Source organism: Bacillus sp. MUM 13, assembly GCF_001866725.1.
GTDB lineage: Bacteria > Bacillota > Bacilli > Bacillales > DSM-1321 > Peribacillus.
In genome coordinates this window covers 1-57,671 of sequence record NZ_MLYQ01000001.1, presented here as the reverse complement: position 1 = coordinate 57,671, position 57,671 = coordinate 1, and the positions used below count along the sequence as shown (strand labels likewise).

Here is a 57,671-nt window from a genome sequence, read left to right as displayed (position 1 = left end):
AAGAGGATGCTTAGCAATCACTCTTTCAAGATCTTTTCCTTTTACAGTCTTGATGATTTGAGGATTTTCCCACGGAATTGTCTGTGAAACATTTTCCAGCAACGCCTCTGCAACAAGGAATTTTTCCTCTCCCACCTGAACCACAACGTAATTCAAGTCAGGGTGTACCGAGATCCCAAGATTGGCAGGGATGGTCCAAGGAGTAGTAGTCCAAATAACAATTTTTGTTCCTTCTTCAACTGCACCTTTGCCGTCGGAAACCTCAAAAGCTACATATATGGAAGCAGATTTCTTATCCTGATATTCAATTTCAGCTTCTGCAAGTGCAGATTCACTTGAAGGAGACCAATAAACTGGCTTGCGACCTTTATAGATATATCCCTTATTCGCCATTTCACCAAAGACCTTGATTTGCTGTGCCTCATATTCAGGCTTCAAAGTAACATAAGGATTATCCCAGTCGCCCCGCACTCCAAGACGCTTGAATTGCTCACGCTGATTGTCGATTTGCTGATATGCATACTCTTCGCATAATCTGCGGAACTCAGCCACTGTCATTTCTTTGCGTTTAACACCTTTTTTAGTCAACGCTGTTTCAATTGGCAGACCGTGCGTATCCCATCCAGGAACATATGGGGCATTATAGCCGCTCATGGACTTAAAGCGGACGATAAAATCCTTAAGCACCTTGTTCAGTGCATGGCCCATGTGGATATCGCCGTTTGCATATGGAGGTCCGTCATGAAGGATAAACATCGGACGGTCTTTTGTCTTTTCCTGAACCTTGCTGTATATATCCATTTCCTTCCATGATTCTTGCATTTCTGGTTCTCTTTTCGGCAGATTGCCGCGCATCGGAAATTCTGTTTTAGGCATCAATAATGTATTTTTGAATTCCATAATTATTCCTCCATCCTCATTTTCAACTTTGTGAAACAAATACGAAAATTAGCGCAGCACGCAAAAAAAGCCCTCTCATCCCTATGAAATAGGGACGAGAAAGCTTACTTCCCGCGGTACCACCCTGGTTAGATATAAGCAGGCTAATTGCTGGCCATACATTACATCCTCTCTAGCATTCGTAACGTGAATGTGACGCCTTGTTTACTTATGCCTTAAGGCAGGTTCGACTTGGAACTCCAGGGTGATTTTCGAATTCTCTTCTATATGGCAGGCTTTCACTATCCCTGTTTCGCTGGTTATAGAATTCAGAGAAATCTACTGTCCCTTTCAACGTGTCGTTTCTTAATTGTGTTGTAAAAAATTATATGCGAAAGCATGGCATCCAGTCAAGTTTTCCTCTACATTTCCTCTTCTTTGGTTAGCTCTGCAGCATCTGTCTGGTATTCCATCAGGTGATCCCAATCATCATTATCCAGCATATCAAGCTGCGCAGCAACAAGCATTTTGAATCTTGTACGGAATACTTTAGACTGTTTTTTCAGTTCCTCTATGTCCATCGCAATTTTCCTTGCTTTGGTGAGGGAATCATTTACAATTCTGTCCGCATTTTTTTCTGCTTCTTTTATGATGAGCTTAGCTTCTTTCTGCGCATTCCTTTTCAGCTCTTCCGCTGCTTCCTGCGCTACGATGATTGATTTATTCAAAGTCCCTTCAATACTAGTGAAGTGGCCCAGGCGGTCATGGACTTCGTTAAGTTTATCCTCGAGCTCTCTTTTCTCCCTCAGGATAATCTCGTAATCTTTTATAATCTGATCAAGAAATTCATTAACTTCATCTTCATCATACCCGCGGAATCCTTTATTGAATTCCTTATTATGTATATCTATCGGGGTTAAGGGCATAGGGCACCTCCAAAACAATTTCTCTTCCTTAGACAGAAGCGATTTATAAGGATAACTTCATTCATCTACTATTCTACGTTTCGACAAAAGCTTTGTAAATCCTTCTTATGTGTCATTTATTTTTGGCGGCCCACCAAGATTCGCCATTTATCTTTTTTAGTTTTTCCTTCAACCGACAATATCCTTACACGGCCGAATCCCCTTGCTGAAAGGGTATCTCCCTCTTCACAAAGGACTGATGCATTTTCGGTTTCCTTGAAATTGACTTTCACTTTTCCAGAAGAAATAAGAACCTGTGCCTTTTGTCTTGAGAGATTTATAACAGAAGACAAAACGGCATCGAGCCGCATCGAACTGACTGTCACCATCTGCTCCTGCCAGTTTTCCTGCAAGTCCAATATTTGGTCCATAGAGATTTTTTGAATGGAGACCGATGACTTCCCAATTCTTTCAAGGTTCATTTCCAGATAGTGGTCAATCTCCTGTGCAGCAAGAAATTGAACAGTTTCTCCCGTAATGAGGATATCTCCAAATTTTTCTCTTTTTAAGCCAATGGACATCAGTGTACCTAAAATTTGCCTGTGTTCCAGGGTAACGAATTTCGCAGGGTAATGAACGGCATAAAGGGATACCTGAAAGTCCTCTTCACTTGGAACCAGATATTCAGGATATATCAGCGCTCTTTTTCTCTCTGCATGTATATTGCCACCAAAAAACTGAAGGCGTGCCTCAACATCCTTGCCTATAAGCGAAGCAAGGATATGCTGCTGTCTCGGATCAAGGAAATCCGTCAGCTTAGGAGAATAAGCAGATTTAACATGCTCTGCCCATCCAAGCGCTGTATCGATAAAGTCTTTTTCCTCCGGCCTGAAATGCTGATAAATACTCATCAAAGAACCTTTCCTCCATTGTGAATAGCATCTATTTTCTGCTTACAGAACCCAATTAAACAGCTGCAGAAGTCCGCCTCTGGCAAATTGGAGGACGAGCAAGGCTACAATCGGTGAAATATCAATCATGCCGATTGGAGGAATGAATCTTTTGAACGGCTCCAGGTAGGGCTCACATATTTTCGATAAAAATCGGCCTATCCCAGTTTCATAGGCCTTTGGGAACCATGACATCAAAATGAAGATGACCAGTGCCATGGAATAGAATTCAAAAGCATAATAAATAATTTTCAGCAATAATCCCATTATGATTTACCACCTCGCTTCTTCATACTCCTCTTCTAATGCAAATCCCGTAATATTTCCCGATACATCGACATTATCAGGGGTACAAAGAAATATATCTGTTCCTATTTTCTGTATATCGCCGCTGATGGCATAAACCGTGCCGCTTAAGAAGTCGACAATCCGTTTTGCCTGGTCATGCTGGATTCTCTGCAGGTTTACCACGACAGCACGCCTGTTTTTTAAATGGTCAGCCACTTCCTGTGCTTCTGCATAGGCCCTCGGCTCTAATAAAACGACCTTTGATGATTTCTGGATGCTTTGGAGGCTCACTACATTCTGGCCTGCAGAATGGTTTTGATTAGACTGCGGCTGTTTGGATGATTTTTGTATTCTCGGTTCCTCCATTTCATCTTCAACCACTTCTTCTCTATACTCGTATTCGTCTTCCAAAGCGAAAAAAGATTTGAATTTCGACATCATTGACATAATTTGCTGACCTCCTTATGAATCTTCGCCAACTAAAGCGGTTCCTATACGAATCATCGTAGATCCCTCTTCAATGGCTATTTCAAAGTCATTCGACATTCCCATGGACAGTTCAAGACAAGGTGCATGTGCAAACTTCTCTGCAATGATCTCAGTCTGCAGATCCTTCAGCTTCCTGAAGCAGCTTCTTATGATGACATCATCATCTGTCAGTGGAGCCATTGTCATCAGGCCTGCAACAATGATTCGATCATGCATTTGAAGCTCTTTTATAAACGGCAACACTTCTTCCGGCTTCAAGCCGTGTTTGGATTCTTCACCGGAAACATTGACTTGGACCAGGCACCTGATGGGCTTTGATGATCTCTTTTGTATCTCGTCAGCAAGTGATTTCCTGTCAAGTGAATGAATGTAATCTGCTATATCTATAATGCTTTTAACTTTTCTTGTTTGTAAAGAACCAATATAGTGCCATATTGGCTTGTCCTTTAATACGCTGTACTTGTTCAATAACTCTTCGTCCCTGTTTTCACCTAAATGCAGGATTCCTGCCTCGAATGCCTCCTCAGCCCGGGGGATGGAGACATACTTGGTGACGGCTATAATCTGGATATCCCTTCTGCTGCGTCCGCTCCGTTCACAGGCACCCAATATCTTTTTTTCAATATCTGCTAGCTTATCCTTCACTTTCAATGTTTAACTAATCCTCCTTCCAGCCGATAAAACTCATCAATCGCCCTGTTTTCCCATTATCCCGCCTATGGGAGAAAAACAGGCCGCTGTCACAGCTGGTACAGTATGAAGATACTTCTATTTGGCTTCCCGGTACACCGGCCTTCATCAAGATGATTTTATTAAGTTCCTTCAAATCAAGCTTGTATTGGCCTTCACTGATTAAATTATATGGCTTTTCGTCATTTTCTTCTAGCAATTTCTGCACTTTGTCTATAACTCTGCTATCTACCTTGTAGCAGTCCCTGCATATGGACGGGCCGATTGCAGCAAAAATATCTTCAGGAGAAATGCCTTCTTCCATCCAGGCCTCTGCCATGTTCTTTGCAATCCCGCCGACTGTGCCCTTCCAGCCTGCATGTGCAGCCCCGATCATTCCATGTTTAGGCGCAATGAAGTAAAGGGGCACACAGTCTGCAAAACAAAGGGTCAAAAGGATATTTTTGTCCCGCGTAAAAAAACCGTCTGTCCTTTTAAAACTTGATTCATATTCAGCCGCTCCCTTGCCTGCATCTTCTGGCTTGGCCTTTATCAAAGCTGTTTCATGTGTCTGCTCTGCACCTATCCAGCGGGATAAAGGAAAACCGATCTGCCGGGCCAGGATGCGCCGGTTGGCGGCTGTGTCCTCCGCATCCTCTCCAACATGAAACCCCATATTCAGACTTTGGAAATGACCTTTGCCTGCACCGCCGTTTTTTGTCGTAAAGCCAGCAATTAAACCCGGATGCTGGCTATTCCATGATTCTATTGTAAAGCTTTGCTGATTTTTTAATTGAAAGGGTTCATGCATCCTATTCTACCTCATCATTTTTTCTATAGTGTAACATATGATGGGTGGCAGCACCCTATAAAAAGACAAATTTCCGCTAAGAATGGATGCTTTCTTTGAATGTATTATGATAATCGACAAGAATGACATCTGCACCGATTTTCTTGATTTTCCTCCAAGGAATAATTAAATCCTGCTCTCTCCCGAAAAAACCCATTAATTTCCCGGAATTCGACACAATAATAGCTTCAATCGCCCCTGTGTCGACATTAATTTCAAGGTCAGACATATTGCCCAGCTTCTTGCCGTCTGAGATATTGACAATATCCTTTATTTGAAAATCAGAAATCCTTACCAAATGCAATCAGCTCCCCCATGATACTTTTATAAAATATATGTAAGGATTGACCTGACAATGTGGGTTAAAAAAATTTTAAAACACTAAAGACCAATTTCCTTTATTAGTGAAAAAAAAACTGCCGCAAAGCAGATAAGGCAGGAACCAGGTTTAGAGATATCCCGAACGTGCCCCATATGCTTCGTCAACAGTTTATTGCTGAATATTTTTATTCATTTGCTTTATAGCCGCCTTCTCCAAACGGGAGACCTGGGCCTGGGATATGCCGATTTCATCAGCCACTTCCATTTGTGTTTTGCCCTGGAAGAATCGTTTGCGCAGTATCATTTTTTCGCGCTCATTTAACCTTCTCATGCCTTCATTCAAAGCTATTTCATCAATCCAATTACTGTCCCTGTTTTTCTCATCACTTAACTGATCGAGCACATAGATGGGATCTCCCCCGTCATTGTAAATAGGTTCAAACAGGGAAACAGGGTCTTGAATGGCATCCAGTGCAAAAACGATTTCCTCATGAGACACGTCAAGCTCTTTTGCTATTTCTTCTGCTGTTGGTTCTCTTAGTGTCTGGCTCATGAGTTTTTCCTTGACCTGAAGTGCTTTATAAGCGATATCCCTCAAAGAGCGCGAAACCCTGATAGGGTTATTATCCCGAAGATACCTTCTTATTTCTCCAATGATCATCGGTACGGCATAAGTGGAGAACTTGACATTTTGGCCTAAATCAAAGTTATCAATTGATTTCATTAATCCTATACAGCCCACCTGAAATAGATCATCTACAAATTCTCCCCGATTATTAAAGCGCTGAATGACGCTTAAAACGAGTCTAAGATTTCCGTTTACCAGTTTTTCTCTTGCTGAGATGTCGCCATCTTGCATTTCTCTAAAGAGTTTTCTCATTTCATCGTTTTTCAAAACCGGTAATTTAGATGTATCAACACCGCAGATTTCCACTTTATTACGAGACAAATTATTCCCTCCTCACAGGAGCTGCTGTACAAAAATCAGTATTTCCGCGGGAAGGAAAAATATGCACATGCCGATATAACAATATTTCTTCATTCAGGCAAACCCTTAGCCAAACCATTGATAAGTATAGCTTTTAGAACATAAAATTTTTTCCTGCAGCAATGGGCCGGCTGCACCCTGCCCGAAGACTTTCGATCTTGGCGCAAGAAAAAAACTTCCCTGAGGAAGTTCCACACTATACCATCTTATTAAATTCCTTTCTTAGCCTTTTGATAATCCGCTTCTCAAGCCTAGAGATATAGGATTGGGAGATGCCAAGCATATCTGCCACATCCTTTTGGGTTTTCTCCTCGCCTCCTGCCAGCCCAAAACGCAGCTCCATGATTTGCTTTTCCCTGTCTGTCAGCTGAGTAAGTGCTTTAGTAAGCAGCTTTCTGTCCACGTTTGCTTCGAGATCTTTCGTAATAATGTCCTCATCCGTTCCCAGTACATCGGAAAGAAGCAGCTCATTTCCATCCCAGTCAATATTAAGAGGCTCATCGAATGAAACCTCCGAACGGATTTTATTATTTCTGCGCAGGTACATTAGAATTTCATTTTCAATGCATCGGGAGGCATATGTAGCTAATTTGATTTTCTTTTCCGGATTAAATGTATTAACCGCTTTAATCAGTCCAATTGTTCCGATGCTGATGAGATCCTCAATATTTATTCCAGTGTTTTCAAACTTTCTGGCAATATAAACAACGAGTCTTAGATTACGTTCAATCAGCATGGCTCTTGCTGTCTCATCCCCCTTAGGCAGCTTGTGTATCAAAATAGCCTCTTCCTCTTTTGTAAGGGGCGGAGGCAATGCCTCGCTTCCCCCTATGTAAAATATTTCATCTGTTTTCAGACCAAGTTTCATCAGCAGCTTATACCAATAATAAGTAATACGAAGGATAATTTTTTTCAAAATGATTCTCCCTTCTATTTCGATCTGGAATCGAGTATAAATATTTATTATGCCAGCAGGTCAAGAGACATTTTGGATAGGTATGCCCGTCAGCATCTTCGGGTGGATAATACACTGGTAGCTTCCGTCTGAAGAAAGTTCCTGAAAAGCAAAAGACACTAGGCCATTTTTGTACTGAAATGTTTTATCTCCTTGGAAAATTTTTATTTCATCCGGTTTAACGGCAATCAATAGCTGATGATCTTTACCAACCACCTTGGCAGGTATGATTTTTACCCTGTCTTCCCATGAATAAGAAATGGGCGCCTGGTGTTCAAAAAATACCTGCGGATTCCGAAACAGTTCAAGCATATCTGCAGGCAGCCTGCTTTCTATGTCTGTCAGAGAAACAATCATGACAGGCGCCCTGGAAATCGGATCATACAATTGATTCCCGCTGTCAATTAAGCCCTTTAGACTGCAGTGGAAATCCTTGATTTTAATCGAAACTTCCGCCATTTGCTCGTATGCAATCTGCGTCATTTCAATGTTCCCGATGGCACGCTTAGAAAACTGCCATGCGATTGGAAAGCCAAATACCACAAACATCCAGCTCATAGGGTCCCCAAATCTATTGATGCCCTGGTATCTCTCAGGATGCATTGATAAAATATGTGATTGAAAGAAATAGTGCAGTCCAAGCAGTATTCCTCCTGAAAGAAACGTTACAAGATAAAGAGTCATAAGTGCTTTAAGCATGACATTGAACCTGTTAAAGCCAAAAACAGCAAGTACCATAAAAATGGAAAATAAAAGCTTCATATAGACTTTATCCGCAAGCAGGTGAAACGGGGTAAATGCCAAAATTATGATCAATGATCCAATCAGCCCTCCAAGGCCAATTCTCCAGGGGGCAGGTCTTTTTTTCAGAAGGATGGCTGACCAATATAAGAGAAGACAGTCAAAGAACCAATTCAACAGCCAGATAACGTCTAAATATAACGCCAGATTTACCCCCTCCTTAATTACTGCCGCATTTGTTTCATTTGAACAAAGTATAACCCAGCTCCTCCATTGAAGTGTGTCACTTTTTGTACAGGAAACATAAGAGTTTTTTACACATTTTTTCATTTTTTGTTGAAAGGACACTATTAAAATACTTATATTCATAGCCTGTCCATTTTATGTCTGGCCAGTAACCATGATTAGCCAGCAGAGCCCGGCAAGAACCTGAATTGATATGAAATGATAATCACCTTGATAATCGGCAAGAGAAATAATTCCTGACATGAAAAAAGCCATCCCTTTAATTTCAAGGAATGGCTTTTATTTAAAAAATTATCTTCTTCTGTTTCTGTTTCGAAGGAAGGTTGGAATGTCCAAAGCTTCCTCTGCCTGATTTTGATTGTTGTTTCTTGCAGGCTGTTCAGTCTGCTCTTTTCTTTCTGGCTCTCTTTTCATGGTTCCAGCAGGTCTTGATTGCTGCTGCTGCCCGAAAGAAGGGCGCATAGCATTTGGCCGTGCCTGGACTTCCACTTCATTAAAGCCTGTGGCAATCACAGTGACAACGATTTCGTCCTTCAGGTTTTCATTAATGACCGATCCGAAAATCATATTAACATCCTGATCTGAAGCTGTTGCAACGATATCAGCTGCCTCCTGAACCTCAAACAGGCTCAGATTGGTTCCGCCTGTAATATTCATTAATACGCCTTGCGCCCCGTCGATAGAGGTTTCCAAAAGCGGGCTGGAGATTGCCTTCTTTGCTGCTTCTGCCGCGCGGTTTTCTCCTGATGAGATACCGATGCCCATCAGAGCAGATCCCTTATTGCTCATAATGGTTTTTACATCAGCAAAATCCAGGTTGATTAAACCAGGAACAGCAATCAGGTCAGAGATGCCCTGAACACCCTGGCGGAGAACATTATCCGCCTCGCGGAATGCTTCGAGCATTGGAGTGCTTTTATCAACAATCTCAAGAAGCCGGTCGTTTGGAATGACAATCAGTGTATCTACTGATTCCTTCATGGAAGAAATTCCGCCTTGTGCCTGTGTGGAGCGTTTGCGTCCTTCAAATGTGAAAGGACGTGTTACAACGCCAACAGTCAATGCTCCCAGATCTTTAGCGATTTGTGCAATGACTGGAGCAGCCCCTGTTCCAGTTCCTCCGCCCATTCCTGCAGTGACAAAGACCATATCTGCTCCGCGGAGCGCTTCTTCAATTTGTTCCTTGCTTTCTTCAGCCGCCTTTTTCCCTACTTCAGGATTTGCGCCTGCACCGAGGCCCCTGGTCAGCTTTCCGCCGATTTGCATTTTAATTTCTGCTTTTGATAGATTGAGAGCCTGGGCATCCGTATTGACTGAAATGAATTCCACTCCCTGTACGCCGTGCTCGATCATCCGGTTAACTGCGTTATTTCCTCCGCCGCCTACCCCAATGACTTTTATTGTAGCTAATTGCTCTAAATTAGAATCAAACTCTAGCATGACAATCCTCCTATTTTGACGAAATCCCGTATATCCGTATTTATTCGATATTATTCAAAAAAGTAACCTAGTATTTTTTTGAACTTAGATTCACCTTTTTCTGCCTGTTTCTTTTCAGTCCGCTCCTTTGGAGGCTGCGGCTGCTGCTTCTGGGGGCGGGCTTCATTTTTTTCATAAACGGCCCCTCCCGCTGCAACAGGAGTTTTTGAGGTGTTTTTTTGCATTCTTGCTTTTTTGCATGCGAATTTGATCAGACCGACTGCTGTTGTATACTGCGGCTCCCGGACCCCGATATAGTTTGGCTCTGCAGTCCGTACCCGGTTTTGGAAAACATACTGTGCAAGCTCAAGGACCCCAGGCATTTTCACCACACCGCCTGTCAGCACAAAACCTCCCGGAACATCCTGATAGCCAAGCCGGCTTAAGTCCTCTTGGATAAGATCAAATATTTCAGTCATCCTTGCTTCAATGATTTCTGAAATCATAAGCTGGTTGCAAGGCTGCTGCTGGTCACTTCCGATAATCGGAATATTGAACACTTCATCCTCTGATGCATCATCATAAAAGGCATGTCCATGTTTAATTTTAATTTTCTCTGCATCTTCAGTAGTCGTGCGGAGTACGATGGAAAGATCCTTGGTGATGGTTTCTCCGCCTATCGGGATGACAGATGCATATCTAAGGTACCCCTGTTCAAAGATAGACAGAGTAGTAGAACCTCCGCCAATATCCACTAGCGCTACACCCAATTCCTTTTCGTCTTTTGAAAGGACAAGTGAACCTGCTGCAAGCGGCTGAAGTGCTATGTCAGTAATTTCCAATCCAGCTTTTTCAACACATCTTAACGAATTATGTAGTATAGTCCGCAATCCGGTAATCAATATTCCCCGCATTTCCAGGCGCACACCGATCATGCCTCTGGGATCACTGATTTCGTCCAGTTCATCAACTTTGTAATGAATCGGCAATACATCAATGATTTCCCTATCGGAAGGGATGGTCACCAATTCTGCCGCTTCTCTTACACGCTGAACATCGTGCTCTGTTATTTCTTTATTTTCGCTTGATACAGCCACTACCCCATGGCAAGGCTCAAGCAATACATGGTTTCCGCTTATTCCGACAACTACGTTTTTAATTTCCATTCCTATCATTCTTTCGGCCTGTTCCACTGCACGCTGAATGGATTGCACCGTTTCATCTATATCAACGATTGAACCCTTTTTTAAACCATCAGATTTAACATTGCCTACTCCAATTATGTTTAACGAGTCATTGACCATTTCCCCAATGATAACTTTTACACTGGATGTACCGATGTCAAGACTTACATAAATTTCATTGCTGCTCATTCCATGGCACCTCCTTCATTATTGAACGTTTTCAGCTGTTTATATACCGGTTCTTTTTTATATTAAAATACTTATAGAGTAAAGGATAGTATACTTGTCTGCAAATTACTACCAAAAATATAAAAAAAGGAGCTGACTGTTCTTGCCTTCTGGCTTTTCATGCCTTTTTTCTCCTGTTAAGGGCAAGCTATTTCTGTCTTTTCAATCGTTATACATTACTTTATTATTCGTCACTCAGTGTCTATTCCCTTTTAAAATTTCAACTTTTTATGTTTTTTATATTTATGAAACGCTGTTTTCGTAAACTTTGCTGCTTTTGAACAAGCGGTTGATTTCCGCTCCAGGATGCTCGCTTTCCGCGGGGCGGGCGGTGAGCCTCTCAAGCAATGCTTGCGGGGTCTCACCTGTCCCGCTAATCCCGCAGGAGTCTCGCACCTTAAGCTTCAATCAACATGACTTGTCAATGGGAACGTCTCACATAACAAATCTCAAAAAACAACAATCTTTAAGAAAAGTGCCTTATGAAAACAGCAATAGAATTCTAAATATGGGAAACAAGGCTTCCATCTCCCTCGATGCTATGCGGGAGGCTACATACAAGTCTACACCAAGAAGTACGCCTAGAAAAGCTAAACTTGCCCTTTCCAGGATAAAGAAATATACCCTGCAAAACTTTCCTGCCGATTTCATCAGATGCAAGGCCCATTTGCAGATCCTCCCCGCTCCCGGGCTACCGGAGGTTCCGCCTGCAGAAGCTGCTCCGCCATGGGATGGGGCCTCAGCTTCATCAGCAAAGGGCAGCTTACCCCATGCAGTATAGCCAATGTTTTAATCATGGTGACTAAGCTATATAGCCCTAGTTTCCGCTGCTATCATTGCCGGTGCCATCAGTCTGTCCCGGAGTCTTATAAGCCTTGAAGAAAGATCCAACTTCAAGATCAATAACTCCCTTGACGTTTTTATTCAACTGGCTGACAATTGCGGGATAATGTACCATTTTATCTGATAGCGTAATGCTTGTTGCACTAACTTCAAAACCGTCATTCATATACATTGTAATATGATATTCGTCAGTTTTCGTCGGATCATCATGGATTTCCGATATAGAATTCCTGATTTCCTGCGGAAGCTTTTCCAGCTCTGACAGCAGTTTATTCAAAGCTTTCCCCTCGGAAAAATCTATAAGAACAGGCGCGTATACAGGGATTTCCTTCTTTTTTAACGGCGGAAGGATCTTGCCGTTCTCCATGACCGGATAAAATAAATGATCCTTTGAAATGTATGCAATACGTTCAAATTCGGTAACATTGATTTTCACGGTGTTCGGGAAAACGGAAGAAATCTTTACTGTATCTATTTCCGGATACTTTTTTATTAGGGCAGTGGTACTTTTTTTATCTATATTCCAAATGCTTGTATCATTTGACAGCTTGCTTGACTTTATGATCTTCTCTGAAGCAATATAGCGATTGCCATCAACTTTAATGGTTCGAATATGGCTTAAAGGAGAAAGAAAATATAATATGCAGGCGACGAGAATGAAAAAAGCAGCAAGCAGCGAAATCAGCCTTCTATTTGCTTTTCTTTTTCTCAGTTGTTTAAGCTTGGGGATGCGGTCTTCGATGGAAATAATTTTCCCGTTCTCCATCCCTCTCACCTCTTCCTGAAACCATTAGACTCTTTATCAACCGGCTTGTCTTGTTAAGAAATCCGAACAGAAAATGCCTGAAAACCAGGGTTTTTCCAGGTAAATTATAACATATGTTAAAAAATGAAAATATGGATTTTTCTATTTCCGGCCGATAATTTCAACTTCTGTTTCCATTTCCACTCCGTATTTCTCACGCACTGTATCCTTTACATGCTGAATGAGAGCCAGCACATCTTCAGCACGACCATTGCCGGCATTTACGATGAAGTTTCCATGCATTTCCGATATCTGGGCACCTCCGATAGAATGCCCTTTTAGTCCGGCCTCCTGGACCAGGCGGCCTGCATGATGGGGAAGCGGATTTCTGAAAATGCTTCCAGCACAGGGAAGATTATATGGCTGGGTATCTTTGCGGTAGTTTTTATTCTGCTGCATTCTTTCGGTGATTACTTCTTTATTTCCTTCAGTTAATTCAAAGACAGCCTGGATGACAATGCCTGGTCTTTTTTTCTGAAGAACCGATGTGCGGTAGGAAAACTCCATTTCCTCGCGTGTAAGCCAGGAAAAAGTGCCATCTTCAAATAAAACGTATGCCTTTTTCAGGATATTGGAAATATCCGAGCCATGGGCTCCTGCATTCATATAAACGGCCCCGCCGACTGAACCGGGAATGCCGCTCGCAAATTCGAGACCAGCCAATCCTTTTTTACTGATCTGTACAGAAAGGCTGACAAGCGAAAACCCAGCGCCTACGGTAATTTCGGTCCCGTCTATCTCTAGAGAATCCAGGCCTTTTCCAAGCTTGATAACTGCTCCTTCTATTCCTTCGTCAGAGACAAGCAGATTAGAGCCCCTTCCGATTGCACGCCACTCCATATGATGTTCCTTTATGACCTTCATGGCATTTTCAAGATTTTCAACGGATGACGGCTCGATAAATAAATCCGCAGGGCCGCCAATTTTCATCGTTGTATGGTTAGAAAGCGGTTCATTTTCAAGTACCTTTCCAACCTGCATTTCCTTTAGCTTTTCAGCTGCTTCTCTCATTGTAATCCTCCTGCAATTGTCTCAAATAATTTTATCGTATTCCACATAGCTTCCATGGGTTCATCTTTTACTTGACCCAGCTTTGCGGGTCAAGCTCCTTTTCACTGCCGGTTTATTTTTGCACCGTGCAATTAAAGCTGCCCGCTGATCCGCCATTGTATACCGGTCAGCAGGATTTTCCTCGTGACACCTTAATTTTTATGAGCAGACATTTTAACATATCATTAATGCAGCTGTCATTGTTAATTATATGTATATAAAGGATAGGACCGCCCGCAGACTTACTTCAGCCCATGTATGAAAATCAGGCAAAAGGCAAAATATCCGGCATCCTGCCTGCAGCGCTTTAATGCACAGCCAGACTATTTTTATAAAGCAGGCAGCCTTGAATAAAGATATGCACTGATGGCTTTACCCTCTTATACTATAGTCTAAACAATGCCCTAATGCCAATAAATACTTATAAAATCCGTTTTAAACTTACATGGTAAAAATGGTTATTTTTTATACAAATCCGACCTAATTCCCATATAAGATAAAAAAAAAGCTCCGCTCATATAACGGAACTTCAAAGAGTGTCAATATCGGGAATATCGGCTTATATTGAGTAAAACACCGATGGCCATCAGCATTAAAGTCAATGATGATCCTCCATAGCTTAAAAACGGAAGTGTGATGCCTGTTACGGGCATCAGCCCTGTTACAACACCGATATTTATCATTACCTGGATGGCAACCATGGCAATAATCCCAACCGCAACCAGGCTTCCATAAAGATCGGGTGCACCCAGCGCAATCCTGATGCCCCTCCAGAGGAGAAGAGCAAACAGCAGGATAACCAGGGAGCCTCCGATGAACCCCAATTCTTCTGAAAGTATAGCAAAGATAAAATCTGTCTGCGGTTCAGGGAGATAGAAGAATTTTTGCCTGCTCTGGCCAAGCCCGAGCCCGAACAGACCGCCAGGACCGATGGCATAGAGCGATTGGATAATTTGGAACCCGCTGCCGAGGGAATCCTGCCACGGATCCAGGAAGGAAGTTATACGTTTCATCCGATAAGGCGCTGATAAAACCAGTCCCACAAAGCCTGTCAGGCCCAGCAGACCCAAAACGCCAAAGTGGCTTATTCTCGCACCAGAAATAAAAATCATGACGATGCATGTTCCAACCATCACTGTACCTGTCCCAAGATCTGGCTGCAGCATAATCAGCCCAAAAGCAGTAAAAACAAGGGCTAACGAGGGAAGCAGGCCTTTTTTGAATGATGTAATCAGCTTTTGTCTTTCAGAAAGAAACTTTGCCAAAAAGGCGATCATTGCAAGCTTCATGAATTCTGAAGGCTGAATGGAAAATGCGCCGACCCCTATCCAGCTCCGTGATCCGTTCCTAGCGACACCTATGCCTGGTATCAGTACCACCAAAAGCAATACAAAACAAATAATAATCAATGCTTTAGACCAGGTTCTCCATGTCCAATAATCCACATTCATAATAAAAAACATGGCAATGACGCCAACAAAAGCAAAAAGCATTTGCCTTTTGGCAAAATAAAAGGAGTCATCAAATTTATAAGCCGCCCATATTGCAGAGGCACTGTAAACCATGATTAGCCCTATTGCCAAAAGACTTAATGTAACAATGATCAAAATCAGATCTGGATTGGATTTTTTTATGGGCACAAGTTAACACCTCTAGGAAGATATTAGAGCTGAAATCATGAGCTTTTGGCGGTTCATAAGAGAAAACCGAATATCAGGACTGCAGTCTGATAAGCCAAAAAAAAAGCGATACATAAAATTATCGCTTTTTCCTCTAGGATGCCGAATGGAAGGATTCTTCCTTATGCTAAGCTCAGGTAATGCTTGTATGAAAAAGCTCTTAGTTAAGCTTATGCACGGCCTCCATAAACATGTCTCCTCTTTGTTCAAAAGTTTTATATTGATCCCAGCTTGCACAAGCCGGGGAGAGAAGAATGATATCGCCTTCGTCTGATAGATCGAAAGCGGCCGGCACTGCCTTTTCTACATTATCGACACGTTTTATAATAGATATTCCTGCTTCTTTAGCAGCGCGCTCAATTTTCCCGGCCGTCTCTCCAAAAGTAACCAGTGCCTTGACATGTTTAAGAGCAGGTATTAATTCATCAAACTCATTGCCCCGGTCCAGTCCTCCAGCAAGCAATACCACAGGATCTTTAAAAGAACCCAGTGCTTTGGATGCCGCCAGGATATTTGTTGCCTTTGAATCGTTGTAAAACTTTCTTTTCTGGATCGTTTCCACATACTGAAGACGGTGCCGCACTCCATGGAATGTGCTGAGTACGCCTGCAATTGCCTCATTGGAAGCCCCGCTTAGCTTAACAGCAGAAACGGCAGCGAGGATGTTTTCAAGGTTATGTTTTCCGGGCAATGCGATTTGAGAGAGAGCAATAATTTTCTCTCCTCTGAAATACATATATTCATCCTCAATATATGCCCCATTCTCGTGCTTATTTACGGCAGAGAACGGAACAAGTTCTGCATTGGACCTGGCAGCCATAGCGGCAACCTCTTCCTGGTCTGCATTGTAAATGAAATAGTCTTCACTTGTTTGATTTCTAGTAATATTTTCTTTCGCCTGCGCGTATTCGCTCCTTGAAGTATGATAATCAAGGTGAGCATCATACAGGTTTGTCATGATGGCAATATGAGGTTTGAACTCCTGTATGCCCATTAGCTGGAAAGATGAAAGTTCGATGACAATCGTGTTGTTTTTCATCGCCTTTTCAGCAACCCCGGAAGCTACTGTTCCGATGTTCCCTGCAATCAGAGGAAGCTTATTGCCTTCTCTAAGCATTTCAAAGATCAAGGTCGTTGTGGTAGTTTTACCATTCGTACCCGTAATACCCACAAAGGGAGCATCGCTTATCTGGTAAGCCAATTCAACTTCAGTAATGACAGGGATCCCTCGTTGGATAGCTCCCTGGATCATGGGGTTTCGATAAGGGATTCCGGGATTTTTCACGATCATTTCAAAACCTTCATCCAAAAGTTCAATAGGATGGCTTCCGCAAATGACCTTGATTCCCTGCTCAAGCAGCCCCTGTGCCTCAGGATTTTCAGATAATGGCTTCATATCATTTACCGTTACAAATGCCCCGAGCTTATGCAGGAGGGAAGCAGCAGTTACCCCGCTCTTTGCCAGCCCCAGGACTAATATTTTTTTCTGAGTATATTTAGCTGTCTCCTTCACTTACAACCACACCTTCAAGTAGATTCCGAGTATTGCACAAAGCAGGCCTACAGACCAGAATGTTACTACTACTCTCCATTCCGACCAGCCAACAAGTTCATAATGATGATGCAAGGGACTCATTTTAAAAATTCGCTTTCCTGTTGTTTTAAAAGATGCCACCTGAAGAATAACTGAAAGTGTTTCAATTACGAATACCAGGCCGATGATAATTAACAGGAGCTCCATCCTTGTAAGAATGGCGATTGCTGCAATAGCCCCTCCCAGCGCAAGAGATCCAGTGTCGCCCATAAATACTTTTGCAGGGTGTGCGTTAAATACCAGAAAACCAAGCACAGCGCCCACTACAGCAAGCGAAAAGACTGCGATATCATATTGAGACTGATTCCAGGCAAGCACTGCAAATGCCCCAAAAGCTATTGCCGAGGTTCCTGAAACAAGGCCATCAAGGCCATCTGTCAGGTTAACTGCATTAGAAAATCCTACAAGCCAGAAAATGATGATAAATAAATAAAACCAGCCTACATGTATGGAAAGATCTGTTCCCGGGATGGCTATCTCCGGAATAAAATGGCTTGTATTCTTGTATACGAAATAAAAAATAACAGATATGATAATTTGTCCAGCCAATTTTTGTTTGGATGTTAATCCAAGATTTCTTTTCATGACCACCTTGATGAAGTCATCCAGAAAGCCAAGCAGGCCAAAACCAAGCATCACCATCAATAAAAGGTACATTTCAACAGATGGCTTAAAAAATTTAAGCGTGATGGCCAATGTTGCTATCGTGACAGACAGCAATATCACCAGGCCGCCCATAGTCGGTGTTCCTGATTTTTTCTGATGTGACTGCGGACCTTCCTCACGGATGCTTTGTCCAAATTTAAGTCTTCTCAGAAACGGTATAAACATGGGAGATAGAATTACCGTTATTATAAAACCTGCTAATATTGTATAAAAAATCACTTGTTCCTGCATGCCTTACTACCTCATTCCTAACTCATTAAAATACTGATTTTGTATCATGACAATCTTTTCATCTTTTCCAGGATATGTTACCGGAGTTTTTTTCAGAATGCAATTTTCCTTAGATTTGAACAGAATTCATTTTTATATATTAAACAATAAAACCGAAACATCAATTTGCTTCCAGTATTGCCTTTTTTGCCGCTTCGCGATCATCAAAGTCCAGTACTTGATTGCCGATCAGCTGATAAGTTTCATGGCCTTTTCCTGCAATAAGGATTACATCGCCTTCTGCTGCCTTCGAAACCGCAAAGTCTATAGCGCTTTGGCGATCCGCAATAATTGTGTACTTTTCTCCCTCTACTCCCGCTTCCATGTCTCTCAGAATTTGCAGCGGATCCTCGCTTCTCGGATTATCTGAAGTGAAGATAGGGTCTGTGGCCAGCCTGCAGGCAATTTGCGCCATGATCGGCCTTTTCGTTTTGTCACGGTCCCCTCCGCACCCTACAATCACATACACTTTCTTTTTAGCAAACTCCAAGATGGTATTCAGAACATTTTCAAGGCTGTCCGGGGTGTGTGCATAATCCACAATCACCAAATATTCCTGTCCAGCCTGCACAAGTTCAAATCGGCCTGAAACCCCTTTGATTTCTTCTATAGATGAAATGATTCTATCCGGGGATATTCCGGCGCATAAAGCTGCACCTGCAGCTGCAAGAACATTATAAACACTGAATTTACCGACAAGCTGCAGCTGTACTTCTCTAGAAATACCAGGTGCCTCCAGGGTAAATGAAGTCCCTTTGGAAGTGATGCTGATATTCTTTGCCATAATATCCGCTTTCTGATCGATCCCATATGTAATCACATGTGCAGGAGTGGCTTTGATGAAATCAAGAGCTGCATCATCATCAGCATTGATGACCGCAAACTTTGGCCTGTTTTCCAAATAAGCATTTCCAAGCTGTGAGAAGAAAAGAGACTTGGCGTGTTTGTAGTTCTCCATAGTTCCATGAAAATCCAGGTGATCTTGTGTAAGATTCGTAAAAACAGCAATATCAAAATCACAGCCATGGACCCGTCCAAGTTCAAGGGCATGCGAAGATACTTCCATGATTGCTGTATCTACAGATGACTCTGCCATTTCATGAAAAGTCTGCTGCAGGGTGACGCTGTCAGGTGTAGTATTTTTTGTGTTGTATATCTTGCTCCCGACTTTTGTATACATCGTTCCAATCAATCCAGTTTTTTGCTTATCATCGTGAAAGATCTTTTCCAGCAAGTGAGAGGTTGTTGTTTTGCCATTTGTGCCTGTAATGCCAATCAAACGGATTTTTTGGGTCGGATGCTCATAAAAAGCATCTGCCAAAACAGACATAGCTCTTTGTGTATCCCGTACTGCAATGACCGGTACATCTAAAGGAAGAGGTTTTTCAGACAGTATGGCGGCTGCTCCATTTTCAACGGCAGATTGTGCATAATCATGGCCGTCTACGGTGTATCCTTTGATACAAACAAATAAGCTTCCTTCCCTGACTTTCCGGTGGTCGTTTTCTATTGAAGTGATAGTTGGATTATCACCTTCGAATACTGATAAAGAGTGTAAATAAGAAAGTAACTTGTGAAGCTTCATTTTTCCATCCCTTTCAACCTGTTTAGAGCTATTAATTATAAAGGAGGAGAGCAGTGCGTGTCGAGGACTATCTGCAGCCAATATTATGCCTCTCTCCGTCTCCTCCGTAAACAAAGCGGCTGATTAGCTACAGCCGCTTCAAATCATCCTTGTATTATTTTATACTTATTCTCCGCTTTCGCCAAGGTATATTCGAATAGTTGATCCTTCTTTCACCTTTACACCGGCATCTGGGGCCTGCTTTATGACTTTATCCCCAGTTCCTGCAATATCGAGCTGAAGATTCACATCCTGCGTCTGCAGTTCCTTTTTGCTCATTCCCATGACATCAGGCACTTTAATCATCACTGGATCAAGCCAGGTTGTTTCTTTTTCAATCTGCTGTTTCCTGGGTTTCACCCCTAACGCCCTCAGTGAATCATCCATGATGTTCCCTACGATCGGAGCTGCAATCACTCCGCCGAATTTTACCGCTGCTTTTGGATTGTCAATAGCAAGGTACACGACAATTTCAGGCTTATCTGCTGGAGCAAAACCCATGAATGACACGATATAGTTATTTTCCAGGTACCTTCCGTTCTGTGCCTTCTGCGCAGTTCCTGTTTTACCGCCAACCCTATAAGACTCCACAAAAGCTTTTTTTCCGCTCCCCTTTGCGACTACAGATTCCAGCGCATTACGAATTTCAGCGGACGTTTTAGCGGAAATGACCTTCCTTTTTGCCTGCGGCTTTTTTTCCATCAAGACCTTGCCAGTTTTGGGATCAATCAGTTCCTTGGCAATATATGGCGTATACAAGGTACCCCCATTCACTGCTGCAGACACAGCTGCTACCTGCTGTATGGGTGTTACAGAAACTCCTTGTCCAAACGCCGTCGTAGCCTGTTCCACTGGCCCCACTCTATCCATATTGAACAAAATCCCCTTTGATTCCCCTTGAAGATCTATTCCGGTTTTCTCTCCAAAACCAAAATTATGGATATACTCAAACAATTTATCTTTGCCTAAACGGTTCCCCATCTCAACGAATCCCGGGTTGCAGGAATTTTCGACAACTTCCAGAAATGTCTGGTCACCATGCCCTCCCCTTTTCCAGCAATGCAGATTGGCCCCCCCGACTTTCACATGACCGGAATCATAAAAATGCTCATTTGTCAGGTTTACTTTTTTCTCTTCTATTGCAGCAGCAAGGGTAATAATTTTAAATGTAGAACCTGGCTCATACGCACTCCAAACAGGCAGGTTCCGATTATAAACCTCTGGTTTGACCTTTTGGAAATTATCAGGGTCAAAGGTTGGCCTGCTTGACATAGCTAATATTTCCCCCGTATTCGGATTCATCGCTATACCCACTATGCCATCCGGGTCATAAGTCGCCTGTGCATTATCCAGTTCCCTTTCCATAATAGTTTGGATTTTGCTGTCAATAGTCAATTTTAGGTTATCTCCATCCTCAGGCGCTTTATAATCATCCGCCATGTTTTTCATTCTTTTCCCTTTTGCATCCGAGTAGAATTTCACATACCCCTTTTTGCCGCTAAGCTCTTTATCATAGGATAGCTCGATACCCATTAACCCTTGATTATCTGATCCTGCGAACCCAAGAACATGTGATAAATATTCCCCAAAAGGGTAATGCCGTTTTGAATCTTCGGCTATATATACACCCTTTAAACCGAGCGCCTTGATTTGTTTTGCTTTTTCATGGGAGATTTTCCTGCCATCAGGTATAATGACGCTCATTTCTGATTTCGTAATTAACTTATACACACTCTCTGTATTGGCATCAAGAATGGATGCCAGCTTCTTTGAGGTATCCTCGGCATTTTCAACTTGTCTAGGGATAACAAAGACAGTCGGTGCTGAGATATTTGTTGCAAGTTTCACTCCATTTCTGTCCAGTATTTCACCCCTTTTGGGCTCAAACGGTATATTTCTGCTCCACGAATCCTTTGCTAAGCTTGTCAGCTTGTCTCCAAGATAGAATTGGACAATGCCCAGGCGAATATCAATGATTAAAAAAACAGCAAGCCCAACCACTAATGCAATAGCCAGTCTTTTTCTGACAGTTACGTTTGAAACGCGCAAAAAAGACACCTCCAATATCAGCTTGTACAACTATATGCTTGTTTGGATGCAGGCATTACACAAAAATATCAATGCTTCAAAAAACAGATAAGCATATACCATTAATCAAAAGGCTCTTTTCTTAAAGATGGTTGTTTTTTAATTGTTCTGTGTAGCGAACCTGTTGTTAAACCAGGTTGATTGGAGTGTAAGGTGCGAGACTCCCGCTTAGATTAGCGGGAAGCGAGCATCCTGGAGCGGAAATCCGCCCCTTTTCCATAGCAGCAATGTTTACGAAAACAGCCAATCAAAAAAAGAAAGGCCCCGGCATAACGGAAGATACCTACCGTGCCGCGGCCTTTCATGCACAAGACTGTAAAAATCAGTCATGCACTTCATCTTTCTTTTTTTCTGTTTTCACCATGCTAATATCACTTGGTTTCTTAAGGTTTACAATGCAGTAGGTTCCCTCTTTTATTACTTTTCCAGCTTTAAGGTTCTGGCTTGAGACATACCCCGTTCCCGAGGCATTTAGATCAAGTCTCGCAATACTTGCGACCTTCATTACGTCACGAAGAGACCATCCTGTCATATCAGGGGCTGTCATGCTGCCTTCTGTCCTTAAAACCACTTTCTCACCCTCAAGCAGCATGCTGCCTGGTTTAGGGGATTGATCGATGACCATCTTCCCTTTACCCACAACTACTGCGTCATATCCTTTATTGGTTAAATCAGCTTTAGCCGAGCTGGTTGTCTGGTCACGGTAATCGCCTATTTTCTCTGCCGTTTCATCTTTAAGATTTGAGGGCTTGATATTTAGGTACTGCAGGCTGTTTTGCATGACCGGATCAAATATTTCCGACAAGGGGTCTGAGCCCACTTCGTTTCCGGCAAGCTGCGGCTGTTTAACTGCCACATACATGACAAGCTGAGGATCCTTTTTCGGTGCCATTCCCATAAATGAGAAAACATAATTGTTTTTACCATGCAAATAGGCTCCTCCAGGACCTGACATTTGCGCTGTTCCAGTTTTTCCGGCAACTTCGTATCCATCAATTTTATACTTTTGCCCTGTTCCGTGTTTCGCTGTGATGACTGTGCCGAGATACTCGCGGACCTTTTTTGCCGTTTCAGCAGAAATTGGCTCGCCTGCCACAGACGGCTTCGTTTTTTTAATTACCTTTTTAGTATCCGGGTTAGAAATCGATTTAATAACATAGGGTTTCATCATTTTCCCATTATTGGCCACAGCTGAGACCGCTTGGATCTGCTGAATGGGGGTTATTGCAGAAGCCTGTCCAAATGCTGTAGACGCCTTGTCCCGCTTCCACTTATATTGAATCTTGCTATTTGCTTCATAAGGGAGGTCGATGCCTGTTTTCTTATCGAGCCCGAACTTGGTGAGATACTCCCTCAGTCTGTCAGGACCCAATTTATCCATGCCAAGTGTCGCAAACCCTACATTGGAGGAACGCTGCACCGCCTCAAGGAAGGTCATGGTTTTCCCCTTAGGTATACCGCTGTGATCTTTTATCGGAATCGATCCGGGCACTTTATAGCTGCCAGAGGTATATGTGCCGTTTGGATCGAAAACATTTTCCTGCACAGCAGCTGCAAGAGTGAATATCTTCATGGTTGAACCAGGTTCAAACGCTTCCTCTATTGATAGGTTATGCCAGGTATCTGCAAGCCCTTCCCTTGTTTGCGGATGGAAGGTCGGACGCTGGCTCATCGCCACGATTTCCCCCGTTTTCGGATTAGAGACGATCGCAATGATATCCTTTGGATTATATTTTTTCTGTACTTTAGTAAGTGAGTCCTCAAGGAAGGTCTGAATTTTTTTATCGATTGTCAACGTGACATTTTTTCCGTTTTTCGGAGGTGTAACATGCTGTTTGCTGTTTGGCAGCAGTACTCCCCAGGAATCGCTGTTATAAGTGATTTTTCCGTTTTTCTCTTTAAGATAATCATTCAAATATTTTTCTATCCCGAGTCTTCCGGATGTTTTTCCTGTATCAGGATCCTTCTCTGTAAAACCGATTAAATGAGAGGCAAAAACTCCATTGGGATAAAAACGTTTATTATCCCTGGCAAAGTAGATGCCTGGAAGATCGAGTTTTTCAATTTTTTGCTTCACGTCATTCGATAAATCCTTACCGGCAGGCCCTAATTCTACTTCAAACGCGCCTTTTTTGGTCAGCCTTTCATAAATCGCTTCCTTGTCCATTTTAATATACTTAGAAAGCTTTTCTGCCGTTCCCTCAGGATCTACCACATTATTTGGTTTATTTTTATTCAATGTCACAGATTTGTCCAGTACGGCCTTAAGCGTAAAAGAGGACGTGTCTTCAGCGATTACCTCGCCTTTTGAATCCAGGATTTTCCCTCTTTCCGCTTCTATCGGATGCACTTTTTTATACTTTTTTTCTATTTTAGCTGCCAGAACCTGGCCCCCTGCTTTCCCGGTGGCTTCAATATAAACAAAACGGAATATTAATATAAAAAAGAGCAGGCCGAATATTAGAAACAATATCGCAGCTCCGCTCTTCATATTTTTTTGCTTCATCTGCATTATTTCTGCACAACCTTCACATTTTTCTCGTTCAGCTTTAGTCCGAGTTCTGCAGCTTTTTTCCAGATCCGTTCGTATGTGCTTAGCTCTCCAACTTGCACCTTAAGGTCATTATTTGTTTTTACCTGTTCATCTATTTTTGCTTCCGCTTGCTGGATGTCCTTATTGGTTTGATAAATGGCAGATTGGTTGGTGATGATTTTCACCCCTGCAAAGGCAATCATTAAACCTAAGGCACACAATAATATAACTTCCCCAAAACTGATTTTAGCTTTCCGGACCGCCACGACCTGGCTTACCGGCTTCTGCGGCTGTTCATAATTCTGTTCCTGAATTTTTTTTGCAATTGAGCTCACTGTCTGCTCCCCCTCACAGAATATAGTTATTTTATAGTTTTTCAGCTATCCTTAATTTCGCCGATCGTGACCGGTTATTTCCCTCAAGTTCCTCCTCAGAAGGAAGCAGGGGTTTTCTGGTGATTAATTTCAATGGCGGCTTGAACTCCTCAGGTATGACCGGCAAGCCGTGCGGAAGCTCCGGCAAATCGCTTGCGCTTTTAAATACAGTCTTACAGATCCGGTCCTCAAGTGAATGGAAGGTGATGACAGAAATCCTTCCCCCGGGATTCAAAAGCTCTATCGATTGCTTAAGCGAATTCTCAAAAACGCCAAGTTCATCGTTTACGGCAATTCTGATAGCCTGAAAAATCCTTTTGGCAGGATGTCCGCCCTTTCTTCTGGCTGGTGCCGGTATTCCATCTTTAATAAGTTCTACTAGTTCAAAGGTCGTTTCAATAGGCTTCTTTTCCCTGGCAGCTTCGATTTTTCTTGCTATCTGCTTAGAAAATTTTTCTTCCCCATATTGAAAGAAAATCCTTGTCAGATCCTGAAATGACCATTCATTAACAACCTGGTAAGCAGAGATGTCTGAGTTCTGATCCATCCTCATGTCAAGCGGGGCATCATGATGATAGCTAAAGCCCCTCTCTGGCGTATCGAGCTGCGGAGAGGAAACACCTAAATCATAGAGGATTCCATCAACTTTATGTACTCCGCGGGTGTTTAGCTCTTCACTTATATGTTCAAAATTGCTTTGAATAAGGGTCACTCTTTCTCCGTAGCCGGCCAGTTTTTCAGCAGCATGTTTTATTGCTGTAATATCCTGGTCAAATGCATATAGCTTTCCATTAGCTGATAGCTGCGATAACAGGTATTCACTGTGTCCTGCACCTCCGAGTGTACAATCTACATACACACCGTCAGGCTTAATATCTAAACCGTCCACAGTTTCCTTAAGCAGTACTGTTTTATGCTGAAACATTTTATACATCCTTCCAACCGATAATTGAAGCTGCTCTTCCCTGTACAGAATCAGATATCAAAACCTATCATGTTTTCTGCTATTTCAGCGAAAGAGTCTTCTGAAGTTGTAAAATAGTCTTCCCAAAGAGACTTGCTCCAAATCTCAATTCGATTGGAAACTCCGAGAATCACACACTCTTTTTCTAATTGACCGTAAGCAGTAAGCGGTGCGGGAATATTAATGCGCCCCTGTTTATCCAATTCGCATTCCGTAGCTCCTGAAAAGAAAAAACGGGTAAAGGCGCGGGCATCTTTTTTAGTAAGAGGCAAAGCTTTCAATTTTTCTTCAAGCAGTTTCCATTCGTCCATTGGATAGCCAAATAAACATTGATCAAGTCCCCGTGTTAAAACAAACTCTTCACCGAGGCTTTCTCTGAACTTAACCGGAACGATGATTCGTCCCTTCGTATCAATGTTATGATGGTATTCGCCCATGAACATGCCACTGCCCCCACTTTCTAATATCAATGTACCACAATCCCCCACTTTTCACCACTTGTTTTTACTTTCGTTAAAGGGGAAAGTAATTCCTGCTTTTGCAATTGCTTTTTCCTGAGGGCAACTGTTCCATTGTATGAATAAATTTACAGTGTTCCTGCCATAAATTTCAGTTTTCCAGGCACAAAAAAAGACAGGCACACGACCTGTCTGATTACCTATATAAAAATGACTTTATGCTGATTATTAAATTCATACGGCAGCTCCATAATTTCTTTAATGAAGTCAGGTCCGTATTTATTTAAGTAATAAAAGATATTCCAGATTCTTTCCTGCGGAGAGCCAAGCGGATATAGCGAATTGGTTATCCGCTGATATTTATTTACACTTACAGAATGATTTCTTCTGGTACTATCAACAATTTTTCCATAAATGAAATCCAGCTGCCTCTCAAGATAAAGGCGGTTCTTCTCCATCAAAGGAGCAAGACCTCTATCGATTTCCATGGCTTTTTCAGAAAGAAGATGATGGTTTTCCGCAAGCTGTTTTTTCGTTAATTCATACTGAAGCCAGGCTTCATCATCTTTTACGGACTCAAGAAAGGCCTCCATAGATGCGTCTGCACCCTCCGTCAGGACCGTTTCCAAGTCCAGGCCGGTATCTTTCATATCAGTCCAAATGCCTCTTTCAAGGATGGTAATATTCAAGCGCGGCATGATCAAAGGCATTTTCATGGAGAATAAATCAAAAACACGCTTCAGCTCTGCCCAGTAAGCAATTTCTCCAGGCCCTGAAATAAATGCCAGCACCGGAAGAAGCATTTCCTGCATGAGCGGCCTGGTCACTACATTATTGCTTAACTTCTCTGGCTCATTTTCCGCTATCGATAAAAGTTCGCCATAACTAAAGGATACCTCGCCGTTTTTACCATAAAAGGTGTCTCCGTCAAATTCCAGCAGTGTTCTTTCCTTCTTGTCCCTGTCGTAATAAAACAGGTTTGCCGCGCTTGGATCCATTTCAATAGCCCGGTTATACCCCTGCTCCTGCATAAAAGACTGCTGTGACAGAACTGCTTCTGTTATGTTCCTGGTGTTTGTTATGATTTGCCCAAAGTACTCCGACTCAATTTTCCGCAATGAAGGGTCACCAGCATCTATCATTAATAATCCATATTCCGAAAACCACTCATGAATCAAAGCTGCAAAAAAATCAGCAAAAGTATTTGACTGTTGCAGAATACCCTTCATATCGGCAAGCAGTTTATTTGTAAAATCTGTTTCGCCATAAGTCTCGACGATTTCCTCCATCCAGGCATAAGCTGTTTCCAAATCCAGCTCAACATCCGTTACTGCAGATTTAAAAGGATGATATAGCGGATACGTTTTCTTTTCAGGCTTTTGGTTTTTCAGTGTATATACATGGTTCACTTCGGCAAGGTCATGGTCTTCACCCGCAATCCAAAATAAAGGAATAACGCGCGCATTGATTTCCTTCTCCTGTTCTGCGGCAAGCTTTATGATGGATATCACTTTATGAATTGTATAAAGCGGACCTGACAGAAGTCCTGCCTGCTGCCCGCCGACAACCACTACGGAAGTTTCATTCTTAAGATCTTCTATATTACGGGCGGCTTTATCGCTCAGCGGAAAGCGCGCCATATATTGCTGTATGTAAGTCGCCAGTTCCATCCTGCAAAAAGAGCGATTCATAAGCTCATTATATCTGCGACTAAAAGAGCCCTTGCTTGAAACGCTATAATGAAAGTAATCCTCAAGCGTCAAATTCCCCTCCAGGTAATCTGAAGCAAAACGATTTAAAGATGGTAAAGCGAGATCTTTCATCTCCATTTTTGTTCTCCCTTTCTCTGCTACTGCAATTCTTTTTAGAGTATATCATTCTGACCCGGGAAAACAAAAAAACTTGCCCAATAAATCCATTTATTATCGCAATATATTAGACGATCTGCACTTAATGTGATTGCAGCCCTTGCAGCATTTATGATGCAAGCGTCCATGATATGCGATATAAAATTCCGATTACAGTCAAAACAATATAACAGAAAAAGAAAAAGGCGAAGTTCACTCTCCAAAACCCTTTAAGTACTTTACTGAAAATAATTTCTCCCTTCGCTTTATAGTGGATAACCGTAACAAGGAGGGCAATTCCAAGCATGAACAGAAGCAAAATCAAAAAAAACGACTTATGCCAAATTGCTATAATGAGAAAGTGAACAGACACAATAAATAAAAACGTACTGACATCCATGGCCAGATGCACAGAACGCCGATGATTTTTAGTCACTTGTTTAGCAAACACAAACGCAGCTATATATCCGATAAAAGGAACCGTTATAAGAGCTGCTGCCACTGCAGAAAGAATTGATATCATATATTGCCCTCCCCGGCTTCCTTTCCTTTTATCATACTCAAAAGAGCCGCTGCCAGCGGAATTTCCTTCTTTTTAACTTTTGCCTCGGCTACTGCATATCCTAAGATCGAGTCAATTTCTGTACTTCGCCCGTTTTCCAGGTCGCTTAACATTGAAGAAGTATTCTCCGAAGTATTCCGGCAAATTTGCGTTATACGCTCAAAATGACTTTGCGGCTCCTTCAGCTCCAGCACATGAGAGATTTCATGGAACAGAGCTTCAAATACTTGATAATAGTGCGGATTTTCTATAAGCGCTCCGTTTTTCACACCAAGAATGCCAGTCAATGGATTAATGACGCAATTTGCGGCAAGCTTCTCTATCAGCATTTCGCGGTAATCTTCTTCCCAGACAAAAGGAAAATCATTGTTTTTATGATATGAAAAAGGAAGCAGAGCAAGATCTCCGGAAAAAGCGGCAATGCGGGTTTTTCCCATTCCCGTATGTTCGACGGAATTTCCGCTTTGTTTGAATGCTCCATGCTCCACAGCTCCTACAAATATAGAGTCTGATGACAGTTTTTTCAGCAATTCAATATGAGCATATCCATTTTGCAGAAACAGCAGGGGTATACCAATGTCCCCTATCGATGAAAGTATGTCTGTTAATTGATATTGTTTTACAGCAACAATAAGCATTTCTTCACGCTTTACTTGTTCGCTCATCCTGCTTGCAGACACTTTTTTCACGGTATGCCTATTTTGCGAAACAAGCAGCAGCCCTTCCCTGTTTATCAGCTCCGCCTGTTCCTGCGTGCGTGTATATATGGTGATTTCGTGATCGTCATTCAAATAAGCAGCAAAAAGCAGTCCGACTGCACCGCCGCCAATAATCCCTATTTTCATAATAACCTGCCTTATTCCTGACTTTTTACATTAATAATATCAAATTATCCGCTACAACAAAAAATCCAGCGAAGTTTTTGCTATATAGTTAAATACGCCATAAGCATTGCTCTTTCCTTTTTTAAAGAATTATTTGAAGAAATATACTATAATAAGTGAGTAAAGTGTCTTTAATTAGGTATGTCTTATGGCGGTGTATAAGTAAGCGTTTAACCTGCCGGAGGAAAATTCCCGGCTCCGCGTTAAAAGAAGACACATCCATTGAGCTAAAAGGGGGATCTTTGCATGGAATATAAAATAGAACGTCTGCTGGTCAATTATAAAACATTAGAGGAATTTAAAAAGTTTAAAGAATATGGTTTGCAGGAGCTGTCCATGCTTGGGGATCTGGAGGACAACATCATAGAAAACAATAGTCAATCTCCTTTTTACGGGATTTACTTCGGAGACAAATTGGTAGCGCGCATGAGTTTATATGAAAGAAAAGCGAAATTTGACCGTTATTTTGAGCCTAAGCAGGATTATCTAGAGCTATGGAAGCTTGAAGTGCTTCCTGAATACCAGAAAAAAGGCTACGGAAATGCCTTGGTTGAATATGCAAAAAGTTTTGGACTGCCTATTAAAACCAGCCCGCGCGTAAAATCAGAAAATTTCTGGAACAAAATGAATTTCAAACACGCAGAATATGATATGGAAAGAGACCTGGGTGAAAATCCATTGCTCTGGCATCCAGACAGCGCTGCTGAATGACTGCAGGGAAAATAAAAGAAAGCGTGCTTAACTGCATGCGCTTTCTTTTATTATCTTAAATGAAATTAATGTGATAATAGAATATGAATATTGATACAGCAGATTGCAGTTTATATTGTATGATCTTACTTGTTGACTCTCTCAAGATTACCGTTTTTGTCCATCTGGAATTTAACCTTCGGAATCTTTTTATCTTCCTCCAGAACAATCAGCTTCCTGGCTCTTTCCATGATAGACAGCAGGGCGTGATAATCTTCTTCAACGGACTCCATTTTTTCTTTAAGAATCCTATTTTCCTCCGCCAAGGCTTCAATCTGTGTTCCCAGTTTTTCATTTTCAAAAGCATATTGTTCCTTTTCCTTGCTATGGAGCTTGTAGACTTCTTCTAATCTTGTAAGATATTTCATTACCTCCCCGAAGGATAGGGAAGTTCCAAATGAAAGGCTTTCTTCAGGGGCAAGGGAAATCGCTGCATCTTCCCCACAAGGGAGTATTTCCGTCTCCTTCGCTATCACCTTATTTTCTTTACGCTGTTTTTTTGCCAGCTCAATGCCTGATTTGTATTGTTTTCTAACAAAGGAATTCCAGCGGAACCCGCAGGCTGCCGCTGTTCTGGATAACTGCACTCCCACCTCTTCAAACGCTTTAAGCTGTGTGCTGCTCTCGCGTATATGTCTCAGCACTACCTCTGCTAACAATAAATCTTCATCCTGGGTCCACGCATCTTGTCTGGCAATTGACATTTCTTCCCCTCCATAGCAGGTTTTTATTTCATACATATGCTCCTGCTAGAAAAGATAGAAGAAAAAGCTAGATGGTTCATGAATTATTTTTTATTAAGAAAGCTCTCTACCGCCATGTGATGTGCATCTGTTTCCCAAAGCACGGCACAATTATTGATTTCCTCCTTCATTCTTTCTTTAAGCCCGTTCTGCTGCATCCTGCTGACTAGTATTTTTTTATAAGATTTCAGCACATGGAGTTCTTTTTCCAAAATAGGCTTGATCATATCGTCAGCATCTTGAATGCTGCTGACGATATGATCGATAAAACCCATTTCATGTCCTTGTTCGCATGAAAAAATCCCCGATGTCATTAATAATTCCATAGCTGCCTGAGGAGGAATCTTCTCCAGCAAAAGAGATGCACCGCCCCATCCCGTGGTTATCCCAAGGGTTCCCTGAATAAAACCAAACGAAACCCCCGTTTTTGCATATCTGAAATCACATGCTGCTGCAAGTTCACAGCCGCCTCCAAAAGCATTTCCATTTAAAAAGGCTATGGTCGGTTTCGGTATAACTGCCAGCTTGTATACAATCTTCCCCATTCTCGCAAGCATGCCCAATGCTTCTGATTCAGTGTGAAGCACACTGAATTCCTTAATGTCTCCTCCTGAACAGAAGGATTTTTCCCCGCTGCCTGTTAATATCACAGCTTTTACCGCATCATCCGTCCGAGCTTCTTCGAGCGCTAATTCAAGGCCTTTCATTACCGCTGTATTGACGGCATTTCTCTTGTCTGGCCGATTAATGAATATTTTCATGCAACCGCCTTCATTTTTTTCAATCCTGACCGTTTCTTCCATATCCATCCTCCTGACTATTAATTGAATGTAATAACCGATATGTAAAAAAGCACAGAGAGCATGTCTCTGTGCTTTGAGCCAATTAAGGCTTTTGTGCATAAAGAAAAGCGGATGCTATCTTTATGCAGCTGTAAAATTAGTTATTTACAACTTCTTTTCCTTTGTAGGTACCGCATTCCTTACATACACGGTGTGAAAGTTTCATTTCACCGCAGTTTGGGCATGCTACCATACCTGGAACTTGAAGCTTGAAGTGTGTACGGCGCTGTCTTTTAACAGTCTTGGACGTTCTTCTAGCAGGTACAGCCATTATTCCCACCTCCTTAAAAATAAGTGAAAAGACTATGAAGACAAAAAGAATTCTGTCTTCCTGATTCCATTACGATTCCTTATCGCTGTCAAAAAAGTTGGCAAGCTTTGCTAATCTTGGATCTAGCTTTTGTTTGCTTTCTTCTTCCGAAACAACCGCCCAATCTTTTCCTGACTGGGGAGCTCCTTCTTCTGAATTGACATCCTCACAAAAAACCTGCATGGGAATTTCGAGCAATACATTTTCTGTTATTACCGGTATTAGATCTACAACGTCACCCTCCACAACAGTTACTTCTTCACCTTCGAAGGTTTCACCGTGTGCGTTAAATAAAAAGGTTTCAATTGTATCAATATCAATCGGATATTTTACATCTACCAGTGTACGGGAGCAAGGCAATATTAATTCTCCAGAAAGATGCAAATGGAAAGTAACTCTCCCCGAACTGAGGTCAGCTCTTCCTGTTACTTTTATAGGAGAAACTCCGCGAATCTGCGGATCCCTCTCCATGATTCCAGTAACGTCCGCATATTCATCAATCTGAAAATTTTTATCCCGATATTTTTGAAGTTGACTAATTGTCCATTTCAAATGAATCACCTCAAGGCAACAAAGGTAATTATAGCTGTCATTCTACCGTTTGTCAATATTTTTTCTTTACACTATAATGTAGTCATTATAACCATTTTAACTTTAAGCCATTCATGCATTTTGGGCATTTTCGGCGCAGAATACGCCGGTCCTTTATGGCATACTGCGCCATGCAGGTCCTGCCCTATTTGCTTCGCAGGCTGATCAGCCGCTTACGTTTTTCTTTGGCTAACTGCTGCGGCTAGCCTGCTGTGCAAAAGATGCCGGCCCTTTATGGCATACTGCGCCATGCAGGTCCTGCCCTATTTGCTTCGCAGGCTGATCAACCGCTTACGTTTTTCTTTGGGCCAAGTACTATTTTAGCATGAAGTTGAAAAAATACAAATTAATTCAGGTGAGGTGAAGGTTATGAGGGCTGTTGGTGTAGTTGTAGAGCACAATCCTTTCCATAATGGGCATGCATTTCATATCGCTCAGAGCAGGAAGAAATCAGGCGCTGATATTGTTGCAGCTGTCATGAGCGGGCCATTTTTGCAGCGGGGGGAACCTTCCTTGGTTTCAAAGTGGGCAAGGGCAGAAATGGCGTTATCAGGAGGTGCCGATCTAGTTATAGAGCTTCCTTTTGCTTTCGCTCCGCATAGTGCTGAAATCTTCGCAAGAGGGTCTATCGGCATATTGGAAGCATTGAAATGCGAGGCTTTTTGTTTCGGAAGTGAAGAAGGGAAAATAGAGCCATTCCTTCAGGCATATCATTTTTTGAAAGAAAATCAGGTTCTTTTTGATGAATTGCTAAAAAAATTCATAAAAGAGGGAAACAGTTATCCAAAAGCAGCTTCACTCGTATTCAGTACGCTCTCAAAGGGCGGACAGTATCTCGATTTGACGAAGCCGAATAATATCCTCGGTTATGAATATGTCAAAGCTGCCCTTTCAAATGGATTTTCCATAAAGCCTGTTACCATTCAGCGGATTGGAGCGGATTACCATGAAACCGAGCTTATCTCAGGCCATATTGCCAGTGCAACCGGCATAAGGAAGGCTTTGTCGGAAAACGGCCAGGACCTTTCTGGAATTGGGGATTACATTCCCCTCTCAACGAAAGAAATTCTCGGTACGTACATGAAGACTTATCATTCCTTTCATACCTGGGAACATTACTGGCCGCTCCTGAAATATAAAATTGTGTCTTCCACTCCTTCTCAATTGGCAGAAATTTATGAAGTGGAAGAAGGTATAGAGCATAGGATGCAAGATGCAGCATTATCGTCCTCTAACTTCCAGGAATTTATGGGGCTCATGAAAACAAAGCGCTATACATGGACAAGAATTCAAAGGATTCTCATTCATGTGCTTGCAGGAACTCCGAGGCAAAATCGGCTGCAAGACGGGCAAATGCCTCAATATTTACGGCTGCTCGGCATGACAGCCAGAGGAAGGAACTATTTAAGTGAAGTTAAGAAATCTTTGCCTCTTCCTATAATTTCAAAACTATCGTCATATCATGACAAGAATATCCTTCCAGATATAAAGGCCGCCAATATATATGCAATGGGGCTTAAACCATCCTCTCAAAATATCCTTATAAAAAGAGAGTATGAAGCTCCAGTCATGCTGCCGTAAAAAAACACACAAAAAAAGCTTAAACAATCTGCAGCACAGATTGTTTAAGCTTTTTAATTTTCCGGAAAAGAAAAAATCAGGATTTCTTCGCCTTTAGTTTCTCCAAATAGTTTAGTGCATCATCGAAAGAGTCAACTGGCACAATTTTCATTTTTGTTTTGATATCCTTCGCAGCCGTTAAAGCATCCCGGTAATTTGAGTGGAGCCTTCCTTTTTCATTAGGAGCAAAGAAAATCTGTGCACCGGTTTCATCTGCCGCTACAATTTTTTGCTGAATCCCGCCTATCGGACCCACTGACCCGTCCTCTGACATTGTACCTGTTCCGGCTATTTGATAGCCTTTTGTAAGGTCGCCTTTCGTCAGCTGATTATAAATTTCCAAAGTAAACATCAGACCTGCTGACGGCCCGCCGATTTGATCGGTATTTATGGAAACAGCTGGAGTGGTTTCAGGTTTTTTATCATCATCCAATGCAATTCCTATTCCGGCCCTTTTTGGATCTTCTTTAAAGGTTTTCAGAGGCAGCACTGCTGTTTTTTCGGAGTTCCCTCTTTCATATACAAGGGTGATTTTGTCGCCTGCTTTCTTTTTCCCTACATAATCCATGAATTCTTTTGATGAATGAAACTTCAGGTCATCAACTTGTACAATTTGGTCCCCTGCATGCAATTTGCCATAAGCAGGCATGCCTTTTACTGCCTCAAGCACATATACCCCTAAATACTTAAAGGAAATCGGCTTATGCGCCTTTTCATACGCAACTTTGATTGCGCTATTTTTCGAACCATCCATCATGTGCAGCTGTGTGACATTGTATTCCTCATCCGTTTGGCTTTCGTCCCGAATAGCTCTTTCAGGATACAGCTCCTGATACTTGCTCATTTTCGCAATAATATACGAATAAATATTAGCTCTTCCCATTCTTACAGTTGTCAGCATGAAGCTTCCTTTTGCTTCATCGCCCCCCTGAACTTTCACTATCGGCTCTAACTCTTTTGCCATTCCAGGTTTAGTTACATAGTAAGGCAGGTAATAAAACGCGGATGCACAAAGAATGATAATCGCAGCCAGGAAAGAGCGAAAAAAAACTTTACGGCTCATTTATAGCAGACTCCTTCCAAGTTTCAATGCATTTCTTAATTTCTTTTACATGCTTTTTTGCTTCTTCTTCTCCAATAGTAATTATTTCAAGAATATTTGTAAATGATTTTGAATTGTATTTTCCAGCATCCGGCCGGATCATGACATCAGATGCAACTTTTCTGTTTTCCGCGAGTTCCCGCTGCATAATATCAAGGCTTTGCATGATAACATCATAAATGGATGCTATTTCCGCCTCCTGCTTAAAATGCGACACATCAACACCTATAACAATGTCAGCACCCATGCTTTTTGCCACCGAAACCGGAACCCGGTCTGCCACCCCTCCGTCAACCAGCAGCCTGTCACCAATTTTTTCAGGAACGAAGATTCCCGGAATTGAAATACTCGCCCTGACAGCTTCAGCAATCGGTCCATTATCAAAAATGACCTTTTCACCTGTCTTAATATCTGTAGCTACAATTGATACTGGTATTTCGGTGTCTTCGAGATTTTTCCCATATGTAAACATTCTGATAAACTCCTTGATCCGCTTGCCGGAAATAAAGCCCATCTTGGGAATTGTAAAATCCAGATAGTACTTCCGCTTAAAGGTCTTTGCAAGCTGATACAGCCTTTCAATATCAGGACCTGCCCCGTAAAATGCTCCTACAAGAGCCCCCATGCTGCTTCCTGCTATCATATGGACAGGTATGCCCTCTTCTTCCAGAATTTTAATGACTCCTGCATGAGCGAAGCCCCTCGCTCCTCCAGAGCCAAGCGCTAGGCCGATTTTGGGCTCTCTCAAGGCCGCTCCCTCCTTTGATTCACGGTCATATCATTCCTTTAAAGTTATGGTCTTAAAATGAATTCTATGTGCATATTGTGTAGGACAGGGCCAAGATTATTTTTGCATCCGTGCAATTTTGAACAATTATAAAAAGTATGGACCATCCATAAGACATACCATCCAATTTATTTTTCATGCATATTCCCTTCTGGAGGAGGCTAAGAAGTTTTGTTTAAGTCAAAGATCAAATCTCTTACATTAGCGGCTTTCATTACAACAATTGCAGGGGCACTCATCACCTTTCCGCAAGAATCCTTTGAAGCTTCCATCAGGGGATTGAATATGTGGTGGGAAATTGTTTTTCCCTCCTTGCTTCCTTTTTTCATTATTTCAGAAATGCTAATTGGTTTTGGCGTAGTTAAATTTATTGGTGTTCTGCTCGAGCCGATGATGAGACCTTTATTCAGAGTTCCTGGGATAGGAGGATTCGTATTGGCAATGGGAATGGCTTCAGGATTTCCCTCTGGCGCCAGATTCACAGCAAGGATGCGCCAGGAAAACCAGATCAGCAGAATAGAGGCAGAAAGATTAGTATCCTTTACTAACTCCTCTAATCCTCTTTTTATATTTGGTGCCGTGTCTGTAGGATTTTTTCATAATTCCAATCTTGGAATCATCCTGGCTATATCCCATTATGCCAGCAATATTTGTGTAGGACTTATTATGCGTTTTTATGGTAAAGAAGATGTGCCAAAAAAAACTGTAAAATATAAATCTATTTCCATTAAGCAGGCGTTAAGGCAAATGCATATTACCAGGCTCCAGGAAAAGAGACCGCTTGGCAAACTTCTTGGCGATGCTGTGATCTCGTCCATTCATAGCCTGCTTTTAATTGGCGGATTTATCATTTTATTTTCTGTGATCAACAAATTGCTTTATCATATGAATATCACAGATTTACTGGCAAAAGGAGTAGAATTTTTATTATCTTTTATCGGGTTTCCCGAAACATTGAGCACTCCGTATATTGCAGGTTTGTTTGAAATCACCCTCGGTTCTCAAATGACAAGCGGGGCTGCAAATGCATCGTTAATGCAGCAGGCAGTCATAACAAGCTTTATCTTGGCTTTCAGCGGCTTCAGTGTACAAGCACAGGTGGCCAGTATTCTTGCAGAGACAGATATCCGGTTTTTCCCATTTTTCGCAGGAAGGATTCTTCAGGGATTTTTAGCGGCCTTTATTACTTTTCTTGTCTGGAAACCAGTTTACGAACATTTCAGCTATATAAGCAAACCTACCAATGCTCATCCCGTATCCGGAATAGGCGAAGGCGGATTCACCATTTCCCTCTACCACATCGTGGTACAGTGGGGGCCTCTTTTTACCATCTTCTGTTTAATTTTATATATTTTCATATCATCTGCTAAGATGAATGAGCATAAGAAATAGCGCAGAGTCCTAAGGGATAACTGCACAAAAAAAAGGATGCGGCGGCATCCTATTTTTTTTGTGCAGAATCAAATTTTTTATGAAGGGCATCTTTCACAATGGCCGGCACCAATTCTGAAATGTCCCCACCATATTTGGCAACTTCTTTTACAATGCTTGAGCTGAGGAAAGAATACTGGTTATTTGTCATTATGAAAAATGTTTCAATCTTTTCATTCAGCAATCTGTTCATTGATGTACCTTGCATTTCGTATTCGAAATCCGAAATGGCTCTCAGTCCCCTGATTATAGCATCTGCTTTTATACTTTTTGCATAATCAACAAGGAGCCCCTGAAATGAATCCACTTTAACATTCGGAATATGCTCCGTTGCTTTTTGGATAAGCGCCAGCCGGTCCTCAATCGAAAAAAGAGAATTCTTTGCTGAATTATTCAGTACGACCACATATACTTCTTCAAAAACTTTAGCGCTTCTTTGGATAATATCAAGATGGCCGAATGTAATCGGATCAAAACTACCTGGACATACTGCAATTTTAGTCATTGTTTGAGTCCCCCTGTCCGCCTTCCCCATTTTCAAAGCGGTATATGGATACAGCAATCATTCCATAAATTTCTTTTTTCCATTTTATGAAACCGCTGACTTTTTCCGGCAGCACCACATCGCTGCCATGCTCACAGACTATAAAACCATCATAACTAAGCAAATTCCCAGTATATATGGACTCCAGCAGATCTACCAGCTTTTGTTTTTTATATGGAGGATCCAGTAAAATGAGCTTAAAGGAAAGCTCTCTTTTCATCAATGCCTTGATGGCCCTCTCTGCATCATTTTTGTATACTTCTGCTTTTTCTGTAAAACTGCAGGCTTGCAAATTGGCTTTGACCGTCTGCAGGGCCTTATATTCCCGGTCGATAAATATGGTCTTATCGATTCCCCTGCTTAAAGACTCGATCCCGAGTCCGCCGCTGCCTGCAAATAAATCCAATGATAATCCGCCGTCGAAATACGGGCCAATCAAATTAAAAATTGATTCTTTCACTTTATCTGTTGTTGGACGGGTACCAGTACCTGGTACTGCTTTTAATGGCCTTCCTTTACAACTTCCGGAAACGACCCTCATATTCTCACCACATTTTTTGACAAATTTCTACCACTACCTATCCTAACATATTCGAATATGTGAGCCAATACATTTTAAAGCATGAACTGCCATCCAGTCGATCCTGCATTAGTTTTCACTACCTTTCAATATATAAACTGACTTTCGAACAGGATATTTAGTACCGCAGGCTATACTTCACCTGTAAATGTCATCAGCAGCATGCCAAGACACCCTCTGGAAAAATTCTTTGTTTTTGAATAAAAAGGGAATAATCGGCCATAATGTATTGTAACAACATCACTGTTTCAGGTGTTGTTGCCAACCGCGGAGAAGACTTACGTTTCCCCATAAGCTCTTCCTCCGGTTTCTCCTCTCCCTTTGCCTTCTTTCCTTTTATAAAGGATATAGAAGGACCTGCAGTAATTTCTGCAGGTTTTTTTATTGGCTGTTTTCGTAAACTTTGCCGCTATGGAACAAGGGGCTGATTTCCGCTTCAGGATGCCCGCTTTACGTGGGGCGGGGGCTCACCTTCCCGCTAATCCTACACTATCGCACCTTACACTCCAATCAACCCGGTTTAACAACAGGATCGCTTCACAGAACATATTAAAACAGCAATATTTAAGAAAAGAGCCTTTGATCTGCCTAATAAAGGATCTTTGAACCACCATGCCTTCTAATTCGTGCAGGAACATGATAAAGTAAAAGAGATTATGTTTTAATAGGAGAGATGCAGTTGATACAGCGTTTTATTGAGCTTGGAACAGGATATTCAGATATATACGAACTTATAGAAATAGGCAGGTCAAATCAGCAGCGCATCCTGCGTTTGCTTGCTCTGCATACAGAAAAGGAAGGCAAACAGGTAATTTCCCCGGTTATTGTGCTGCAGCCGGCACAGCCCGGGAATTTCCAGCCTTTATACATATGCAGGGAGGGAATTCCCAGCCCCCGCCTAAAGCCTAATAAACGGTACGGACTATTTGAGGAATTAGCAAAGGAACTCGGAAAATCCATTATTGAACTCGAAGTTAAGCCATCAAATTTGTACAGTGAAAAAGAGCTATATTTTCAGCATTTAATAGGGATATTACGAATGAATAAATATTTGCCTCCAATGAGCTGAAACCTCCCCAGGCGCATACACCCTGTCATAGAAGGCCATTCACGCAAATATTCAGGGAACATGCAATAAAAAAGCTGACTCGCTTAAAAGAGTCAGCTTTCTTTAAATACCCATTTTATAATCATATTCCTTCGCTTTATCTGGTTTTGAATTTTCATATTCCAATTTCAAAAAGGGTTTATAGGACAGATCAACTTTTTTTACGAAGGAATAAGACTTCAGCTTTTCTGCTAAGGCTTCTACATCATCCATATTTGTATAAATCACCACATATTTAAGTTTTTTTGATACAAAATGGATATTTCCGAATTTCCTGAGCATCTTTGCTTGTTTTAATGTATGTAAATACACGATAATGCCTTGTCTCGCTCCAAACATAATAGACTGACTCCCTTATTCAAGGTTTTCATTAAGTGTAGCACAGCGCAAACTTTTCTTTCAACTAGAAAAGTTTATCCGCAGGGAAGTTTAGGGAAAAAATGGGTAAGAAAGGATGTTGATTAATGGAACTGGAGCCGATATGGAATTCTTTTATACACTATCTCACTAAGGAAGAAGGCGTCCATAAAGTGTGGCACAAGAAGATTGCAGGACTGCCATTTTTATATATCCAATATTCAGAAGATTCACATTCTCCCGATTCGCTTTCACACCTGATAAAGCAAGCATCTGCCAGATCCATGCGGGGCAAACGGCTGCACAGTGTCACGATCTTTGTGCGCAGGGAAACGGGCCTAAGTGTCTTCAGGCACCGGTTTTATGTTCCGCAGCAGAAAATGTTCTGCTGCGGAAATTTATGTGATGATTGCATCTTGTACAGAAATGATGGCTAACTGATTCATCCTATTATGGCACAAAAAAAAGCCTGTTTCCAGGCTTTTTTGCATGCTAGGCAGAGCAGGAACAGCTTCCTCCCGAACCGCAGCCCCCGCCGCATCTTGACTGTGATTCAAAAAATGGATTTCCTGAAGGAACCTTAATGTTAAATGAAACGGCTTGGCCTATTTTAAGGCTCATTTCATCCAGGATCCCCTGCAGTTCTGTTTCAGCTCTTTTAAATTCCGCAATGGTTGGATGAAGATCCATATCCCGCTTAGAGTGCCTGATTTCAAGATTCACCCGTTTATATTCAGGATGATATTTCCCGAATCTCTGCACCTCTTCATACAAATCTTTAAGAGAAGAAAATTCCCTGATTTTCCGCTGCGCTTCACTGTCATTACGCATATTATATAAGCTTTGAAAATAATTTTCCCCAAGCTCTGATTGTATAACCATCTGCGCCAATTCATCGGCGCTTTGCAAAATGTCCGCTCTTTCAATAGTAGCAAGCATAAACTGGCTCACCTCCACCACTATCTTAACATTATCGGCAAAGTTATGCCATTCCTTTGACTAAATGCTTGAATGAATATGTACGAAAAATTCCTTAGATAATCCAGTTGGCATGTGTGCCATATCCACTACTTCCATCTTTATTTTATGTTTTCCGGAAGGAATATCTTTAATGATAAAAGCGGCAGTTTTCATATCTCTCACCTTTTTTTCATCAAGATAAACGGCAACTTCAGCCTGTTTTTTTTCTCCCGAAGCACTGAAGCTATAATTTTTCATATATACTTCTGCGTAAATGCTGCTTCCCTTTAGATAATAGTGAATTTTAAAATCATCGCTATTAATTTCAGTAATCCCTGCTTGTGCAGCTGCTTTGCTGTTTGGTGACAATCCGATGGTTTGCAAAAGCGGCGTGGAAATATGGCTGCATGCTGCATAAATCAGCAGCATGATTATCGAGCATCTGATAGCTTTCATTCTTTCACCCTCCTTTGCACTATTCTCTGCAAAAAAAAGCAAAATACACATCATTTGTGAATATTCTCTGCCCTTTCCATAAAGGCTAGCTGTTTCCAGGTGTATTCATTGCCTGAAACATGGACATCATCATGGAGGCAATTTGGACTCCATCTGAAAATTTGGAAATACGATGCGGAATGGATTTTTTAAAGAAATATGTGGCTTCTGTTTCCATGCTTGCAAGCAGCTGCGGGTTCCTCATAAGTTTTCTGTACCAAATCGGCTGCAGGCGAAGATAGTTTTTTAAGTCCTCGCTTTTTTCTATTACGCTGTAAATGTCTTGTCTCAAATAATCACCCTCTTTCTAATCCTTTCTAAATTGAAACGGATTGGGACGTGCATTTTCTCTTTTTGGTTCTTCTGATTTACTTTGTTCACCTCCCTGAAAAGAAGAAATGACCCCCTGGATTGCACCAAGAGCCTGATTTGCATTTGAAATATATTTTTGGATCTGAGTTATATCCATACCTTTAAAAACATTAAGCAAGTTTCCCATCAAATCGGATTTCTCGTCGTTTGATGCTTCTTCTTTAACAGTGTTTCCTTCTTGATATTTTTCCCACTGCTTGTTTCCTTCACCTAATAAATACCATTCCTCAAACAAAGCCTGCCAGGTATACTTGCCCTGTCTTACTTCCGTTCTTAGCTTCGGATGATTTTGGACAAATTGCCTGAACTGTTCTACGGATGGACGGCGTTTATTGGCCATTCTTTTCACCTCGCTTTAAGACATTTGCCTACCTACAGAGTATGCAAAAATGTAAAAACTGTGCATCCGCTGTACAAGCAGGCATGCAAATAAATATAATAATGAATAAGATATGGAGGGGTTTTCATGGCAGATCAATTATCAGTGCAGTTTCAGGAACTCGCAAAAACAGCAAACGAGGAAGAGCTAAGAGTTCTGTCTTTATTATTGAAGGGACTTAAAGAAAGAAAAACACAAAATGGAACGTACATCTCAAAGCTTCTGCAATTAAGCAGCGAGCTTGGAGAAAACAGCTTAACCATGTCCATGCCCATCTCAAGCCTAGTGCATAATAACCTTGGCATTGTACATGGGGGAGTGATTGCCACTTTAACAGACACAGCAATGGGCACCCTCGTAAACAGTGTGCTTCCGGAAGGAAAATCTGCGGTAACAGCAGAGATACAGATTCACTACCTCCATCCCGCAAATGGAAATAGGCTGACATGCAAAGCTGTCTTCATTCACAAAGGAACCAAAACCATGGTGCTTGAAGGAAAGGTATACCTGGAAAATGGCACATTATGCGCTCATTCCACAGCCACTTTTTACATGATAGCTGCAGAACCAGTTTAAAAGAACGTAACGCTTGCGGCACAGCTCCTCTTTTTAGCAGACTGCTGCAAGCGTAATGTAAAAGATAAACATCTCCCTGAACCAGTGCGGTCAGTCATCATTGACCACCCGGAATGTTATCTGTATACACCTTGATAAGATGTGTATTAACCATTTGCTTATATGGCTCCTCATGTCGGCTTTGCCTCCAAAAAACCGGATAAAAAAAGAAGCCCCATGATCCTGCCGGGACTTCCTTAATCACTATTTAGCAATGAAATTCTGGGTGTAATAGTTATGATAAACTCCTACGCCAATATCAGTGAACTCGCCGCTCAGGAGAGCTTCACGGTGCCCCTTGCTGTTCAGCCAGCCCTCCATCGCTTCAATCGCATCTATATAATGGGCAGCGATGTTTTCACCAGCAGCGCGATAAGTAACATCACCTTTTTGCAGTCTTTCTGTTAAATCTCCCTTTGTCGGAGATGTATGCGAAAAATAATCGCCTATCGACATATCATTGCTGTGAAGAAAAGCAACCTCTGCAATTTGTTCATCCCATTTGAGTTCTGAAAGCTTAAAACGGTCTCTCATGACATTGGTAATATCAAAAATTTGTTCTTTATTGCCCAGTTCGACTTTTTTCCATTCTTCATCAGTCAGTTCCTTATTTTTCAGGAGTGTACCGTGATAAGTCATTTCATAAGGGCTGATTTTAAGCAAAGCATCTTCATTTAAAAAACGGATGCTCGATACCGTACCGGTAAACTTATCAAGGTAAAGCTGGGCATAAACGTTTCCCATTTTAACAAGTGGCCGCATATTCATATCTTCCTCCGATAGTTCAAATCGGTATGAACTGCCTTTTTCATTAATATTAACCGAGGTCTCGAAAAAAAGGCTTGAATATAATTCATCTATCGGCTGTCCGATTTTAAATGGCATCACGTTAACCCTGCTGCCGAGCCCATATGCAGATATGACCTTCCCATTCTCCACTGCAAGCTGAAAATAATGCTTTCTTTCCTTATTATAAATCCACCACTCATAACCAAACGCAGAAAGATCGACCCTTGCAGGCTTGCCGTATGTTTTTAGTGCACGGGATGCCGGCTTGCCAATAATGGAGGCAATTCCCTCACGAGGCTGCTTTAAACTCCCGCTTTCTTCATGTTTATTTTTTTCCTTGATGGTCTGACTGTCTTCTTTAGGATTTACATCATTTTTTCCGTATAGAACGGGGTTTTTCCCGCTGTCATTTCCAATATTGAGATATATGCCTATCAAAAAAAACAAAATCACTAAAATGAAAATTTTTGCAAGTGTACGCAGAGGATTCCTCCCCCTCTCTTTCTCTTAATGGAATCAGGGTTGCAAACTTAGAGGATATTAGAAGCACCGCAATAAATGCGTATTAGTTGTCCTAAAAAAGCTTGGTGCAGAATTTTTAAAAACGCATTCAAAATACAGGCTGAATGGCTCTAGAAAGTAAAGAAATTCCGAAACAGTCTAGAATCAGCACCAATTTCCTGACACTAAAGGTTTTTTTTATTATAGCATTGTTTTTTTATGAATAATATAAATCATACTTATAAAACATCGTGCTGAATATTAAGAATTCATGAAGGAAATCCTGCCGATTTTTGGATTACATCACTAACAATGGATGAACTAATTGCAACTTAGTTAATTTCATACTATTATAAAAATATAGAACAATCTGTAACCGCAAACATTTTTGGGAATATAATATATTTTATTCATATAGTATTCCATAATTTGTTTTGTCAATTCTATCAATTCAATTTCATATTTTAGACTTCTGCCGCAGGGATATTTCCAGTACAATGTTTCCCCCGGCTTCAGAGCACCAGTCCCCAGCAAATCATTTATCAGTATGAAATTGATAATTTTCAACTTATTAGGAGGGTAATTGAAGTGAAATTTGAAAGCTATGGTTTTAATCAATTAACAGCAGAGTTAAATAGGCTAGATGATGTAATGAACAGCCACGGTTTAGTGAGAGCTGAGCAATGGGATTATGAAAGAGTAAATTATGACCGAAAATTCGAATTACAGGAAGGCGTTTTTTACCTTCGTGTCCAGGGCTACTCTGTTGAAGGAGACGTAGGCTCTCATAAAGCTGTTATTAAACTATTGGTTCCTTTGTTAGGCAAGCACTATTACCCTCATGGCCTAGAGTATGGAGAAGGAGAGCACTTTCCCGCTTCACTTATTAAGCAATGTGAAAAAACCCTTGCTGCAGTCAAGGCTGAACTGGATGAGTTTAATGGACTTTAATTAAATAGCACTGCCGAAAACAGGGCGAATATCCATGATTTTGGCATCAGAAAGCAAAAAAAACCTGGTCAGCAAGACCAGGTTTTTTTTGTTTTGTTTAGATATTACCCAAAATGGCTTTTATGACAGATGTTGTATCTCCGCCTTTATAAAACACATACAAAAGCAGATATACAGCTACTCCAGTAATAGCGGTAAAAAACCAGATGACGCTGGTAACCGGACCAATTTTCCTGTGTTTAGCAAATTTTTTATTATACGCAAGTGCCAGGGTCACAATCCCAAAAACTCCTCCAGTGGTGGCGAGGGTAATATGGAAGATTAAAAAAATTGTATAATATACTTTAATTTTATCCGGACCGCCAAAGGCAGTATTTCCGATGAAAACTGTGCGGGTAGCATAAATCAAAAAGAAAATCAGCGCGAATACAGCACCAGTGACCATGGCCTTTTTATGCGCTTCAATGTTGCGCTGCTTAATCAGGTACCAGCCGATTGCAATCATGATTGCACTTAATACGATAAAAGCGGTGCTGATTGTAGGGAGAATTGGTAAAGACATAGGATAGTTAAACGCCCTCTCTATTTATATTCATCTCATTCATTTTATAAAACGTTTTGTTAAAATTCAATATAATACTCCCTTTCGTAACAGAACGCTCACTTTTCCGCAAAAAATACGGCATCCCGCTTCAAGCAGGATGCCATATTTTCATTTTACAAAATCAAAATCTAAAGCGGGATCAATTTTTTTTGATTCTCCATTTTCCTGCCGGTACCAGGAAAAGAAAATATACCCTAACAAGATTCCATACACAATTTCCTGAATGATTTTCATAAGAACCCCTCCGAGCTGCTGATCCTCTAGCAATGGAAGGCCATTGAAAAGCTCCGGCCCGCTTAACTGAACCCCTGATAAAGCAGAAGATGGAACACAGAGCGCCATGGCACTCGACCATGCTTGCGGATTAGAAAATGTATGGTAAATCGGGTGATCCGCAAAAATGATAAGCGCACAAGCAGGTGTCAGCAAAATGGCGCTGCCAAAAATATATCCGACTTTCTTTAGCCCTGAAAGACTTTCTCTTTCCGGCAGTGTATTCAATAATGGAAACCACATGAATATGGCGGCAATAAACAGGACTATTGTATACGTACTGTGCAGCCACATGTTCACCTTAATAAAGTCAAATATCAAAGGGATGTGATAGAAAGAAAAAAGCCCGTTAAAAACAATCAGAGCAATCAAAGGAATCGTAAAGAAATTAAAAATAGTATCCAAACCCCTGATGGAAATCAGCCATCTAAAAAGCCAGCCGGGAATGCTGATAATAAATAATGGAGCAATCACGAGATAAAGGATAGCCATCTGTGACATATGGACACTGAACATAATATGCCCAAGCAGGTCAACTGGCGACCCTTTTATTATATACAGCAGCAGCATCGTTACAGTAAAGATCAAATTTTGTCCTGCAGGCACTGGTGCGTTTCCTGCGAATATATATCTATACTTCGTGACCAATAACAAATAACCGACAGTTAAGATGATCAAAGATGCAAAAAAGTATGGACTCCACAAGGCCTGAAAACCAAATATATCAATTGACATACAATCACCCCTTTAACACATTTGCTGCCAGTCCCTTTTACCCGTTTTGTCAGGCGTTGTTTTCGGTGATATATATAGAAAAACCGGCTCAATTTCAGCCGATTTTCCTTATAAAATCAAATCCAGACAATAGTCAGGAACGTTAGTATGGCAATGGACCCCACCGCTAACCCTGCATATATAAATATGGTTATCGTTTCGTGGCCCTTATGCTTCATATGCATGAAATAATACAATTGAAATATTACCTGTACAACAGCCAGAAGCAAAATAAATGGCTTAGTGAACCAATGTGAAAAACCGTCATACTTCACTGCAAAAAAAGCGATTAGAGTAAGGAAGATCATGAGCGTAAAAGTTATAAGCTGATGCTTCATTTCCTCAGCATTTTTTTTGCGGCGATACGTTAAATTCACATTAGGGTTAGCTGAATTTGATTGATCATTCGCCATCAGTTTATCCCACCATTCCCATTAGATATACAACTGTAAAGATAAATACCCATACTACATCAATAAAATGCCAATACAGGCTTGCAATATAAAATTTAGGCGCATTATATAAATTGAGTCCTCTTTTTGCATTTCTCAGCATCAGGGATAAAAACCACATCAGACCAAAGGCAACGTGGCCTCCATGAAATCCTACAAGCGTATAGAAGGCAGATCCAAATGCACTGCTTGTAAACGTATGATGGAATTCATGGACATAGTGATTAAATTCATACACTTCCAGTCCGAGGAATCCAAAGCCGAGCAAAACTGTTACCACAAGCCAGGATTGCATTTTATTGAAATCCCGGTTCTTCATATGAAAAATTGCATAAACGCTAGTCAAAGAGCTTGTAAGCAAAAGCATTGTGGCAACAAATGTTAAAGGCAATTCAAATAAATCTTTTGCAAGGGCAGCACCATCATTCGGAACTTTGTCCTTCAAAGCAAGATAAGTGGCAAATAAAGAAGCAAATAATACAGTCTCGCCGCCTAAAAACAGCCAAAATCCCAAAAACTTATTTTTTCCTTCAAGAGTGGCTTTTTCTGGAGCAGCAGGCCAGGTTATGTCAGTGAATTTTTCATCTGCATGCATTATGCCTTTACCCCCTTATCTTCATCCTCTAGCAAATCCTCTTTATGAATATGGAAACCATGGTCATCGATTACTGATCGGAGAAGCATGGATCCAAATGTAATTGCAATGCCAAGGATGATTACAGGTATGGCCCAAGTTGTTTTATCAGCATGATACATCGCACCGAAAGCTGCAACAAACAGACCAAGTGAAGTGGTCACAGGCAGAATGGATGAGTTAGGCATATGGATATCACCCAGCGGCTCTGCAGGTGTATAAGTATTCTTCCCTTCCATTTTTTCAATCCAAAAGGCATCTAGTCCTCGGACAAGCGGCGTTTGTTTGAAATTATAAAAAGGAGGCGGTGAAGGAATGGACCATTCAAGCGTGCGTCCATCTCCCCAAGGGTCATTTCCTACTTTTTCATTTTTAACAGACGTCATAATAATATTGACAAGCATTACCAGTACTCCGATTGCCATTAAAAATGCCCCAACTGTACTTATCATATTGGCCGTCTCGAAACCTTGGCCAGGAAGATAGGTAAACACACGGCGTGGCATCCCCATGAGTCCTAAAAAATGCTGAACAAAGAATGTCAAGTGGAAACCGATCAGGAAAAACCAGAACGAAATTTTCCCGAGAGCTTCGTTTAAAATTGTTCCGAACATTTTTGGCCAGTAAAAGGTTATTCCCGCAAGCAAGCCTAAAACTACTCCGCCTACAATTACATAATGGAAATGTGCTACAACAAAATAACTGTCATGATACTGATAATCTGCTGGAGCAGCAGCAAGCATGATGCCTGTTACTCCCCCCATTGTAAAAGTAGGAATAAAAGAGACAGCGTAAAGCATTGGCGTTGTGAATTTTACGCTTCCGCCCCACATGGTAAAAATCCAGTTGAAGATCTTGATGCCTGTAGGGACAGCAATAGCCATTGTTGCAACCGCAAATATGGCATTCGCAATCGGCCCAAGTCCTACCGTAAACATATGGTGGGCCCATACCATGAAACCAAGGAAACCAATTAAAACGGTAGCGAATACCATTGAAGAATATCCGAATAATCTTTTCCTTGAGAATGTTGCGAATATTTCAGAGAAAATACCAAACGCAGGCAGAATAAGAATATATACCTCAGGATGGCCGAATATCCAGAAAAGATGCTCCCAGATTATCGTATTCCCTCCAGCTGCTACTTCAAAGAAATTAGCCCCGAACATCCGGTCGAACATCATCAGCGTTAGCCCTACTGTCAAAGGAGGGAAAGCAAAAAGAATTAATGCCGAAACCACAAATGTCGACCAGGTCAAAAGAGGCATCCGCATATAAGTCATGCCTGGTGCACGCATGTTAATGATGGTAACGAGAAAATTGACTCCCGCAATTAATGTTCCAAATCCCGAAATCTGCAGTCCGAGTATATAAAAATCGACTCCATGTCCAGGAGAGTTCATGGCGAGGGATGCATATGAAGTCCATCCTGCATCCGGCGCTTTTCCAAAAAACCAGGATAGGTTCAAGAAAACGCCACCAAAGAAGAATAGCCAAAACCCAAGCGAATTCACATATGGAAATGCGACATCCCTCGCACCTATCTGCAAAGGAACAACTGCATTCATCATCGCAAAAATCAGCGGCATGGCCGCAAGGAAAATCATTGTCGTGCCGTGCATTGTTATAATTTCATTATATAAGCCTGCACTTACAAAGTCATTATTCGGCACTGCAAGCTGAATTCTTATAAACATCGCTTCCAGTCCGCCGACTACAAAGAACAGTCCGCCTGTAATAAGGTATAATATGGCGATTTTCTTATGGTCAACTGTTGTAAGGAAATCCCAAATCGTTGCGCCAAATCCTTTTTTCTTAGCGTGCGTACTCACAATCCAACCCCCTATTCAATCAATATTCCCCTATTGTGCTTCCACTTTCAGACCCATTAAATATGCAGACAGTGCATCCAGCTGCTGATCTGTAAGCTTTCCGTATTTTCCGGTCATTTTATTGCCCGGTTTATATTCTTCAGGATTTTGAAGCCATTTTTTCAGATTTTCTTCATTATGCTTTAAAACACCAGCGATCCGTTCCCGCTCCCCAAAGTTAGCTAGGTTTGGCGCCTGGCGTGCTTTTTCAGGCCTTGCATCTGTAGGGGTAACCGCATGGCATCCAATACAGGATTTGTTAAACACTGCTTCGCCCTCTTTTGCAAGGTTTCCGACAGCAGCCGGTTTTTTAACCGCTTTCATATCTGCTGCCCACTGATTAAAATCTGCCTTTGATTTAGTCTTCACCTTAAAATCCATAAGTGCATGTGATGGACCGCAGAGTTCAGCACATTTACCATAGAACATGTTGCCGACATCCTCTGATTTCTTCGGATCAAACTCCAGCCAGAATTTATTTACTCCATCAACATTGGTATCCATTTTCCCTCCTACTGCAGGAATCCAAAATGAATGCTTCACATCGGAAGCCTTTAAATTGAAGTAAACCTTTTGGCCAGTCGGGACGACGAGTTCCTGACTGGTGACAATCCCTAAATCAGGATATTCAAATTCCCACCAGTATAAGTTTGCCCTTACATTTACTACAAGGGCATCCTTGGTCTTCCCAGCTTTATCTTTCTTTTCCATGGCTTTTGTATCCGCAAAGTCAAACGTGCTTATAACAGTAGGAACAGCCAGGACGATTAAAAGGATAATAGGAATAACAGTCCAAATGATTTCAAGTTTGTGATTCCCTTCAACCTGCCTGGGAATTGTTTCATCCCCTTTTCTGCGGCGGAAGCGCACAATTACAATAGCAAAAAGTACAATAACAGCAACGATTACCAGTACCATGATTAACGTGCTAAGGATCATCAGGTCATACTGTTTTTTCGCTACTTCTCCAGCTGGCGTTAATGCAGACAGGTAAGGCTTTCCGCACCCGGATAGAATTAGCGCCAAAATTGCAAAAATTGAAAACAGACGCCATTTTTGCAGCTTTTTTTTCATAGCTTAAGAAACCCCTCTTTCGTCAAAATTTCACACATTCTAAAGATGTGAATGGTTAATAAAATTCTCTCTATATAAATTCTGCAAACCAGAAAGAATCCCCAAAAAAAGGATAGGAATCAAGCTTCATTATGTATGCCGGTACAAAAGATGATGTTCTGTTATGTATTAAACTATCCGGCAATTCAAGAAGCTGCCGGATAGTCATTTAATTATATTACGGTGACAATAACCATAGCAACATACAAAATGGTCATGTAATTCAAGGAGTAGACAAACATTAGCCTGGCCCATTTTAAATCGTCTTTCATTTTATAGCCGTAAAGGCCAAGTGCAAGCCATCCGGCCGTCAATACTGAAGCCAGGATGACAAGCGGAAGGCCCAGTGAGGTAAGAAAGAATGGAACGGCAACAAGGCATGCGACCCACAAGACAATAGACCGTTTCGTTGCTTTGAATCCCTTTATTACTGGAAGCATGGGAATGCCTGCCGCCCGGTATTCTTCCACACGTTTCATTGCCAATGCATAAAAGTGGGGAGGCTGCCAGAGAAACATAATCATAAATAGCACCCAAGCCATTGTATCAAGACCCGGATCGACAGCTGCCCATCCAATAAGCGGAGGAACGGCACCGGAGATGCTGCCTACAATCGTATTTGAAACATAACGCCGCTTAGAAATCATTGTATACAGCACTACATATGAAAAAACACCGATAAAGCCGATGAATGCAGCAGTCATATTTGTTAAGCCAAGCAAAAACAGCCCTAATGCAATTAGTATGAGACTAAGTGTCAATACCTTGGCAGGACTGACTTTTCCAGTTACAGTTGGCCTGTTTTTAGTTCTTTCCATCAAATGATCAATATCGCGGTCATAAAAATTATTTAAGCTGCATGATCCTGCAATGATTAGTGCTGAACCAGCCAGGACGAAAAAAACTGTGTCGAGGTTAGTTAAAAAATGCATGCCTGAAAAATGAAGAGCCAGCCATAAGCCCGTAAAGGTCGTAATCATATTGGAATTTACTATTCCTACTTTGATAAGCGCCGTAAAGTCTTTCCAGGCACTTGTTTCTGGAATAAGGGATGCTTCGCCGTTTTTCATGTCGGCTTCTGTCAGTGCCCTGTTTGACATATATGTTCCTCCTTTGAATATTTCAGCAAACACAAAAAAACGTCTTCTGCTTATTATTTCATATTTTTTTGCATTTGCAATCGAGGAAGTGTCAACAAAGAATCAGCTTCATTCCTTTATCACTGTCAACGAAATCCTAATATAATAAATTTTATTTCTATATCATTATATTACCACGAATAAAAGTTTAAGTATCCTTCTTGAGTCTATTAAATCATACTTTAATCCAATTTTGTGGATTTTTTTTGTATAATTTTTGACCAAATTGTGACTCAATCTCTACATTCCCAAGAATCTCCTGGTATTAAAAACCCTGAATGCCAAGCGGACCGGGTGTCGTTATCCCTTTCCCGTAAATATTCCTCCTTCTTAACACTGCATCGTCCCGCAGGCACTTTTCAAACATGGAATTTGAATGACCTGCTGCTATACTCTCCCTTTCTCCCTATTAGTTTTATCAGCCGCACTGTGCATTTTCAAACATCCAGCTTGTAAGAGCGTTTACATTTATTATTTACAATTCTGCAAAAAAGAGGTAAGTTGAATAATATCAAAAAAGTTTAATTATTGAGTTTTTTGAAATAATTCTTTTCTTTTATGCTATGATTAACCAATAAAGGCCAATATGAACAGCAAAGCGAGTTCAACGAATGCTTATCGTGCTTATAGCGAACTTAGAATTAAAGAGGTGAGACTGGGTGTATCGGGCATTAAAGTGGTTTGCGGTATTAACGACAATAGGAATGCTATTAATATTGCTGGGCGGCGCTCTTGTAACTAAAACTGACTCAGGCATGGGCTGCGGACGTTCCTGGCCTCTTTGTGAAGGAAGGTTTGTCCCTTCGGATATTACTCCTGCTCTCTTGATTGAACTGGCACACCGCCTTATTTCCGGTTCAGTGGGATTCATGGTTTTAATACTTTCGGTCTGGTCCTGGAAAAGCATTGGCCATATCAGGGAAACAAAGCTTCTGTCTCTTATGTCTTTCATTTTTTTGGCGGTACAGGCACTGATTGGTGCAGGAGCTGTGCTTTGGGGTCAATCCAGTTTTATAATGGCCCTTCATTTTGGAATTTCCTTAATATCCTTTGCCTCAGTGCTCCTTCTGACTCTTCTTATTTTTGAGGTGGACAAAAAATTCGATGCAAAAAAACTGATCGTCGATAAAACGATGAAAATCCATATATACGGACTGATGATTTATACATATATTGTGGTTTATACAGGGGCACTTGTCAGGCACACGAAATCCAGCCTGGTGTGTAAAGACTGGCCTTTGTGCGTAAACAGCAGCCCCTCGCTCCCAGGCAATCTTTACGAATGGGTGCAGATGGGGCATAGGGCTGCAGCCGGATTAATTTTTATCTGGGCCGGGATTGCTGCCTACACTGCCATAACCAGATACAGACATCAAAAAGTAATATATTGGGGATGGATAACAGCTTTTTCCTTAATTACTTTCCAGGCACTTGCAGGCATTCTGATTATTGTTACGAGGCTAAACCTAATCGTTTCCCTTGCACATGTAGTATTCATTTCCTGCTTCTTTGGCGTATTGAGCTATTTGCTGCTTTTAACAAGCCGCAGCAAGAAAAACAGTTTTTCTGCCCAGGCACAGATCGCCTCCAAAAATAAGGCTGTAAACCTCCTGCCTTCGCAAAAGGGGAATATTATATAGCGAAGCAGGTCCCGCTCATGGCGGTACAGCATTCGGGCAGAAACAGAAAAAAGGCATCTCTATGAGATAGCCTTTTTTCTGTTAAAACGGGATGCTTTAAAGTCTGCACTCTTTCTGATTTATTTACTGCTCAATTTCAATGAGCAAATCTCCAGTGCTGATACCTTCGCCGTCTTTAACATGTATTTCTTTAATGGTTCCTGAATAAGGAGCCTGTACAGTGGTTTCCATTTTCATGGCTTCAGTAATAATCAAATGGTCACCTTGTTTCACCTTTTCTCCCTTTACAGCAACGACACGCAATACTGTTCCTGGCATTGTTGCTCCAATGTGAGATGGATCCTTGGGATTAGCTTTCATTTTGCTTAGGACAGATGATTTAATGCTCTCATCCTTAATGACAACCTCGCGGGACTGGCCGTTCAGTTCGAAATAAATGGCCCTGGTTCCATCGGCCTCTGCCTGGCCGATAGATACTAGTTTCACAATCAGCGTCTTCCCAGTTTCTATTTCAACCTCAATTTCTTCTCCAAGCCTCATTCCATATAAAAAGGTAGGAGTGTCCAGGTTGGAAACATCCCCAAACTGTTCAATTGTTTTCACATAATCAAGAAAAACCTTTGGATAAAGGGCATATGCCAGCGCATCAAAGCTTGTGACAGGCCTGTTGATTTCCCTGTATAGCTCTTCTTTAAGACTATCGAAATCGACTTCCTCAAGAAGCTCTCCCGGCCTTACCGTAATTGGCTTCCTGTCTTTCAATATGGCCTGCTGCAGTTCTTTTGGAAATCCTCCGCTTGGCTGGCCAAGATAACCTTCGAACAATTCAATAACTGAATCTGGAAAATCAATTGATTTTCCTTTTGCTATAACAGCTTCCTCATCCAAATCGTTTTGCACCATGAAAAGTGCCATGTCTCCTACCACTTTTGAAGAAGGTGTAACTTTTACAATATCGCCAAACATGGCATTTACTCTTTGATACATCTCTTTTACTTCATTCCAGCGTTCACCCAAACCGACTGCTTTTGCCTGCTGCTGCAAGTTGCTGTACTGGCCACCAGGCATTTCATGCTTGTAGATTTCTGTATGGGGCGCCACCATGCCGCTTTCAAAATCCTTGTAATACTCCCTGACACCTGCCCAGTACCCTGATAATTCCTCAAGGGAATCAATATCAAGCTTAGGCTGCCTTTTTGTTCCTTCAAGGGCGTAATACAAAGTCTGGGAACTTGGCTGTGAAGTCAGCCCTGCCATGGAGCCGATAGCTGTATCGACAATATCCACACCTGCTTCTATTGCTTTTGCATACATGTAAATCCCGTTACCGCTCGTATCATGTGTATGCAAATGGATTGGGATTTCAATAGTATCCTTTAATTCAGAGATCAGGCGATAAGCGGCCTCAGGCTTTAGCAGCCCTGCCATATCTTTTATACCAAGGATATGCGCTCCCTGATTTTCCAGTTCTTTTGCCAAATTTTTATAATAATCAATATCATACTTTCTTCTCGATGGGTCGTTTATATCACCTGTATAACAAATCGCGGCTTCTGCCACTTTTCCGGAACTGCGGACTGAATCAATCGCAACTTCCATTCCTTTAACGAAATTAAGGCTATCGAAAATCCGGAATACGTCAATTCCAGCAGAAGCAGATTTATCGACAAACTCTTTAATTACGTTGTCTGGATAATTTTTATATCCGACAGCATTGGATGCACGCAGCAGCATTTGAAATAAAACATTCGGCGCCTTTTCACGCATCCGGAGCAGCCTGTCCCAAGGATCTTCCTTAAGGAAACGGTATGCGACATCAAATGTTGCCCCTCCCCACATTTCCAGGGAAAATAAATGTGGCAAAAGCTTGGCAGTAGGTTCCGCTATTTGAAGCAGATCCCTAGTTCTGACCCTTGTTGCAAGCAAAGACTGATGGGCATCGCGGAATGTAGTATCGGTGATGAGGACTTCATTCTGCCCTTTGATCCAATTCGCAAGACCTTCTGGACCCATAGCTTCAAGAATCTGTTTGGTTCCGCTTTGAATATCCTTGCTTGTTTTCAGTCCGCTGATATCCACTTTGTCAAAAACCGGTTTTTTCTTTTTTTCAATTCCCGGAAATCCATTTACTGTAACGTTCCCTATATAACTGAGCATTTTCGTGCCCCGGTCTTTTCTTTTAGGAAAAACAAACAGCTCCGGAGTGTCATCAATAAAGGAAGTATCGTATTCTCCCTTTTTGAATTTCTCATGTTTAATAACGTTCTCTAAAAATGGAATGTTCGTTTTGATGCCTCGTATCCTGAATTCCTTTAAGTTCCTGACCATCTTGGCGGCCGCTTTTTCAAAGGTCATGCCGTGTGTTGACAGCTTAACAAGCAATGAATCATAAAAAGGTGTTATGACCGCTCCCTGAAAGGCGTTGCCGGCATCCAGGCGCACCCCAAAACCTCCGCCTGACCTGTAGGCCATTATTTTTCCGGTATCAGGCATAAAGTTATTTAAGGGATCTTCCGTTGTGACACGGGACTGAATGGCAAAGCCATGTGTTTGTATATCTTCCTGTGCAGGAATGCCGGTTGTCGAGTCGTGAAGCTCAAATCCTTCTGCTATTAAAATCTGTGACTGAACAATGTCAATGCCTGTTACCATTTCAGTAATGGTATGTTCAACCTGAACCCTTGGATTGACTTCAATAAAATAAAATTCATCATTTGCCACAAGGAATTCGACTGTACCTGCATTGATGTAATTTACATTTTTCATTAAATTTACAGCCGCTTCACAAATACGTGTCCGCAATTCCGCAGAAATCGATACAGACGGAGCTACCTCCACAACCTTTTGATGCCGTCTCTGCACAGAACAATCCCGCTCATGCAGATGTACGATATTTCCATGTTTGTCACCAAGAATCTGAACCTCTATATGCTTTGGATGCTGAATGAATTTTTCGGCATACACTTCATCATTACCGAAAGCGGCCTTCGCTTCTGACTTTGCACGCTCATATGCCTCCTTGAGCTCTCCGGCATTATTGACGATCCTCATGCCGCGGCCGCCGCCGCCCAATGATGCTTTAATAATAATAGGAAAACCATTTTTTTCGCCAAATTCTGCGACATCCCCCAAACTTCCAATGGGCCCGTCACTTCCGGGAATAACCGGGATTTCAGCCTGTACAGCCTGGTACCTTGCTTTTACCTTATCGCCGAACATATCCAAATGCCTTGTTTCAGGGCCTATGAATATTATCCCTTCTTCTTCGCAGCGTCTTGCAAAATCAATATTCTCCGATAGGAATCCGTATCCAGGGTGAATGGCATCTACACCGCTTCTTTTTGCAATTTCAATAATGCCTTCAATATCTAAATAAGCATCGATTGGCTTCTTTCCTTCCCCGACTAAATACGCTTCATCAGCTTTATATCGGTGATAAGAGCCAGAGTCCTCTTTGGAATAGATGGCAACTGTCCGAATATTCAGCTCGGTACATGCCCTGAAAATCCTGATTGCGATTTCTCCCCGGTTTGCAGCAAGGACTTTTGTAATACGACTTTTTTTCATAATAGCACCTACTTTTATGTATTTTAGCTGAATTGCTTATTTCATATTTGCCAAGGGGGACACATCAGAAAGATTCTTACAAAAATCTGATACTGGCACCCTTCAAATATTGCAATATGAAATGGACATGAATATATTGAAAAAAAGAACGGAGAACAATCTCGGTCTTTTACTTCACAATTTAAATGGAAACTAGCCCTATATGTTTTGATAAATCAACATGGCAGATTCCCAAGAAATCCCCTGTTAAGATAACCCAATTATTCAAATATAATATTTATATGGAATAAACAGAAAATAACGAATATGGTTATGTATCCTTTAAAAATAATACTTAAACAATAATACGAAAATATTCTGAATACAATAAAAAAATCATTTACAGCAACTTTTTTATCATTATATATAAAAAAACCATTTACTG

Annotated in this window: 58 protein-coding genes (1 of these 58 running past the window's edge); 8 read left to right on the top strand and 50 right to left on the bottom strand. The window is 41.5% G+C overall.

Annotation, left to right across the window (positions count from 1 at the left end):
• The 27 genes from ileS to BIV59_RS00160 all read right to left on the bottom strand — a co-directional run.
• Positions 1-900, bottom strand: the start of a protein-coding gene (ileS, locus tag BIV59_RS00295; RefSeq protein ID WP_071349430.1) for an isoleucine--tRNA ligase. Its footprint begins 1,869 nt before the window's first position; 900 of the gene's 2,769 nt are visible here — the first part of the coding sequence; the start codon lies at positions 898-900; the stop codon falls past the left edge of the window.
• Positions 901-1,301: 401 nt separating this feature from the next.
• Positions 1,302-1,805 (bottom strand): DivIVA domain-containing protein, encoded by a 504-nt coding sequence (locus BIV59_RS00290; RefSeq protein ID WP_071349429.1) that lies wholly within the window; start codon positions 1,803-1,805, stop codon positions 1,302-1,304.
• 116 nt (positions 1,806-1,921) lie between these two features.
• Positions 1,922-2,695 carry a YlmH family RNA-binding protein gene (locus BIV59_RS00285; RefSeq protein ID WP_071349565.1) on the bottom strand — a complete coding sequence of 258 codons (774 nt, stop codon included), beginning with the start codon at positions 2,693-2,695 and terminating at the stop codon, positions 1,922-1,924.
• Between the two features lie 42 nt (positions 2,696-2,737).
• Positions 2,738-3,001 (bottom strand): YggT family protein, encoded by a 264-nt coding sequence (locus tag BIV59_RS00280; RefSeq protein WP_071349428.1) that lies wholly within the window; start codon positions 2,999-3,001, stop codon positions 2,738-2,740.
• Between the two features lie 6 nt (positions 3,002-3,007).
• Entirely contained in the window at positions 3,008-3,469 is a 462-nt protein-coding gene (locus BIV59_RS00275; RefSeq protein WP_071349427.1) for a cell division protein SepF, read from the bottom strand.
• 15 nt (positions 3,470-3,484) lie between these two features.
• Entirely contained in the window at positions 3,485-4,162 is a 678-nt protein-coding gene (locus BIV59_RS00270) for a YggS family pyridoxal phosphate-dependent enzyme (protein ID WP_071349426.1), read from the bottom strand.
• Positions 4,163-4,169: 7 nt separating this feature from the next.
• On the bottom strand, positions 4,170-4,991 hold the full coding sequence (pgeF, locus tag BIV59_RS00265; protein WP_071349425.1) for a peptidoglycan editing factor PgeF: 822 nt from the start codon (positions 4,989-4,991) through the stop codon (positions 4,170-4,172).
• A gap of 76 nt (positions 4,992-5,067) precedes the next feature.
• Positions 5,068-5,328, bottom strand: coding sequence for a YlmC/YmxH family sporulation protein (locus tag BIV59_RS00260; protein WP_071349564.1), 261 nt, complete (start codon positions 5,326-5,328; stop codon positions 5,068-5,070).
• 192 nt (positions 5,329-5,520) lie between these two features.
• Positions 5,521-6,300 (bottom strand): RNA polymerase sporulation sigma factor SigG, encoded by a 780-nt coding sequence (sigG, locus tag BIV59_RS00255; RefSeq protein WP_071349424.1) that lies wholly within the window; start codon positions 6,298-6,300, stop codon positions 5,521-5,523.
• A 235-nt stretch (positions 6,301-6,535) separates the two neighbouring features.
• Positions 6,536-7,255 carry an RNA polymerase sporulation sigma factor SigE gene (gene sigE, locus BIV59_RS00250; protein WP_071349423.1) on the bottom strand — a complete coding sequence of 240 codons (720 nt, stop codon included), beginning with the start codon at positions 7,253-7,255 and terminating at the stop codon, positions 6,536-6,538.
• 60 nt (positions 7,256-7,315) lie between these two features.
• Entirely contained in the window at positions 7,316-8,242 is a 927-nt protein-coding gene (gene spoIIGA / locus BIV59_RS00245) for a sigma-E processing peptidase SpoIIGA (protein WP_071349563.1), read from the bottom strand.
• A gap of 330 nt (positions 8,243-8,572) precedes the next feature.
• On the bottom strand, positions 8,573-9,721 hold the full coding sequence (gene ftsZ, locus BIV59_RS00240; RefSeq protein WP_071349422.1) for a cell division protein FtsZ: 1,149 nt from the start codon (positions 9,719-9,721) through the stop codon (positions 8,573-8,575).
• Positions 9,722-9,771: 50 nt separating this feature from the next.
• Positions 9,772-11,073 carry a cell division protein FtsA gene (gene ftsA, locus BIV59_RS00235; RefSeq protein WP_071349421.1) on the bottom strand — a complete coding sequence of 434 codons (1,302 nt, stop codon included), beginning with the start codon at positions 11,071-11,073 and terminating at the stop codon, positions 9,772-9,774.
• 856 nt (positions 11,074-11,929) lie between these two features.
• Positions 11,930-12,721 (bottom strand): cell division protein FtsQ/DivIB, encoded by a 792-nt coding sequence (locus BIV59_RS00225; protein WP_071349419.1) that lies wholly within the window; start codon positions 12,719-12,721, stop codon positions 11,930-11,932.
• 141 nt (positions 12,722-12,862) lie between these two features.
• Complete coding sequence (gene murB, locus BIV59_RS00220) at positions 12,863-13,771, bottom strand: UDP-N-acetylmuramate dehydrogenase (RefSeq protein WP_071349418.1); 909 nt, start codon at positions 13,769-13,771, stop codon at positions 12,863-12,865.
• Between the two features lie 578 nt (positions 13,772-14,349).
• The gene (gene spoVE / locus BIV59_RS00215) at positions 14,350-15,450 is read right to left on the bottom strand and encodes a stage V sporulation protein E (protein WP_071349417.1); all 1,101 of its coding nucleotides are present in this window, start codon (positions 15,448-15,450) and stop codon (positions 14,350-14,352) included.
• 199 nt (positions 15,451-15,649) lie between these two features.
• On the bottom strand, positions 15,650-17,002 hold the full coding sequence (gene murD, locus BIV59_RS00210; protein WP_071349416.1) for a UDP-N-acetylmuramoyl-L-alanine--D-glutamate ligase: 1,353 nt from the start codon (positions 17,000-17,002) through the stop codon (positions 15,650-15,652).
• On the bottom strand, positions 17,003-17,980 hold the full coding sequence (gene mraY, locus BIV59_RS00205) for a phospho-N-acetylmuramoyl-pentapeptide-transferase (RefSeq protein WP_071349415.1): 978 nt from the start codon (positions 17,978-17,980) through the stop codon (positions 17,003-17,005).
• Between the two features lie 160 nt (positions 17,981-18,140).
• Positions 18,141-19,604 carry a UDP-N-acetylmuramoyl-L-alanyl-D-glutamate--2,6-diaminopimelate ligase gene (locus BIV59_RS00200; RefSeq protein ID WP_071349562.1) on the bottom strand — a complete coding sequence of 488 codons (1,464 nt, stop codon included), beginning with the start codon at positions 19,602-19,604 and terminating at the stop codon, positions 18,141-18,143.
• 165 nt (positions 19,605-19,769) lie between these two features.
• A complete protein-coding gene (locus tag BIV59_RS00195; RefSeq protein ID WP_071349414.1) occupies positions 19,770-21,692 on the bottom strand; it encodes a stage V sporulation protein D in 1,923 nt (640 codons plus the stop codon).
• Positions 21,693-22,053: 361 nt separating this feature from the next.
• Positions 22,054-24,243 (bottom strand): penicillin-binding protein, encoded by a 2,190-nt coding sequence (locus tag BIV59_RS00190; protein WP_071349413.1) that lies wholly within the window; start codon positions 24,241-24,243, stop codon positions 22,054-22,056.
• Positions 24,243-24,599 (bottom strand): cell division protein FtsL, encoded by a 357-nt coding sequence (ftsL, locus tag BIV59_RS00185; RefSeq protein WP_071349412.1) that lies wholly within the window; start codon positions 24,597-24,599, stop codon positions 24,243-24,245. Before ftsL ends, BIV59_RS00190 begins: the two co-directional genes overlap by 1 nt.
• 31 nt (positions 24,600-24,630) lie before the next feature.
• Positions 24,631-25,563, bottom strand: coding sequence for a 16S rRNA (cytosine(1402)-N(4))-methyltransferase RsmH (rsmH, locus tag BIV59_RS00180; protein ID WP_071349411.1), 933 nt, complete (start codon positions 25,561-25,563; stop codon positions 24,631-24,633).
• Positions 25,564-25,613: 50 nt separating this feature from the next.
• Positions 25,614-26,045, bottom strand: a complete 432-nt coding sequence (gene mraZ / locus BIV59_RS00175; protein WP_071349410.1) for a division/cell wall cluster transcriptional repressor MraZ — start codon at positions 26,043-26,045, stop codon at positions 25,614-25,616.
• A 215-nt stretch (positions 26,046-26,260) separates the two neighbouring features.
• Complete coding sequence (gene bshC, locus BIV59_RS00170; RefSeq protein WP_071349409.1) at positions 26,261-27,889, bottom strand: bacillithiol biosynthesis cysteine-adding enzyme BshC; 1,629 nt, start codon at positions 27,887-27,889, stop codon at positions 26,261-26,263.
• 148 nt (positions 27,890-28,037) lie between these two features.
• Positions 28,038-28,430: a DUF3397 domain-containing protein gene (locus BIV59_RS00165; protein WP_071349408.1), complete on the bottom strand. Its 393-nt coding sequence runs from the start codon at positions 28,428-28,430 to the stop codon at positions 28,038-28,040.
• Complete coding sequence (locus tag BIV59_RS00160; protein WP_071349407.1) at positions 28,427-29,314, bottom strand: 2-dehydropantoate 2-reductase; 888 nt, start codon at positions 29,312-29,314, stop codon at positions 28,427-28,429. The genes BIV59_RS00165 and BIV59_RS00160 overlap by 4 nt, the downstream gene beginning before the upstream one ends.
• Before the next feature lie 285 nt (positions 29,315-29,599).
• Here BIV59_RS00160 and BIV59_RS00155 point away from each other — a divergent pair, with 285 nt between their 5' ends.
• Positions 29,600-30,064 carry an N-acetyltransferase gene (locus BIV59_RS00155; RefSeq protein WP_071349406.1) on the top strand — a complete coding sequence of 155 codons (465 nt, stop codon included), beginning with the start codon at positions 29,600-29,602 and terminating at the stop codon, positions 30,062-30,064.
• A 125-nt stretch (positions 30,065-30,189) separates the two neighbouring features.
• Here the strand turns inward: BIV59_RS00155 and BIV59_RS00150 are convergent, their stop codons facing one another.
• The 4 genes from BIV59_RS00150 to BIV59_RS00135 form a co-directional block, all read right to left on the bottom strand.
• On the bottom strand, positions 30,190-30,807 hold the full coding sequence (locus BIV59_RS00150) for an RsfA family transcriptional regulator (RefSeq protein ID WP_071349561.1): 618 nt from the start codon (positions 30,805-30,807) through the stop codon (positions 30,190-30,192).
• A gap of 83 nt (positions 30,808-30,890) precedes the next feature.
• Positions 30,891-31,649: an enoyl-CoA hydratase/isomerase family protein gene (locus BIV59_RS00145; protein ID WP_071349405.1), complete on the bottom strand. Its 759-nt coding sequence runs from the start codon at positions 31,647-31,649 to the stop codon at positions 30,891-30,893.
• 136 nt (positions 31,650-31,785) lie between these two features.
• The gene (gene rpmF / locus BIV59_RS00140; RefSeq protein WP_071349404.1) at positions 31,786-31,959 is read right to left on the bottom strand and encodes a 50S ribosomal protein L32; all 174 of its coding nucleotides are present in this window, start codon (positions 31,957-31,959) and stop codon (positions 31,786-31,788) included.
• 69 nt (positions 31,960-32,028) lie between these two features.
• Positions 32,029-32,550: a YceD family protein gene (locus tag BIV59_RS00135; protein WP_071349403.1), complete on the bottom strand. Its 522-nt coding sequence runs from the start codon at positions 32,548-32,550 to the stop codon at positions 32,029-32,031.
• 408 nt (positions 32,551-32,958) lie between these two features.
• On the opposite strand from BIV59_RS00135, the gene BIV59_RS00130 reads away from it, so the two are divergent.
• Complete coding sequence (locus BIV59_RS00130; protein ID WP_071349402.1) at positions 32,959-34,170, top strand: nucleotidyltransferase; 1,212 nt, start codon at positions 32,959-32,961, stop codon at positions 34,168-34,170.
• Between the two features lie 76 nt (positions 34,171-34,246).
• On the opposite strand, the gene BIV59_RS00125 is transcribed toward BIV59_RS00130, so the two are convergent.
• Entirely contained in the window at positions 34,247-35,272 is a 1,026-nt protein-coding gene (locus tag BIV59_RS00125) for a SepM family pheromone-processing serine protease (RefSeq protein WP_071349401.1), read from the bottom strand.
• Entirely contained in the window at positions 35,262-36,059 is a 798-nt protein-coding gene (locus BIV59_RS00120) for a patatin-like phospholipase family protein (protein WP_071349400.1), read from the bottom strand. The genes BIV59_RS00125 and BIV59_RS00120 overlap by 11 nt, the downstream gene beginning before the upstream one ends.
• A 210-nt stretch (positions 36,060-36,269) precedes the next feature.
• Between BIV59_RS00120 and ylbJ the strand changes: the two genes are divergently transcribed.
• Positions 36,270-37,490 carry a sporulation integral membrane protein YlbJ gene (gene ylbJ, locus BIV59_RS00115; protein WP_071349399.1) on the top strand — a complete coding sequence of 407 codons (1,221 nt, stop codon included), beginning with the start codon at positions 36,270-36,272 and terminating at the stop codon, positions 37,488-37,490.
• A 49-nt stretch (positions 37,491-37,539) separates the two neighbouring features.
• Here ylbJ and coaD read toward each other — a convergent pair whose 3' ends face one another.
• The 3 genes from coaD to BIV59_RS22610 form a co-directional block, all read right to left on the bottom strand.
• Positions 37,540-38,034 (bottom strand): pantetheine-phosphate adenylyltransferase, encoded by a 495-nt coding sequence (gene coaD, locus BIV59_RS00110; protein ID WP_071349398.1) that lies wholly within the window; start codon positions 38,032-38,034, stop codon positions 37,540-37,542.
• Complete coding sequence (rsmD, locus tag BIV59_RS00105) at positions 38,027-38,614, bottom strand: 16S rRNA (guanine(966)-N(2))-methyltransferase RsmD (protein WP_071349397.1); 588 nt, start codon at positions 38,612-38,614, stop codon at positions 38,027-38,029. The genes coaD and rsmD overlap by 8 nt, the downstream gene beginning before the upstream one ends.
• Before the next feature lie 193 nt (positions 38,615-38,807).
• Positions 38,808-38,945, bottom strand: coding sequence for a hypothetical protein (locus BIV59_RS22610; RefSeq protein WP_240501826.1), 138 nt, complete (start codon positions 38,943-38,945; stop codon positions 38,808-38,810).
• A 387-nt stretch (positions 38,946-39,332) separates the two neighbouring features.
• Here BIV59_RS22610 and BIV59_RS00095 point away from each other — a divergent pair, with 387 nt between their 5' ends.
• Positions 39,333-39,722, top strand: coding sequence for a DUF7147 family protein (locus BIV59_RS00095; protein WP_071349395.1), 390 nt, complete (start codon positions 39,333-39,335; stop codon positions 39,720-39,722).
• Positions 39,723-39,824: 102 nt separating this feature from the next.
• Here the strand turns inward: BIV59_RS00095 and BIV59_RS00090 are convergent, their stop codons facing one another.
• Complete coding sequence (locus tag BIV59_RS00090; RefSeq protein WP_071349394.1) at positions 39,825-40,100, bottom strand: YlbG family protein; 276 nt, start codon at positions 40,098-40,100, stop codon at positions 39,825-39,827.
• 125 nt (positions 40,101-40,225) lie between these two features.
• Here BIV59_RS00090 and BIV59_RS00085 point away from each other — a divergent pair, with 125 nt between their 5' ends.
• Positions 40,226-40,555 carry a hypothetical protein gene (locus BIV59_RS00085; RefSeq protein ID WP_071349393.1) on the top strand — a complete coding sequence of 110 codons (330 nt, stop codon included), beginning with the start codon at positions 40,226-40,228 and terminating at the stop codon, positions 40,553-40,555.
• A 55-nt stretch (positions 40,556-40,610) separates the two neighbouring features.
• On the opposite strand, the gene BIV59_RS00080 is transcribed toward BIV59_RS00085, so the two are convergent.
• From BIV59_RS00080 to ylbD, 4 genes are all read right to left on the bottom strand, one after another.
• Positions 40,611-41,057, bottom strand: coding sequence for a YlbF/YmcA family competence regulator (locus BIV59_RS00080; RefSeq protein ID WP_071349392.1), 447 nt, complete (start codon positions 41,055-41,057; stop codon positions 40,611-40,613).
• Between the two features lie 60 nt (positions 41,058-41,117).
• Complete coding sequence (locus BIV59_RS00075) at positions 41,118-41,534, bottom strand: hypothetical protein (RefSeq protein ID WP_071349391.1); 417 nt, start codon at positions 41,532-41,534, stop codon at positions 41,118-41,120.
• Positions 41,535-41,619: 85 nt separating this feature from the next.
• Positions 41,620-41,865: a YlbE-like family protein gene (locus BIV59_RS00070; protein ID WP_071349390.1), complete on the bottom strand. Its 246-nt coding sequence runs from the start codon at positions 41,863-41,865 to the stop codon at positions 41,620-41,622.
• A 15-nt stretch (positions 41,866-41,880) separates the two neighbouring features.
• A complete protein-coding gene (ylbD, locus tag BIV59_RS00065) occupies positions 41,881-42,285 on the bottom strand; it encodes a YlbD family protein (protein ID WP_071349389.1) in 405 nt (134 codons plus the stop codon).
• Positions 42,286-42,411: 126 nt separating this feature from the next.
• On the opposite strand from ylbD, the gene BIV59_RS00060 reads away from it, so the two are divergent.
• On the top strand, positions 42,412-42,900 hold the full coding sequence (locus tag BIV59_RS00060) for a PaaI family thioesterase (RefSeq protein WP_071349388.1): 489 nt from the start codon (positions 42,412-42,414) through the stop codon (positions 42,898-42,900).
• Between the two features lie 243 nt (positions 42,901-43,143).
• Here BIV59_RS00060 and BIV59_RS00055 read toward each other — a convergent pair whose 3' ends face one another.
• Positions 43,144-44,166 (bottom strand): CAP domain-containing protein, encoded by a 1,023-nt coding sequence (locus BIV59_RS00055; protein ID WP_083391978.1) that lies wholly within the window; start codon positions 44,164-44,166, stop codon positions 43,144-43,146.
• A gap of 651 nt (positions 44,167-44,817) precedes the next feature.
• Between BIV59_RS00055 and BIV59_RS00050 the strand changes: the two genes are divergently transcribed.
• Entirely contained in the window at positions 44,818-45,180 is a 363-nt protein-coding gene (locus BIV59_RS00050) for a YugN family protein (RefSeq protein WP_071349387.1), read from the top strand.
• A gap of 97 nt (positions 45,181-45,277) precedes the next feature.
• On the opposite strand, the gene BIV59_RS00045 is transcribed toward BIV59_RS00050, so the two are convergent.
• The 7 genes from BIV59_RS00045 to cyoE form a co-directional block, all read right to left on the bottom strand.
• The gene (locus BIV59_RS00045) at positions 45,278-45,742 is read right to left on the bottom strand and encodes a DUF420 domain-containing protein (protein WP_071349386.1); all 465 of its coding nucleotides are present in this window, start codon (positions 45,740-45,742) and stop codon (positions 45,278-45,280) included.
• Between the two features lie 150 nt (positions 45,743-45,892).
• Positions 45,893-46,792 carry a cytochrome c oxidase assembly factor CtaG gene (ctaG, locus tag BIV59_RS00040; RefSeq protein ID WP_071349385.1) on the bottom strand — a complete coding sequence of 300 codons (900 nt, stop codon included), beginning with the start codon at positions 46,790-46,792 and terminating at the stop codon, positions 45,893-45,895.
• A 116-nt stretch (positions 46,793-46,908) separates the two neighbouring features.
• Positions 46,909-47,244 carry a cytochrome c oxidase subunit IVB gene (gene ctaF, locus BIV59_RS00035; protein WP_071349384.1) on the bottom strand — a complete coding sequence of 112 codons (336 nt, stop codon included), beginning with the start codon at positions 47,242-47,244 and terminating at the stop codon, positions 46,909-46,911.
• Positions 47,245-47,248: 4 nt separating this feature from the next.
• Entirely contained in the window at positions 47,249-47,878 is a 630-nt protein-coding gene (locus BIV59_RS00030) for a cytochrome (ubi)quinol oxidase subunit III (protein ID WP_071349383.1), read from the bottom strand.
• Entirely contained in the window at positions 47,878-49,749 is a 1,872-nt protein-coding gene (gene ctaD, locus BIV59_RS00025; RefSeq protein WP_071349382.1) for a cytochrome c oxidase subunit I, read from the bottom strand. Before ctaD ends, BIV59_RS00030 begins: the two co-directional genes overlap by 1 nt.
• Before the next feature lie 30 nt (positions 49,750-49,779).
• On the bottom strand, positions 49,780-50,862 hold the full coding sequence (gene coxB / locus BIV59_RS00020) for a cytochrome c oxidase subunit II (protein WP_071349381.1): 1,083 nt from the start codon (positions 50,860-50,862) through the stop codon (positions 49,780-49,782).
• 212 nt (positions 50,863-51,074) lie between these two features.
• The gene (gene cyoE, locus BIV59_RS00015) at positions 51,075-52,001 is read right to left on the bottom strand and encodes a heme o synthase (RefSeq protein WP_071349380.1); all 927 of its coding nucleotides are present in this window, start codon (positions 51,999-52,001) and stop codon (positions 51,075-51,077) included.
• A 698-nt stretch (positions 52,002-52,699) separates the two neighbouring features.
• On the opposite strand from cyoE, the gene BIV59_RS00010 reads away from it, so the two are divergent.
• Complete coding sequence (locus BIV59_RS00010) at positions 52,700-53,680, top strand: COX15/CtaA family protein (protein ID WP_071349379.1); 981 nt, start codon at positions 52,700-52,702, stop codon at positions 53,678-53,680.
• 123 nt (positions 53,681-53,803) lie between these two features.
• Here the strand turns inward: BIV59_RS00010 and pyc are convergent, their stop codons facing one another.
• On the bottom strand, positions 53,804-57,247 hold the full coding sequence (gene pyc, locus BIV59_RS00005) for a pyruvate carboxylase (RefSeq protein WP_071349378.1): 3,444 nt from the start codon (positions 57,245-57,247) through the stop codon (positions 53,804-53,806).
• Positions 57,248-57,671 lie beyond the last annotated feature (424 nt).

What these genes read in the sequence shown, in the direction of transcription:
- bshC (WP_071349409.1), bottom strand. Translation starts at nt 27,889, where the DNA reads ATGGAGATGAAAGATCTCGCTTTACCATCTTTAAATCGTTTTGCTTCA.
- BIV59_RS00075 (WP_071349391.1), bottom strand. Translation starts at nt 41,534, where the DNA reads ATGAAAGCTATCAGATGCTCGATAATCATGCTGCTGATTTATGCAGCA.
- rsmH (WP_071349411.1), bottom strand. Translation starts at nt 25,563, where the DNA reads ATGTTTCAGCATAAAACAGTACTGCTTAAGGAAACTGTGGACGGTTTA.
- BIV59_RS00165 (WP_071349408.1), bottom strand. Translation starts at nt 28,430, where the DNA reads ATGATATCAATTCTTTCTGCAGTGGCAGCAGCTCTTATAACGGTTCCT.
- BIV59_RS00085 (WP_071349393.1), top strand. Translation starts at nt 40,226, where the DNA reads ATGGAACTGGAGCCGATATGGAATTCTTTTATACACTATCTCACTAAG.
- BIV59_RS00280 (WP_071349428.1), bottom strand. Translation starts at nt 3,001, where the DNA reads ATGGGATTATTGCTGAAAATTATTTATTATGCTTTTGAATTCTATTCC.
- murB (WP_071349418.1), bottom strand. Translation starts at nt 13,771, where the DNA reads ATGAGAGAAGCAGCTGAAAAGCTAAAGGAAATGCAGGTTGGAAAGGTA.
- ylbD (WP_071349389.1), bottom strand. Translation starts at nt 42,285, where the DNA reads ATGGCCAATAAACGCCGTCCATCCGTAGAACAGTTCAGGCAATTTGTC.
- BIV59_RS00060 (WP_071349388.1), top strand. Translation starts at nt 42,412, where the DNA reads ATGGCAGATCAATTATCAGTGCAGTTTCAGGAACTCGCAAAAACAGCA.
- BIV59_RS00030 (WP_071349383.1), bottom strand. Translation starts at nt 47,878, where the DNA reads ATGCATGCAGATGAAAAATTCACTGACATAACCTGGCCTGCTGCTCCA.
- ftsA (WP_071349421.1), bottom strand. Translation starts at nt 11,073, where the DNA reads ATGAGCAGCAATGAAATTTATGTAAGTCTTGACATCGGTACATCCAGT.
- mraZ (WP_071349410.1), bottom strand. Translation starts at nt 26,045, where the DNA reads ATGTTCATGGGCGAATACCATCATAACATTGATACGAAGGGACGAATC.
- ftsZ (WP_071349422.1), bottom strand. Translation starts at nt 9,721, where the DNA reads ATGCTAGAGTTTGATTCTAATTTAGAGCAATTAGCTACAATAAAAGTC.
- coaD (WP_071349398.1), bottom strand. Translation starts at nt 38,034, where the DNA reads ATGACTAAAATTGCAGTATGTCCAGGTAGTTTTGATCCGATTACATTC.
- BIV59_RS00290 (WP_071349429.1), bottom strand. Translation starts at nt 1,805, where the DNA reads ATGCCCTTAACCCCGATAGATATACATAATAAGGAATTCAATAAAGGA.
- pgeF (WP_071349425.1), bottom strand. Translation starts at nt 4,991, where the DNA reads ATGCATGAACCCTTTCAATTAAAAAATCAGCAAAGCTTTACAATAGAA.
- BIV59_RS00225 (WP_071349419.1), bottom strand. Translation starts at nt 12,721, where the DNA reads ATGGAGAACGGGAAAATTATTTCCATCGAAGACCGCATCCCCAAGCTT.
- BIV59_RS00160 (WP_071349407.1), bottom strand. Translation starts at nt 29,314, where the DNA reads ATGAAAATAGGGATTATTGGCGGCGGTGCAGTCGGACTGCTTTTTGCT.
- cyoE (WP_071349380.1), bottom strand. Translation starts at nt 52,001, where the DNA reads ATGTCAAACAGGGCACTGACAGAAGCCGACATGAAAAACGGCGAAGCA.
- mraY (WP_071349415.1), bottom strand. Translation starts at nt 17,980, where the DNA reads ATGCAGGAACAAGTGATTTTTTATACAATATTAGCAGGTTTTATAATA.
- coxB (WP_071349381.1), bottom strand. Translation starts at nt 50,862, where the DNA reads ATGAAAAAAAAGCTGCAAAAATGGCGTCTGTTTTCAATTTTTGCAATT.
- BIV59_RS00150 (WP_071349561.1), bottom strand. Translation starts at nt 30,807, where the DNA reads ATGTCAATTGCCAGACAAGATGCGTGGACCCAGGATGAAGATTTATTG.
- rsmD (WP_071349397.1), bottom strand. Translation starts at nt 38,614, where the DNA reads ATGAGGGTCGTTTCCGGAAGTTGTAAAGGAAGGCCATTAAAAGCAGTA.
- BIV59_RS00125 (WP_071349401.1), bottom strand. Translation starts at nt 35,272, where the DNA reads ATGAGCCGTAAAGTTTTTTTTCGCTCTTTCCTGGCTGCGATTATCATT.
- BIV59_RS00285 (WP_071349565.1), bottom strand. Translation starts at nt 2,695, where the DNA reads ATGAGTATTTATCAGCATTTCAGGCCGGAGGAAAAAGACTTTATCGAT.
- ctaG (WP_071349385.1), bottom strand. Translation starts at nt 46,792, where the DNA reads ATGTCAATTGATATATTTGGTTTTCAGGCCTTGTGGAGTCCATACTTT.
- BIV59_RS00275 (WP_071349427.1), bottom strand. Translation starts at nt 3,469, where the DNA reads ATGTCAATGATGTCGAAATTCAAATCTTTTTTCGCTTTGGAAGACGAA.
- BIV59_RS00090 (WP_071349394.1), bottom strand. Translation starts at nt 40,100, where the DNA reads ATGTTTGGAGCGAGACAAGGCATTATCGTGTATTTACATACATTAAAA.
- BIV59_RS00190 (WP_071349413.1), bottom strand. Translation starts at nt 24,243, where the DNA reads ATGCAGATGAAGCAAAAAAATATGAAGAGCGGAGCTGCGATATTGTTT.
- pyc (WP_071349378.1), bottom strand. Translation starts at nt 57,247, where the DNA reads ATGAAAAAAAGTCGTATTACAAAAGTCCTTGCTGCAAACCGGGGAGAA.
- ctaF (WP_071349384.1), bottom strand. Translation starts at nt 47,244, where the DNA reads ATGGCGAATGATCAATCAAATTCAGCTAACCCTAATGTGAATTTAACG.
- BIV59_RS00045 (WP_071349386.1), bottom strand. Translation starts at nt 45,742, where the DNA reads ATGTCTTTACCAATTCTCCCTACAATCAGCACCGCTTTTATCGTATTA.
- BIV59_RS00200 (WP_071349562.1), bottom strand. Translation starts at nt 19,604, where the DNA reads ATGAAGCTTCACAAGTTACTTTCTTATTTACACTCTTTATCAGTATTC.
- BIV59_RS00080 (WP_071349392.1), bottom strand. Translation starts at nt 41,057, where the DNA reads ATGCTTGCTACTATTGAAAGAGCGGACATTTTGCAAAGCGCCGATGAA.
- rpmF (WP_071349404.1), bottom strand. Translation starts at nt 31,959, where the DNA reads ATGGCTGTACCTGCTAGAAGAACGTCCAAGACTGTTAAAAGACAGCGC.
- BIV59_RS00145 (WP_071349405.1), bottom strand. Translation starts at nt 31,649, where the DNA reads ATGGAAGAAACGGTCAGGATTGAAAAAAATGAAGGCGGTTGCATGAAA.
- BIV59_RS22610 (WP_240501826.1), bottom strand. Translation starts at nt 38,945, where the DNA reads ATGGGGAAACGTAAGTCTTCTCCGCGGTTGGCAACAACACCTGAAACA.
- BIV59_RS00130 (WP_071349402.1), top strand. Translation starts at nt 32,959, where the DNA reads ATGAGGGCTGTTGGTGTAGTTGTAGAGCACAATCCTTTCCATAATGGG.
- BIV59_RS00155 (WP_071349406.1), top strand. Translation starts at nt 29,600, where the DNA reads ATGGAATATAAAATAGAACGTCTGCTGGTCAATTATAAAACATTAGAG.